Source organism: Streptomyces sp. NPDC002499, from assembly GCF_053595415.1.
This window is the reverse complement of sequence record NZ_JBSFXO010000023.1, coordinates 1-43,525: the sequence shown is the minus strand read 5'-3', so window position 1 is coordinate 43,525 and position 43,525 is coordinate 1. Positions and strand designations below refer to the sequence as shown.

The 43,525-nt window shown below is 70.1% G+C and carries 42 protein-coding genes; 29 read left to right on the top strand and 13 right to left on the bottom strand.

The annotated features are described in order from the left end of the window. From ACWD5F_RS44780 to ACWD5F_RS44745, 8 genes are all read left to right on the top strand, one after another. On the top strand, window positions 1-2,493 hold a 2,493-nt coding region (locus ACWD5F_RS44780), incomplete at its 5' end, for a discoidin domain-containing protein (RefSeq protein ID WP_451261895.1). An 82-nt stretch (window positions 2,494-2,575) separates the two neighbouring features. Then, window positions 2,576-3,670 carry an enolase C-terminal domain-like protein gene (locus ACWD5F_RS44775; RefSeq protein ID WP_451261894.1) on the top strand — a complete coding sequence of 365 codons (1,095 nt, stop codon included), beginning with the start codon at window positions 2,576-2,578 and terminating at the stop codon, window positions 3,668-3,670. Window positions 3,671-3,696: 26 nt separating this feature from the next. Then, entirely contained in the window at window positions 3,697-5,082 is a 1,386-nt protein-coding gene (locus ACWD5F_RS44770) for an ABC transporter substrate-binding protein (protein ID WP_451261893.1), read from the top strand. Beyond that, complete coding sequence (locus tag ACWD5F_RS44765; protein WP_451261891.1) at window positions 5,079-6,011, top strand: carbohydrate ABC transporter permease; 933 nt, start codon at window positions 5,079-5,081, stop codon at window positions 6,009-6,011. The genes ACWD5F_RS44770 and ACWD5F_RS44765 overlap by 4 nt, the downstream gene beginning before the upstream one ends. Continuing rightward, entirely contained in the window at window positions 6,008-6,922 is a 915-nt protein-coding gene (locus ACWD5F_RS44760) for a carbohydrate ABC transporter permease (RefSeq protein ID WP_451261890.1), read from the top strand. The genes ACWD5F_RS44765 and ACWD5F_RS44760 overlap by 4 nt, the downstream gene beginning before the upstream one ends. A 31-nt stretch (window positions 6,923-6,953) precedes the next feature. Further along, the gene (locus ACWD5F_RS44755; RefSeq protein WP_451261888.1) at window positions 6,954-7,709 is read left to right on the top strand and encodes a (Fe-S)-binding protein; all 756 of its coding nucleotides are present in this window, start codon (window positions 6,954-6,956) and stop codon (window positions 7,707-7,709) included. Next, window positions 7,706-9,184, top strand: coding sequence for a LutB/LldF family L-lactate oxidation iron-sulfur protein (locus ACWD5F_RS44750; RefSeq protein WP_451261887.1), 1,479 nt, complete (start codon window positions 7,706-7,708; stop codon window positions 9,182-9,184). The genes ACWD5F_RS44755 and ACWD5F_RS44750 overlap by 4 nt, the downstream gene beginning before the upstream one ends. After that, window positions 9,181-9,924, top strand: coding sequence for a LutC/YkgG family protein (locus tag ACWD5F_RS44745; RefSeq protein WP_451261886.1), 744 nt, complete (start codon window positions 9,181-9,183; stop codon window positions 9,922-9,924). Before ACWD5F_RS44750 ends, ACWD5F_RS44745 begins: the two co-directional genes overlap by 4 nt. On the opposite strand, the gene ACWD5F_RS44740 is transcribed toward ACWD5F_RS44745, so the two are convergent. The 3 genes from ACWD5F_RS44740 to ACWD5F_RS44730 form a co-directional block, all read right to left on the bottom strand. Next, window positions 9,826-10,572 (bottom strand): phosphotransferase family protein, encoded by a 747-nt coding sequence (locus ACWD5F_RS44740; RefSeq protein ID WP_451261885.1) that lies wholly within the window; start codon window positions 10,570-10,572, stop codon window positions 9,826-9,828. The genes ACWD5F_RS44745 and ACWD5F_RS44740 overlap by 99 nt on opposite strands. Window positions 10,573-10,700: 128 nt before the next feature. Then, on the bottom strand, window positions 10,701-11,300 hold the full coding sequence (locus tag ACWD5F_RS44735) for a hypothetical protein (RefSeq protein ID WP_451261884.1): 600 nt from the start codon (window positions 11,298-11,300) through the stop codon (window positions 10,701-10,703). A gap of 100 nt (window positions 11,301-11,400) precedes the next feature. Continuing rightward, complete coding sequence (locus ACWD5F_RS44730; protein ID WP_451261883.1) at window positions 11,401-12,963, bottom strand: glycoside hydrolase family 30 protein; 1,563 nt, start codon at window positions 12,961-12,963, stop codon at window positions 11,401-11,403. A 399-nt stretch (window positions 12,964-13,362) separates the two neighbouring features. Here ACWD5F_RS44730 and ACWD5F_RS44725 point away from each other — a divergent pair, with 399 nt between their 5' ends. From ACWD5F_RS44725 to ACWD5F_RS44655, 15 genes are all read left to right on the top strand, one after another. Then, window positions 13,363-14,499 (top strand): ricin-type beta-trefoil lectin domain protein, encoded by a 1,137-nt coding sequence (locus ACWD5F_RS44725; protein ID WP_451261882.1) that lies wholly within the window; start codon window positions 13,363-13,365, stop codon window positions 14,497-14,499. 359 nt (window positions 14,500-14,858) lie between these two features. Beyond that, window positions 14,859-16,478, top strand: coding sequence for an amidohydrolase (locus ACWD5F_RS44720; protein ID WP_451261881.1), 1,620 nt, complete (start codon window positions 14,859-14,861; stop codon window positions 16,476-16,478). A gap of 203 nt (window positions 16,479-16,681) precedes the next feature. Continuing rightward, window positions 16,682-17,623, top strand: coding sequence for a serine protein kinase RIO (locus ACWD5F_RS44715; RefSeq protein ID WP_451261880.1), 942 nt, complete (start codon window positions 16,682-16,684; stop codon window positions 17,621-17,623). A gap of 266 nt (window positions 17,624-17,889) precedes the next feature. Next, window positions 17,890-18,117, top strand: a complete 228-nt coding sequence (locus tag ACWD5F_RS44710) for a hypothetical protein (protein ID WP_451261879.1) — start codon at window positions 17,890-17,892, stop codon at window positions 18,115-18,117. Beyond that, complete coding sequence (locus ACWD5F_RS44705) at window positions 18,117-20,390, top strand: heavy metal translocating P-type ATPase (protein WP_451261878.1); 2,274 nt, start codon at window positions 18,117-18,119, stop codon at window positions 20,388-20,390. Before ACWD5F_RS44710 ends, ACWD5F_RS44705 begins: the two co-directional genes overlap by 1 nt. Next, on the top strand, window positions 20,387-20,902 hold the full coding sequence (locus tag ACWD5F_RS44700; protein ID WP_451261877.1) for a copper chaperone PCu(A)C: 516 nt from the start codon (window positions 20,387-20,389) through the stop codon (window positions 20,900-20,902). The genes ACWD5F_RS44705 and ACWD5F_RS44700 overlap by 4 nt, the downstream gene beginning before the upstream one ends. A gap of 236 nt (window positions 20,903-21,138) precedes the next feature. Further along, window positions 21,139-21,798 (top strand): hypothetical protein, encoded by a 660-nt coding sequence (locus ACWD5F_RS44695; RefSeq protein WP_451261876.1) that lies wholly within the window; start codon window positions 21,139-21,141, stop codon window positions 21,796-21,798. A 155-nt stretch (window positions 21,799-21,953) separates the two neighbouring features. Further along, a complete protein-coding gene (locus ACWD5F_RS44690) occupies window positions 21,954-22,571 on the top strand; it encodes a sigma-70 family RNA polymerase sigma factor (RefSeq protein ID WP_451261875.1) in 618 nt (205 codons plus the stop codon). 148 nt (window positions 22,572-22,719) lie between these two features. Then, complete coding sequence (locus tag ACWD5F_RS44685) at window positions 22,720-23,787, top strand: ABC transporter substrate-binding protein (protein ID WP_451261874.1); 1,068 nt, start codon at window positions 22,720-22,722, stop codon at window positions 23,785-23,787. A gap of 2 nt (window positions 23,788-23,789) precedes the next feature. Then, window positions 23,790-24,872 carry a FecCD family ABC transporter permease gene (locus tag ACWD5F_RS44680; protein ID WP_451261873.1) on the top strand — a complete coding sequence of 361 codons (1,083 nt, stop codon included), beginning with the start codon at window positions 23,790-23,792 and terminating at the stop codon, window positions 24,870-24,872. Then, window positions 24,869-25,678, top strand: coding sequence for an ABC transporter ATP-binding protein (locus ACWD5F_RS44675; RefSeq protein ID WP_451261872.1), 810 nt, complete (start codon window positions 24,869-24,871; stop codon window positions 25,676-25,678). Before ACWD5F_RS44680 ends, ACWD5F_RS44675 begins: the two co-directional genes overlap by 4 nt. Window positions 25,679-25,822: 144 nt before the next feature. Next, the gene (locus tag ACWD5F_RS44670; protein ID WP_451261871.1) at window positions 25,823-27,253 is read left to right on the top strand and encodes an MFS transporter; all 1,431 of its coding nucleotides are present in this window, start codon (window positions 25,823-25,825) and stop codon (window positions 27,251-27,253) included. A gap of 16 nt (window positions 27,254-27,269) precedes the next feature. Next, window positions 27,270-29,090 carry an asparagine synthase (glutamine-hydrolyzing) gene (asnB, locus tag ACWD5F_RS44665; RefSeq protein ID WP_451261870.1) on the top strand — a complete coding sequence of 607 codons (1,821 nt, stop codon included), beginning with the start codon at window positions 27,270-27,272 and terminating at the stop codon, window positions 29,088-29,090. 12 nt (window positions 29,091-29,102) lie between these two features. Beyond that, window positions 29,103-30,344: a cytochrome P450 family protein gene (locus ACWD5F_RS44660; RefSeq protein ID WP_451261869.1), complete on the top strand. Its 1,242-nt coding sequence runs from the start codon at window positions 29,103-29,105 to the stop codon at window positions 30,342-30,344. Window positions 30,345-30,501: 157 nt separating this feature from the next. After that, complete coding sequence (locus tag ACWD5F_RS44655; protein WP_451261868.1) at window positions 30,502-31,437, top strand: L-tyrosine/L-tryptophan isonitrile synthase family protein; 936 nt, start codon at window positions 30,502-30,504, stop codon at window positions 31,435-31,437. An 18-nt stretch (window positions 31,438-31,455) separates the two neighbouring features. Here ACWD5F_RS44655 and ACWD5F_RS44650 read toward each other — a convergent pair whose 3' ends face one another. The 3 genes from ACWD5F_RS44650 to ACWD5F_RS44640 form a co-directional block, all read right to left on the bottom strand. Then, complete coding sequence (locus ACWD5F_RS44650) at window positions 31,456-32,760, bottom strand: cytochrome P450 (protein ID WP_451261866.1); 1,305 nt, start codon at window positions 32,758-32,760, stop codon at window positions 31,456-31,458. A 287-nt stretch (window positions 32,761-33,047) separates the two neighbouring features. Continuing rightward, a complete protein-coding gene (locus ACWD5F_RS44645; RefSeq protein WP_451261864.1) occupies window positions 33,048-34,271 on the bottom strand; it encodes a phospholipase D-like domain-containing protein in 1,224 nt (407 codons plus the stop codon). A gap of 187 nt (window positions 34,272-34,458) precedes the next feature. Next, a complete protein-coding gene (locus tag ACWD5F_RS44640; RefSeq protein ID WP_451261863.1) occupies window positions 34,459-35,166 on the bottom strand; it encodes an alpha/beta fold hydrolase in 708 nt (235 codons plus the stop codon). Between the two features lie 127 nt (window positions 35,167-35,293). Between ACWD5F_RS44640 and ACWD5F_RS44635 the strand changes: the two genes are divergently transcribed. The 6 genes from ACWD5F_RS44635 (at window position 35,294) to ACWD5F_RS44610 (ending at window position 38,632) form a co-directional block, all read left to right on the top strand. Further along, on the top strand, window positions 35,294-35,905 hold the full coding sequence (locus ACWD5F_RS44635) for a TetR/AcrR family transcriptional regulator (RefSeq protein ID WP_451261862.1): 612 nt from the start codon (window positions 35,294-35,296) through the stop codon (window positions 35,903-35,905). Window positions 35,906-36,017: 112 nt separating this feature from the next. Then, window positions 36,018-36,347 (top strand): ArsR/SmtB family transcription factor, encoded by a 330-nt coding sequence (locus ACWD5F_RS44630; RefSeq protein ID WP_451261861.1) that lies wholly within the window; start codon window positions 36,018-36,020, stop codon window positions 36,345-36,347. Window positions 36,348-36,461: 114 nt separating this feature from the next. Continuing rightward, on the top strand, window positions 36,462-37,469 hold the full coding sequence (locus tag ACWD5F_RS44625; protein WP_451261860.1) for a zinc-dependent alcohol dehydrogenase family protein: 1,008 nt from the start codon (window positions 36,462-36,464) through the stop codon (window positions 37,467-37,469). Window positions 37,470-37,819: 350 nt separating this feature from the next. Further along, window positions 37,820-37,966: a hypothetical protein gene (locus ACWD5F_RS44620; protein WP_451261859.1), complete on the top strand. Its 147-nt coding sequence runs from the start codon at window positions 37,820-37,822 to the stop codon at window positions 37,964-37,966. 30 nt (window positions 37,967-37,996) lie between these two features. Then, window positions 37,997-38,443 carry an ATP-binding protein gene (locus ACWD5F_RS44615; protein ID WP_451261858.1) on the top strand — a complete coding sequence of 149 codons (447 nt, stop codon included), beginning with the start codon at window positions 37,997-37,999 and terminating at the stop codon, window positions 38,441-38,443. Window positions 38,444-38,452: 9 nt separating this feature from the next. Further along, window positions 38,453-38,632 carry a hypothetical protein gene (locus tag ACWD5F_RS44610; protein ID WP_451261857.1) on the top strand — a complete coding sequence of 60 codons (180 nt, stop codon included), beginning with the start codon at window positions 38,453-38,455 and terminating at the stop codon, window positions 38,630-38,632. 124 nt (window positions 38,633-38,756) lie between these two features. Here ACWD5F_RS44610 and ACWD5F_RS44605 read toward each other — a convergent pair whose 3' ends face one another. The 7 genes from ACWD5F_RS44605 to ACWD5F_RS44575 form a co-directional block, all read right to left on the bottom strand. Further along, a complete protein-coding gene (locus tag ACWD5F_RS44605; RefSeq protein WP_401726590.1) occupies window positions 38,757-39,773 on the bottom strand; it encodes a DNA-directed RNA polymerase subunit alpha in 1,017 nt (338 codons plus the stop codon). Between the two features lie 148 nt (window positions 39,774-39,921). Next, window positions 39,922-40,818: a S1 family peptidase gene (locus tag ACWD5F_RS44600; RefSeq protein ID WP_451261856.1), complete on the bottom strand. Its 897-nt coding sequence runs from the start codon at window positions 40,816-40,818 to the stop codon at window positions 39,922-39,924. A gap of 190 nt (window positions 40,819-41,008) precedes the next feature. Beyond that, entirely contained in the window at window positions 41,009-41,590 is a 582-nt protein-coding gene (locus tag ACWD5F_RS44595) for a hypothetical protein (protein ID WP_451261855.1), read from the bottom strand. After that, window positions 41,590-42,588 carry a DUF6286 domain-containing Asp23/Gls24 family envelope stress response protein gene (locus ACWD5F_RS44590; protein ID WP_451261854.1) on the bottom strand — a complete coding sequence of 333 codons (999 nt, stop codon included), beginning with the start codon at window positions 42,586-42,588 and terminating at the stop codon, window positions 41,590-41,592. Before ACWD5F_RS44590 ends, ACWD5F_RS44595 begins: the two co-directional genes overlap by 1 nt. Next, window positions 42,585-42,770, bottom strand: a complete 186-nt coding sequence (locus tag ACWD5F_RS44585) for a hypothetical protein (RefSeq protein ID WP_401726766.1) — start codon at window positions 42,768-42,770, stop codon at window positions 42,585-42,587. The genes ACWD5F_RS44590 and ACWD5F_RS44585 overlap by 4 nt, the downstream gene beginning before the upstream one ends. A 50-nt stretch (window positions 42,771-42,820) precedes the next feature. Next, window positions 42,821-43,321: an Asp23/Gls24 family envelope stress response protein gene (locus tag ACWD5F_RS44580; protein WP_401726582.1), complete on the bottom strand. Its 501-nt coding sequence runs from the start codon at window positions 43,319-43,321 to the stop codon at window positions 42,821-42,823. A 105-nt stretch (window positions 43,322-43,426) separates the two neighbouring features. Next, the coding region (locus ACWD5F_RS44575) for a fasciclin domain-containing protein (protein ID WP_451259552.1) at window positions 43,427-43,525 on the bottom strand (99 nt) is incomplete at its 5' end.

The window sequence follows — 43,525 nt, the reverse complement described above, 5'->3', positions numbered from 1 at the left end:
TATGTCTACTACCAGCCCGAGCAGGGCGAGAACATGAAGACCGCGGACGTGACCGTGCCCGTGATCCAGGATCTGGTCGACCTGAACGGCACCCGCAGTCAGCCGGTCAAGAATGTGTCCTTCGAGGGCCTGACGTTCTCCTATTCGACCTGGCTGGAGCCGAGTTCGGCCGACGGGCTGATCGAGGGCCAGGCGGGTTTCCGGATGGTCGGCAAGGACAACCCGGACTTCGACTCCACCCGCCTGCACTGGAAGAAGACTCCAGGGGCCGTCAACGTCAGCTACGGCCAGGGGATCGGTTTCGAGGGCAACACCTTCACCCACCTCGGTGCGGTCGGCCTCAACCTCAACACCGGCACCCAGCACACCGACATCACGGGCAATGTCTTCCGCGAGATCGCCGCGACCGGCATCCAGATCGGCGGGGTCGACTGGAGCGACGCCCACCCCGATGATCCGCGGGACATCACCAAGGACACCCGGGTCGACAACAACGTCGTCACCCAGGTCGCCGACCAGTACAACGGCTCGCTCGGCATCCTCGCCGGGTACACCGACTCCACGGTGATCACGCACAACAAGGTCTACGACCTGCCCTACAGCGGCATTTCCGTCGGCTGGGGCTGGGGACTGACCGACAAGGGCGGCAACACCAACTACCTTCCCGGCAACCTCGGCGTCCCGATCTCCGACAAGCCGACCACCAGCCGCAACAACGTCGTCGCCGACAACGAGATCAGCGACATCATGAAGTCGCAGGCCGACGGCGGAGCGATCTACACCCTGAGCGACAACCCCGGCGGCACGGTCTCCGGCAACTACATCCACGGAGTCCCTTCGCTCGCCTACGGCGCCGTCTATCACGACGAGGGCAGCCGCCACTGGTCCACCACAGGCAACGCATTCTGTGACGTCGCCTACCAGTGGATGTTCATGAACCACGCCATGGACGGTCGAGCCACCGGCAACTTCACCACCAACCCCGCCTACAGCACTCAGAGTTTCAGCACGAACGACATCATCAACAACAACGTCACTGTGGGCGCCTGCGACCAGCTGCCCGCGTCGATCGTGAACAACGCCGGTCTCGAAGCGCCCTACCGCCATCTCGACCCCGGCCCCGCGGTGACCGACCACCGGGCTCCCAGCACCCCCGGCACCCCGACCGGCAAGGCCGACTTCCCGACGGTGGCCGACCTCAACTGGCCCGCCAGCACCGACAACACCGCGGTCACCGGCTACTCGGTGTTCCAGGACGGCAAGCTCGTCAACGCCTCCGCCACCCCTGCCGTACGCATTCCGGGGCTGACGGCGGGAAAGGCGTACACCTTCAAGGTCACCGCGCGTGACGCGGCCGGCAACGCGTCCGCGCCGAGCAAGGCCATCAAGGTCACCATGCCGGATGGCAAGGACCTGGCTCTCGGCAAGCCGGCCACCGCGTCCTCGAAGACGGACGGGTACGAGCCCGGCAAGGCGGTCGACGGTGATCCGTCGACCCGTTGGGCCCAGGGCCCCAGCCTGCCCGACCCGTCCTGGATCCAGGTCGACCTCGGCGGCTCCTACGACGTCAGCGCCGCGATCACGACCTTCGAGAAGGCGAGCGGATACAAGTACCGCATCGAGGTGTCACCGGACGAGGTCCACTGGAAGACCCTCAGCGACCGCACCGGCACCAACACCACGGCCCAGACCAACTACGACACCGGCACCCCTGTCACCGGCCGCTACGTACGGCTGACCGTGACCGGCTCCAGCGGCAACGGCGGCAGCGTCTACGACCTCCAGGTCTACGGCGGCGCGGCCACCCCCAGCTCGGATCACACCGCCCCCTCGTCACCGGGGAGGCCTGAGGTCAGTCCACTGCTGCCGAGCGTCCTGGACCTCAGCTGGCCGGCCGCCACGGACGACACCGGGGTGACCAGTTACGTCGTCTATCAGGACGGCAAGCGCATCGCCGTCACCGGCGACACCACCTTGCGGGTCTCGGACCTGAGCGCAGACACGCAGTACACCTTCACGGTCGTAGCACGTGATGTCGTCCTCAACGAGTCCGAGCCCAGCCCGGCAGCCACCGTGACCACCCCCGACGACAGCAACGACCTGGCTCTCGGCAAGCCGGCCACCGCGTCCTCGAAGACGGACGGGTACGAGCCCGGCAAGGCGGTCGACGGTGATCCGTCGACGCGCTGGGCCCAGGGCTCCGGCCTGCCCGACCCGTCCTGGATCCAGGTCGACCTCGGCGACACCACCACCGTCACCGGCGTCGTGACCACCTTCGAGAAGTCCAGCGGCTACAAGTACCGCGTGGAGTACTCCACCGACGGCGAGACGTGGTCGCTGTTCGACGATCACACGTCCGCGAACACCACCTCGGCCACCAGCTACGCCCTCGCCGACCACCCCGTCACCGCGCGCTACCTGCGGCTGACCGTCACCGGTTCCAATTTCAACGGAGGCAGCATCTACGAACTCCAGGTCTACGGCGGCTTCTGAGCCCGCACGCACGGCGGGCGCCGCCCACCCATGTCACGGCCGGCGCCCGGCCAGTTCCTCCCACACAGAGACGAAAGCCAGGATGAAGATCACCCATGTCGCAGTACACCGGATCGACGTTCCGGCGCCGAGTCCGCCCTTCCGGTGGCGGGACGGCCTGAGCGGCAGTCCCGAGGTCGGCGACGGCGCGGTCCTGCACATCGGCACCGACGAAGGAGCCGAAGGGGTGGCGGCGTTCGCCCGCCCGGGAGCCTTCACCTTCCTCACCGAACTGGTCGACCGGGTGTTCCGCGAAGAGCTGCTCGGCGCCGACCCGCTCCAGCGGGAGTGGCTGTGGCACCGGGTATGGGAGCTGGACCGTATCCACGAACTCCCGCTCCCCACCCTGGGGTTGATCGACACCGCCCTGTGGGACCTGGCCGGCCGCTATTACGGCGAACCGGTCTGGCGACTGCTCGGCGGCTTCCGGGAGTCCATTCCCGCGTACGCCTCCACCTCGACGTTCTCCTCCACCGAGGAGTTCCTCGACGTGGCCGACCAGTGCCTCGCCCTCGGCTACCGGGGCATCAAGCTGCACGCCTGGGGCGACGCCCGCCGGGACGCGGCCCTGTGCCTGGCCCTGCGGGAGCACGTGGGCCCGGACGTGCCCCTGATGTACGACGGTTCGGCGGGCTTCGACCTGCCCGACGCGATACGCGTGGGCCGGGCGCTCGCCGAAGCGGACTACCTCTGGTACGAGGAGCCGATGCGCGAGTTCAGCATCAGCGCGTACCAGAAACTCGCCGAGTCGGTGGCCATCCCGCTGCTGGTCGCCGAGACCTCCGACGGGGCGCACATGAACTCCGCGGACTTCATCCGGGCCGGAGCCGCCACCTTCGGAGTCCGCGCCAGCACCAACCTGCGGGGCGGCATCACCGGAGCCATGCGCACCGCCCACCTCGCGGACGCCTACCGGCTGCGGGCCGAGGTGCACGGTTCGGACATCCCGAACCACCACCTGTGCATGGCGATCTCCAACACCACCTACTACGAGTCCCTGGTGACCGCGACACGCGTCGTCCGCGAACGCCATGTGGACGACCAGGGCCTGGTCCACGCCCCGTCAGGACCGGGCATCTCCCTTCCCCTCGACTTCGGCTACGGCGACGCACTGCTGCCGTTCGTCGAACAACCGTAATCAAGCATGAACAGAAAGGCACGACGATGAGGTCTTCCGGATCTCCGAGAGCCGCTCGGCGCCGCACGGTCGTACGTACCGCGGCCGCAGCTCTTTCCCTGGCCACCGCGGCCATGCTGGCCGGCTGCGCGAGCGCCGACACCAGTCCTCAGTCCTCCGCTTCCCAGCCCGCGTTCAAGTCGGCCAAGCAGAAGAGCGGCTCCGAGATCACGGTGTGGACCGACTCGACCCGGCTGCCGTCCGTGCAGGCGTACCAGAAGTCCCACCCGGACGAGAAGCTGAAGATCGTCACCTATGACGGTGGAGCGGACGGCTCGACCTACCTGCAGTCCAAGGTCCAGCTGTTCGACCGGACCGGCAGCGGCTGGCCCGACGTCGTCTTCGGTTCACCCACCGACGTCACCTGGGCCTCGAAGCCCACCAAGTCGGGAGTCCAGCCCTTCGCCGCGCCGCTGGACGAGAAGCTGGTCCCGCAGAGCACCCTCGACGGCTTCGCCAAGGGCTCCCTGACGCCCTGTCAGTTCAACGGTCACACCTACTGCCTGCGCAACGACATCGCCCAGGTGGTGCTCTGGTACAACAAGTCCCTGATGGACAAGTGGGGTTACCAGGCCCCCACCACCTGGCAGGAGTACGAGGCCCTCGGCAAGAAGGTGGCCAAGGAACACCCCGGCTACCTCGTCGGCTCGGTCGGTGACACCAACTCCCACGAGTCGTACTTCTGGTCGGGGCAGTGCCCGGCCTTCGACCTGGTGAAGCCGGACACCCTGCGCACCGACCTCCAGGACCCCCACTGCACCCGCACCGCGAAGCTCCTGGACGGCCTGATCGACGCCAAGGCCGTCACGACCAAGGGCTTCTTCAGCCAGGGCTTCGCCAAGGACAGCGGCAGCAAGGTCCTGATGGCGTACGGCCCGTCCTGGTACGGCCAGTACCTCTTCAAGGCCGCCTTCAAGACCCCCGCCAAGCAGATCGCCGCCGCGCCTCCGCTGAAGTGGGAGGGCGAATCGACCGTCGCCACCGGCAACGTGGGCGGCGCGGTGTGGATGGTCTCCTCGCACAGCGCCAACCTCAAGGCGTCCACGGACCTCGTGACGTGGCTGACCACCTCCGACGCCAACCAGGCGTCCGCACCCACCTACCCCGCCTACACCAAGGCGGCACAGGCATGGCTGAAGAACCCCGCCAACAGCGGCTACTTCGCCAACGACGTCAGTGACGCCTTCCAGCAGGCCGCCGACGCGGTGTGGACCCACTGGTCCAACACCCGCTTCTCCGACTCCACCGCCTGGTCCAGCGTCGTCCTGCCCGCCCTCACCGCCGGCAAGAGCCTGACCGACACCCTGCCCGCATGGCAGCAGGAGATCGGCAACGAGGCGAAGGCACAGGGATACAAGGTGGTCACCAAGTGACCCTGCTGGAGACCGAGCGTGTCGCTGTCTCCGCCCTCCGCCGCGGCAATGTGCCGCGGCGGGGGCGCCGCAGCACGGCCGGCTACCTCTTCGTCGCCGGATACACGCTCCTGCTGCTCGCTTTCGGCGTCTTCCCGACCGCCTACTCCTTCTATCTGGCGCTCACCAACGACCGGGGCCAGTTCACCGGCTTCAACCAGTTCACCAAGGTCATCCAGGACTACCGCTTCGGACCGGCCTTCGGCCACATGCTCGTCTACCTCGCGCTGTGGCTGGTCACCCTGGTCGTCCTGGTCGTTCTGGTCGCGGTGGTGCTGCGCAGCCGGATCCGCTCCGGCACCTCCGCCGTCCTGCGCTTTCTCTACTACCTTCCGGGCGCGCTGGCCGGCGTGGCGAGCGTCCTCGTCTGGCTGTTCATGCTGGACCCGGACGTCAGCCCGGTGTCCTGGCTGCTGGAGAGCATGGGCCTGCACACCTTCGCCGCCGTCCTCTCACCCGGGAACCTGCCGCTCATCCTGATGCTGATCGCGTTCTGGACGGGCGCGGGCGGCTGGATGGTCGTGATGTACGGCGCCCTGAACAACATCCCCGACGAGGTGCTGGAAGCCGCCCGCATGGACGGCGCGGGCCCCTGGCGCACCGCCTGGCACATCCAGATCCCGATGATCCGCCAGTGGATCGTCTACATGACGATCCTTGCGTTCGCGACGGGCACGCAGCTCTTCGTAGAACCGCAGTTGCTCCAGACCGCCAGCCTCGGCCGGGTGAGCCCGACCTGGTCGCCCAACCAGTTGGCCTACGTCTACGCCTTCCAACAGGGCGACTTCAACGGTGCCGCCGCAATCTCCGTCTGCCTGCTCGTCGTAGGGCTGCTGGCGGCCGGTCTACTGATCGCCCGCTCGAACCTGTTCACGTTGGATGAAAAATGACACAACCCACTTCCGCCCCACCGACCGCCGGCCGTCTCGTCCGGCCCGGCCGCGCGCTCTCCCTCCTCGTGGTGGGCATTCTGCTGGCAGCGCTGCTGGTGTTCTTCGTCCTGCCGGTGATCTGGCTGCTCCTCGCACCCTCCAAGACCGCCGGCGAAGTGGTGCGGGACAACCCGCTCTCCTTCGGCTCGTTCCACCAGATCGGCGCGGCCTGGAAGCACCTGTTCGCCTTCCAGGACGGCGCCATGCTCACCTGGCTGCGCAACTCCGCGATCTACTCGGGCGGTTCACTCGTCCTCACCATGCTCGTGAGCGTCCCCGCGGGCTACGCACTGGCGCTGACCAAGTTCCGCGGCCGCAAGACGCTCCTGGTGATCACCCTCGTCACCATGATCATGCCGCAGGCCACCCTGGTGCTCCCCGTCTTCCTGGAGCTCAACCGCTTCCACCTGATCGGGACGGTCTGGTCCGTCATCCTGCCTTTCTCGTTCTACCCGTTCGGCGTGTACCTGGTGTACATCTACTTCGGCAGCAGCCTGCCCAGAGATCTCCTGGCCGCCGCACGGATCGACGGCTGCACGGAATGGCAGCTGTTCTCCCGCATCGCGCTGCCCCTGGCCAAGCCGGTCGTCGGACTGGTCGCCTTCTTCAGCTTCGTCGGCAACTGGAACAACTTCTTCCTGCCCTACCTGGTGCTGCCCAACAGCGACCAGTTCCCGATCCAGGTCGGCCTGAACCAACTGCTCACCTCCACACCGTCGTTCAACCCGGTCGCCGGTGCCGGCCTGAACATCACCATCCCGGAACTGGCCCTGGCGATCGTCCTCGCGATCCTGCCCGTGCTCGCGCTCTTCCTCGTCTCACAGCGCACCCTGGTGTCCGGCATGCTCGCCGGCGCGACCAAGGAGTGACCGCCGTGCCGATCGACGGCGGGGAGCGGCGATGCGTGTCGCCCTGTTCCTGACCTGTGTCAACGACACGCTCTATCCCGACACCGGGCGTGCCGTGGTGAAACTGCTGACCAGGCTGGGCGTCGAGGTCGACTTCCCGATGACCCAGACCTGCTGCGGACAGGCCCACTACAACACCGGCTACCGGCATGAAGCGGAGCCGCTGGCCCGGCATTTCTCCGATGTATTCGGCGGATACGAGGCGATCGTGACGCCGTCCGGGTCGTGCGGGGCGATGGTGCGGGAGCTGTACCCGCGGATGGGGGAGCGGGCGCGCGCCGAGGGGCGTGGGGATGGTCTTGCGGTGACGTTGGCGCCGGTGGTGCCGAAGACGTACGAGCTGACGGAGTTCCTCGTGGATGTGCTGGGGGTGACGGATGTGGGTGCGTACTACCCGCACACGGTCACCTATCACCCGACCTGCCACGGGTTGCGCAGCCTGGGCCTGGGTGAGCGGCCGCGCAGACTGCTGCAGGCGGTGAAGGGGCTTGAGCTGGTCGAGCTGCCAGGGGCCGACGAGTGCTGCGGGTTCGGCGGGACCTTCGCCCTGAAGAACGCGGATGTCTCGGCGGCGATGGGCGCGGACAAGGTCCGCAACGCCGAGTCGACCGGGGCGGAGGTGCTGTGCGCGGCCGACAACTCCTGCCTGATGCACATCGGCGGCACCATGACGCGGCTGGGTACCGGTATGCGGCCGGTGCACATCGCGGAGATCCTGGCGAGCACGGAAGAGGAGCCGGCGGCATGAGCGGCACATTCGTAGGCATGCCGGCCTTCCCGGTAGCCGCGCACGACGCGGTACGCAATGAAACCCTGCGCGGCAATCTGCGCCACGCCACCCACACGATCCGCGCCAAACGCGCCAAGGCCGTGGCGGAGGTGTCCGACTGGGCGGCGCTGCGCGAGGCGGGCAAACAGATCAAGGACCACACTCTCCTTCATCTGGACCGCTATCTCGTGCAGGTGGAGGAGGCCGTCACCGCGGCCGGCGGCACCGTCCACTGGGCAGCCGACGCGGAGGAGGCCAACCGGATCGTGGTCCAACTGGTCAAGGAGACCGGCGAGTCGGAGGTCGTCAAGGTCAAATCGATGGCCACCCAGGAAATCGGCCTCAACGAAGCCCTGGAAGCCGAGGGAATCCGCGCCTACGAGACCGATCTGGCCGAGCTGATCGTGCAGTTGGGCAAGGACCGGCCTTCCCACATCCTGGTCCCGGCCATCCACCGCAACCGCGGCGAGATCCGCGACATCTTCCGCAAAGAGATGAGCGAGTGGGGCCGCCCGGCCCCCGACGGGCTCACGGACACGCCTGCCGAACTCGCCGAAGCCGCCCGTCTGCATCTGCGGGAGAAGTTCCTGCGGGCCAAGGTCGGCGTCTCCGGCGCCAACTTCATGATCGCCGAGACCGGCACGCTCGTCGTCGTGGAGTCCGAGGGCAACGGCCGCATGTGCCTGACCCTGCCGGAGACGCTGATCTCGGTCGTCGGGATCGAGAAGATCCTGCCGACCTGGCAGGACCTGGAGGTGTTCCTGCAGACCCTCCCGCGGTCCTCGACGGCCGAGTGCATGAACCCCTACACGTCGATGTGGACCGGCACGACCGATGAGGACGGGCCGCAGACCTTCCACCTGGTGCTGCTCGACAACGGCCGCACCGACACCCTCGCCGACGAGGTCGGCCGCCAAGCGTTGCGCTGCATCCGCTGCTCGGCCTGCCTCAACGTCTGCCCGGTGTACGAGCGGGCCGGCGGCCACGCCTACGGCTCCGTCTACCCGGGTCCGATCGGCGCCATCCTCAGCCCTCAACTACGGGGCACAGCAAGCGAGATCGACGCCTCCCTCCCGTACGCCTCCTCGTTGTGCGGTGCCTGTTACGAGGTCTGCCCGGTGGCCATCGACATTCCCGAAGTACTGGTGCATCTGCGCGAACGGATCGTGGAGGGCGGGGAGGTGACCCGCGAGGGCAACAAGGTGGTCCTCAAGCCGGCCAAGGGACACGCCGCCGAGCGCACCGCCATGCGCGCTGCCCGCTGGGCGTTCGGGCGCCCCGGCGCACTGCGCACCGGACAGCGACTCGCCTCCCGCACCCGCCGCTTCCACCCCCGCACCCTCCCCGGCCCCGGCAAGGCATGGAGCAACAGCCGGGATCTGCCGACCCTGCCTCCCGAACCCTTCCGCGACTGGTGGCAGCGTACGAACGGCGGAAAGGACGGCGCCAAGTGAGCAGCAGGGAACGGGTGTTGGGCCGGGTACGGCGCGCGTTGGCCGACGTACCGCGGGACGATGAGGCGTACGAACAGGCTGTTCCGCGTGACTATCTGCGGGAGCACGGCAACCGGACCGTCGAGGAGACGGTGGATCTGCTGGCCGAGAACCTCGCCGACTACCGCGCGATCGTCCACCGCACCGACACGACCGAGCTGCCGCACCTCATCAAGCGACTGCTCGCCCAGCACGGCTCCCAGCGCGTACTGGTCCCCCCGGGACTGGCGCCGGAATGGCTGTCGGCCGCCGACCCCACCCACGTCCACGACCACCCCGACAGCACCCCGCACGAACTCGACGAGGTCGAAAGCGTCGTCACAGGCTGCGCCATCGCGATCGCCGAGACCGGCACCATCGTCCTGGACGGCTCCCCCGACCAGGGCCGCCGCCGTATTACGCTCATCCCCGACCACCACATCTGCGTCGTCCGCGTCCCTGACCAGGTTGTCGCCTCCGTGCCCCAGGCGCTCGAACGCCTTGACCCGACCCGCCCGTTGACATGGATCTCCGGCCCCTCGGCAACCAGCGACATCGAACTCGACCGAGTCGAAGGAGTACACGGCCCACGCACCCTCGAAGTGATCCTCGTGAGCGCAGCCTCACATCCGGGATTTGAGTACGTCGACCTCGCAGCCCGGCGCGAACGGGTCGAAGCCGTGCTCGCTCAGCCAGCGAATGATCAGCAGGCTGCGCAATGACCACCATGCGCGGATCACGTCGAGGTCGACGTCGGTTCCGTAGCCGGCGATGAGGTCGTCGAGGTGGTCCTCGTGTCCGAGGGTGAAGGTGGCGAGGTCGTACAGGGCGTCGCCCTGGCCCGCCTCGGACCAGTCGATGATGCCGGTGACCTCGTCGCCGTCGACGAAGACGTGCGCGATCTGAAGGTCGCCGTGGGTGAACGCCGGAGTCCACGGCCGGAGTGCGGCCTCGGCGACCTGGCGGTTGCGGGTGACCAGGTCGGCGGGCAGGACGCCGTTGGTCACGAGCGCCTCGCATTCGGTGTCGAGTTCCGCTGTCAGCGCGTCGATGCTCCGGCCGGCCCCGCCGAGTCGGGGCGGCAGGGGCGCGTCGTGCAGTTTCCGGATGGTGGCGCCCGCCGCCGCCCACGCCGTCGGCGACCCGGTCGACGGCCCGCCCAGGCGCCCGAGCGTCACCCCCGGGAGTGCGGCGAGCGCGAGCACGTGCGGTTTGTGCCACAGGACCTGCGGGGTGGGGACCGGGGCGAGGGACAGCGCCTCGACCTCGGCGTCGATGCGCGCCTGATCGGAGTCCACCTTCAAGAACATGTCACCGACCCGCAGGGTCGCACGCTCGGAATGGGCGACGACGACATTGACCTCATCCATGGGCGACCAGTATCCCGGGGATGATCGCCGACGTCGCCGGATTTATCGCGTGCGACCGCGTGACTGTGCGATGGACCGCGTCCCAAGACCTTGCGGCCTCGTGCGCGACACCGACCGCTGACCGATGCTCACTTCTCGGAGTCGGACCAAGTCGCCACAAGCGCGCGGAGATCCGGAAAGCGGGGACCGGAGACCATCTCCTGGATGGGTTCACCGTTGAGCCAGCACACTTGCTCGGGGGCGCCGTCGTCGGTGTCGAACAGGCAGCACACTCCTTCGCTGTCGGCGGTGAGGTCGGTGAACATCTTTCTGATGCTGGCCGACCGTGCGAACAGGCGGCTCATCGCCGACGTCGCTGCCCAGCACTCCACCGAGGCGTAGCCGGGATGCAGAGGGGACTCGAAGCGGATCGTCGTGTAGACGTACCCGATCTGGATGCGCCCGTCCGCCTGGGGTTGAGGGCCGTTCGTCTGCGCGTACTCGCGCAGTGCGTCATCGAGGTCGAACATGAGGGACGTGTCGAGCTCGAGGGTGCTGCTCATGGAGCAGTCGACCGGCTCGCTCCTGAAATGGGACGTGAAGGGGAGGGCGAGCCGGTCACCGCCGGGCAGGGTGACCTCAAGTGGTGGTAGGGCACGGGCCGGTGGTGCCAGCTCGGCCAGATTGACCAACGCCTTGGCGACATTCCGAGGACGCAGATAGATGGCGTAGCCGTAGTCCAGCCCCACGCTTTCCTCCTGCCCCGGGTCCCGGATCGAACCGCACCCTCTCACGGCCCGCCCCTCGGGCGCTCGGCGATTTCCCTTGGGGCGGGGCCAGCGAACGGGGTCAGTGAGCGGATCCGGCCGTCCCCTTCCAGCGGTACGTGGCGAAGGAGCCCGCCGGTACGGTCGTCACGAACTTCCGTCCGCCGACGGTGATTCGGACCGTGCGGTCGGCACTGGAGCTGTTGCCGAGGACGGCCACGTAACCGCTCTTGCCGGAGCGGTAGATCACGTTGCTCACGCCGTTCTGGGCGGCGCTGGACTCCAGGCGTACGTCACCGGGCTTGAGGTATTTCGCGAACTGGCCCATGGCGTAGAGCTCGTCGCGGACCGAGAAGTCCTTGGTGTTCGTGTTGACCTTCACCAGCCGGTCGGGCCACTTGGTGGTCGCCGCGACCTCGTCCCAGTCGACGTTGTTGTCGCGGGCGGGCGTCCAGTGCAGCGTGCCGCCGTCCTGGTCGGTCGCCTGGGCCCACAGGATGTACGAACCGGCGTCGAGGCGGAAGTAGTCGAGGATGGTCGACGGCGACAGGTCGCTCGTCTCCGTCATCTCGACCGGCTTGCCCGTCTGCTCGTAGGCGTCGCGCATGACGGTCGGGTCGCCCCAGTACGGGTGGAAGGCGATGGCGTCGGTGGCCTTGCGCACCTGCTCGCCCTTGACCGAGCCGTCGGGGGCGTCGTCGAAGATGCGGTGGTAGTTCTTGGTCGCGGTGCTGTTGGGGTCGCGCCAGTCCCAGAAGTTGAAGTCGTGCACGTACAACTGCGTGTTCAGCCGGGCCGACTTGAACTCCCGCTTCATCGCCAGGGCGAGCTTCTGCTGCTGGGCGATGCTGATGTCCATGGCCGGGTAGACGACGTCCATGCCGGGCTCGTTGAGCAGGGTCAGCGCGTCGACGCGGATGCCGTGGCGGGCGTACGCCTGGACGTACTTGACGTAGTAGCGGGCGAAGACGTCGATGCAGTCGTCGCGCAACTTGCCGACCTGGTAGTAGTCCGTCGTGCTGCCCGGCTTGAGCGCGACCTCGCCGGTGAACTGGTTGTTGGTCTTCATCCAGGCCGGCGCGCTCCAGGCCGACGCGAAGAACGTGGCGCGCGGGTTGTAGTGCTGGATGAGCTTGATCGTGTCGATGATGTGCAGGTCGACATCGCGCTGGATCGAGAAGTGCTTCAGGCCGAAGTCGTCCTTGACGCCCGCGGGCAGGTCGTCCTCCGACCAGAACGGCAGATGCTCGATGAGGTCGGGGCTGCCGATCGTCAGCCGGAACCGGTCGAGGCCGGCGCCGTGCACGGGGTCGACGAGCAGCCGTATGGCCTCACGGCGCTTGGCGGGCGTCAGCTTCCAGAGGTTGGACACGCTTGTCTCGTCCAGGGAGAAGCCGATGCCCTCGTACTTCTGCCGCAGGTCGCTCGGGTCGGCGACGACGGTGGCGTCCACCGGTCCCGATGCGGCGCCGCCCGTCCGCACGGCCGGCAGCGACTGCCAGGCGTGTGCCGCTCCGGCGGAGAACGTGCCGGTCACGGCCTGGGCGTGGGTGTTGCGGTCCGCCTGGGCGGCCGGGCCCGTGCCGATCAGCACGGACAGTGTCGTGGCCGCGACGGCCGCCATGGTCGTGAATGAACGTCTCACAGCTCACAACTCCCCACTCCGACACCATCGTTGCGGCGATCCAAGCAATGTCCGCAGTGTTAAGTCAAGACTTGAATAAAGAGGTGAACCTTTTCCGGCCGAGCCGCCGTAGTCCGTGCGGGGGTTCACGGCACCGGTGGCTGCCACTGGTACAGCAGCGGGGCCTGCGGAAGCGCTTTCGATAGTGGGCGGACAGCGCGTGTCGCCCCTTGGTCAGAGAGTCGTGAGCACGACAGAATCGCCCTCGGTCAGGGGGACGACGATTGTCGGCGCCCGTTCAAGGCCGCCGCGCATCAGCACAGGCCACCGCAGGGCATCACGGACGACCGTGACGTCTTCGACACACCGACGCCGTACCGATCGCGCGGCAACTCACCACCCCCGTACCGGAAGGACGACATGACGGCCTCCTCCGAGGACCCGACGGCGGAGGCCGATCCGACGGCGGAGGGCCCAACGGCCCGGCCCGAGCGGCCCGTTGCCTCGCCGCTGCCCCTGCCGCGCCGATCGAAAGGACCCTCGGCGATCGCCGAGGCCGCCGCCGCGCTGGGGCCCGCCGCGGAGTTACGGGACGTAGGCGATTCCGGGTCCGTGTCCCCGGCGCCCATGTCCGCGGCAGCGGCCGAGTTCGCGGCATTCACCGAACGTGCCCCAGGCGCGGGGGTGTTGGGTGAACGTGCCGATGTTCACGCCGGGGAAGTCGGCGGCCACCGTGTCGACGTCACCGCGGTACCGAGCCGGTCCGCCCCCCAACCCGCGCGGCGCCGAAAGGTGTTGCTCGCCGTCGCCGCTACCGCCGTTGTCCTGCTGGCGGGCTCCCTGATTCTCATGGGTGGCGACGACGGCAAGGGGCGTGCGGCGGCGGCCGGCAGCGGATCGGACACCGTCCAGGACGAAGGGCTGAACCAGGGCGCGTCCGATGCGTTCGGCTCCGCCTCGCCGTCGGGTGACTCCTCCGCGCTGGAGGCCGACATCACCGGGAAGCCCGGCGGGCGGCCGACCCGGGACGCCGGTTCACCGGCATCCGGCGCGAAGAAGGGTGATTCCAAGGTCATCAAGAACGGGGACGCGAAGAATACCGATACCAAGAACGGCGAGGCGGCGTCCGGGAGTTCCTCGTCGGCCACCGACTCCGACGCTGATGCGGCTGCCAAGGGCGTACTGATCCGGGGGCGTGCCTCCGGCCGTTGCATCGACGTGACCGGAGGCAGCTCGGCGGATCACACGCGCCTGCAGATCTGGGACTGCACGGGCGCCGCCCGGCAGAAGTGGCGGTTCGCGTCGGACGGGACCGTCCGTGCCCTGGGCAAGTGCATGGACGTCGACGGCGGTTCACGGCAGGACGGCGCGTGGATCAAGATCGTCGAGTGCAACGGCACGGGGGCCCAGCGGTTCCGGCTCAACGCCGCCCACGATCTGGTCAACGTCCAGGCCGGCAAGTGCGTCGACGTCACCGACCTGGGGACCGGCAACGGCGCGCAGTTACAACTGTGGACGTGCACAGGCGAGGACAACCAGAAATGGGGCACCGGCTGAGGACACGCCGTCCGGGCCCGGTCGTGGGAGGCCGTGCCGCTGATCCCCACCGCCATGCCGGCCGCACCGACCACGCCGCCGACGGTGGACGTCGCGGTGCCCCCGGTGAAGACGGCAGCCCCTGCCACGATCATGGGAATGCCGATGAGGACGCCGATGATCGTGACCGTCAGAAGCACCGCTCACCCGAGCGTCCATGGGAGACCTCGGTGTCTCATGATCCGCGTGATGAGTGACCTTGGTGGCGTGTTTTCTATACAAGAGGCCCTGGCTTGGCAGTGAATGCCCACCCCGCTCCTACAACAGTCTCGTCACCGAGCGACGCCTCGGGATCCCACCCTCGATACAGGGAGAAGACGATGACCGACCGTGGAGCCGATCTGATCGTCCGTGCCGGCGTGGTGCACACGCTGGTGCCCGGGCAGGACCCGCAGCGGGCACTGGCCGTGCGTGGGGACCGTATCGCCGCCGTGTCCGCCGATCCCCGCGGCCTCGACCACCTCGTGGGCGCGGGAACCGAGGTGTACGACCTGCCGGGTGCCACCGTGCTGCCCGCCTTCGACGACACCCACACCCACCTGATCTTCGCGGCGCTCGGTGCTCATGACGTCCCCGTTCATCGGGCCAGGAACATCCCCGAGTTCCTCGACCTGATCCGGCAGCGGGCCGCCGTCACCCCGGAAGGCGAGTGGATCCGCACCACGACCAACTGGCAGGAGCTCAATCTGGCCGAGCGCCGTATGCCCACCGCGGCCGAACTCGACCGGGCCACCGACCGGCACCCCGTCCTCGTCAAGCGCGGCGGCCACAACGACGTCGTCAACAGCCGTGCGCTCCGGCTGGCCGGCATCACCGAGGACACCCCCGTACCGCCGGGCGGCACCATCGGCCGCGGCAGCGACGGCAGGCCGGACGGTCGGCTGATCGACAACGCCCTGCATCTGGTGGAGCGCCTGGTCCCGGCGCCGGACCGCGCCGAGCGCATCGACGGACTGCGCCTGGCCTGTCGTGGCTACGCCGCTACCGGTATCGGGACCGTGCGCGACTGCGCGGTGGCCCCTGAGGACTACGCCGTGCTCCTGGCCGCCCGTGCGGCGGGAGCGCTCGGCATCCGGGTGCGCGCCCTGATCTCGGCGCTCGGCATGACCGGCGCGGCCCAAGTGGAGGACCTGCTCGACGTCATGGAGGAGTGGCGCGACAACTCCGACCCGTGGCTTTCGGTGTGGGGCGTGAAGTTCGGGCTCGACGGTGGCCTGGAGGCGGGGGCCACCGAGGAGCCGTACGCCTGTGACCACGCCTTCTCCGGGATGCTGATCTGGGAGCCGGACGCGCTGGTCGAGGCGGTCGAGGCGGTGGTCCGGCGGGGCTGGCGGGTCGGCACGCACGCCTACGGCGACCGCGCGGTCCGCACGCTTCTGGACGTCTACGAACGCGTCCTCGCCCGCAACCCCGGCCTGCCCGCCGGCACGCTGGTCATGGAGCACGGCGGTCTGGCCGGCCCCGAACAACGCGCCCGCGCAGTCCAGTTGGGCATCCCCGTCACCATCCAGCAGCCGCTGCTCCACGACACCGCCGAGGTGGAGGAGGGCTTCTGGGGGCCGGAACGCGTCGCCCGTCTCTTCCCCGCCCGCGGCTGGATCGACCTGGGCGCCCAGGTCAGTGCCGGATCCGACTTCCCCGTCGGCCAGTTCGGCGCCATGCGCTCCGTCTGGGGCATGACCACGCGGCAGACCGTCATCGGCGTCAAGGGCCCCGAACACGCCATCACCTACGACGAGGCCCTCACACTGCATACGACCAACGCCGCCCGACTGCTGGGCGAGGAACACCTGCGCGGCACGCTCACCCCCGGCCGTCTCGCCGACCTCACCGTCTGGGACCGCGACCCCGCGCAGTGCCCCGCCGACGACCTCCGCGACCTCAACCCCACGCACACCTTCGTCGCCGGCCTCCTGGCCGCACCCACCGGCACGCGATAGGCACATCCCTTCGCCGTCGCCCGTCTGCGCAGGGCGTTGGGCGACTGATTAATTCGGTTGCCGCTCCCCGTGTCCGCCCCTCACCATGGGCGGGACATCGGGAGCTGCCCGGTGCTCCACGAGAGGAGGCACGACCGTGACCACGACTGTTTTCGGCCTGCCCGCAGACCGCCTCTCACTCACTTCATGGAGCACCCCCAGCGATGTCTCACGACGATCTCTCGCAGCACCCTCAACTCCCCGCGTTTCCTGACGACTTCGTCACCGACCCCCACCGTTACGTCCCTCCGTCGGACGACCTGGCGGACGTCGACGAACGGTTCGTCTTCGAATTCCGTGCCTACGACGACGACCTCGCCGACGGTCAGCGCTGGTCGACCTGGCTCAGCGTCGAACCCCTCTCCCGCGGCCCCGAGCCGCTCCCGGACTGGGTGGTGACCTCGCAGGGCGCGATCGACACCGACCTCGGCGTCCTCAAGACCGGCAAGGAGGCCGACGTCCACCTCGTCGAGCGTGCCGACCCGCTCGACCCCGACGCCGGCGTGGTGATGGCGGCCAAGCGGTACCGCTCTCCCGAACACCGGTCCTTCCACCGGGCCGCGTCCTACACCGAGGGCCGCTCGATGAAACGCTCACGCGACGAGCGGGCCGTCAAACGCAAGAGCACCTTCGGCCGGCAGGTCGCGGCCGGCGAGTGGGCGGTGTCCGAGTGGGCCGCCCTGGTGCGGTTCTGGAACCTCGGACTGCCGGTTCCCTACCCGGTCCAGATCGACGGCACCGAGATCCTGATGGAGTGGATCACCGTCGTCGACGAGGACGGCACCGTCCAGACGGCGCCCCGGCTCGCCCAGACCCGGCCCTCCCTCGAGCTGTTGGCGGCGTACTTCGAGCAACTCACCGACGCGCTCGCGACGATGGTGCAGAACGGCGTCGTGCACGGTGACCTCTCGGCGTACAACATCCTGGCGGCGGGCGAGCGGTTGGTCGTCATCGACCTGCCGCAGATCGTCGACCTGGTCGGCAACCTCAACGGGATGACCTTCCTCGAGCGTGACTGCGCCAACATCTGCGGCTGGTTCCGCTCACGGGGCCTCGACGTCGACGAGCACGAGCTGTTCGCGGAGCTGATGGCACACGCCTTCTGATCGGGGTGGCGGTGTCGGTGGGCGGGGGTGACGTGCGAGGCACCTGATGGTCTCCGGGCCGGACCGGCGGATGCCGGTCCGGCCCGGTCGCTTCTTGTTCGGCTCGACCCCGTGCTCCGGAACTCGGCACCCCTCCCGTCCGACTCCTGAAGTGGTGCGGCTCGCTCCACGCATTCCGACCTCCGCCGCACGACGTGAACTGGAGACCGGTGATGGACGAGCCCCGACAACCCTCATCCCGCGCGAGTGCGGTGCCCCGGAAACCGGTGCCCCCTCCCGCGCTCTGCGGCTTCCTTCTGCTGCTGACGCTGATATTCGCCCTCTCGTACGCCGTCGGGTCCGGCGTCGGCCCCGTCGCACCCGGCATGCACGGCACCGGCGATACGGGCGGCACCGGCGGCACGAGCGGCACTGGCGGGACCGACGGGACCGGTGACGGAAGCAGCGGCACCGGAGGCATGGACGACATGGACATGCACGGCGGAGGCAACTGATGGGCACCGAACCGACGGCGGTCCTCGTGACGACCGATCTCACCGTCGGCGGCATGACCTGCGCCGCCTGCGTGAAACGCGTCGAGAAGAAGCTCGGGAAGCTGGACGGGGTCACGGCGACCGTCAATCTGGCGACCGGACGGGCCCGGGTGAGCCACCCGCCGGAGATCAGCCCCGCGGAACTCGTCGCGGCGGTCGAGAAGGCCGGCTACGAGGCGGCCCTTCCCGCGCCGCCGAAGAAGGAGCAACGCACGGAGCAACGCGCCGACGGGGACGCGGAGTTCGAGCAGGCGCGGCAGGAGCGTGACCGTCTCCTCGTCACGGCGCTGCTCGCGGTGCCCGTCCTCGTCCTGTCGATGGTGCCCGACCTCCAGTTCCGCAACTGGCAGTGGCTGTGCTTCGCGCTGACCGCGCCGGTCGCCGTGTGGGGCGCGTGGCCCTTCCACGTGCGTGCCGCGCGCGGGCTGCGCCACTCGGCGGCCACCATGGACACGCTGGTGTCCCTCGGCGTGGTGGCGTCCTTCTGCTGGTCCGCGTACGCGCTCTTTCTCGGGGGCGCGGGCGATCCCGGGATGCGGATGCCGTTCACGCTGGTGCCCGCCGCCTCGGACGGCGTGGCCCACATCTATCTCGAAGCGGCCGTCGGCGTACCGCTGTTCGTGCTCGCCGGCCGTTTCCTTGAGGCACGGGCCCGGCGCGGCACTGGGGCGGCGCTGCGGTCGCTCGCGCACCTCGCGGCCAAGGAAGTCTCGGTGCTTGAGGACGGTGCCGAACGGCTCGTCCCCATCGAGGAGTTGGGACTCGGGCAGGTCTTCGTCGTGCGGCCCGGCGAGCGGATCGCCACCGACGGGCAGGTGACGGAGGGCAGTTCGGCCGTGGATCTGGCCCTTGTCACCGGCGAGAGCGAGCCGGTCGAGGTCGGTCCTGGATCGTCCGTCGTCGGCGGTGCCGTCAACTCCGGTGGGCTGCTTCTCATCCGGGCCACCGCTGTCGGTGCGGACACCCAACTCGCCCGGATCACACGGTTGGTGACCGAGGCGCAGGCCGGGAAGGCGAAGGTGCAGCGGCTGGCCGATTCGGTCGCGGGTGTCTTCGTACCCGTCGTCATGGCCCTCGCCATCACGACGCTCGGTTTCTGGCTCGGCGCCGGGGCTGACCCGCAGGCCGCCCTCACCGCGTGCGTGGCCGTGCTCGTCGTGGCCTGTCCGTGTGCGCTGGGCCTGGCCACCCCGACCGCGTTGATGGCCGCGACCGGTCGCGGCGCCCAACTGGGCGTCCTCGTCGGCGGTCCGCAAGCCCTGGAGGGGCTCCGGCATCTCGACACCGTCGTCCTCGACAAGACCGGCACCCTCACCTCCGGGCACATGACCGTCGCCCGGGTCACGGCCGTACCCGACGGGCTCGGGAAGGACGCGGTGCTGCGGCTGGCCGACGCGGTCGAACGCGGCTCGGAGCATCCGCTGGGCCGGGCGATCACCGCGTACGCCCAACGCGCCCTGCCCGAAAGGGCGTTGCCGGACGTGAGCGAGTTCGGTGCCCTGCCGGGGAAGGGGGTGCGCGGCCGCGTCGAGGGGCGGCTGGTCGAAGTCCTCGCCCTGGACGGCGAGTTGCCCGACGCCCTCACGGCCGCCCTGGCCGCGGCGGAGGCCACCGCGCACACCCCGGTCCTGGTACGCGTGGACGGTGTGACCGAGGCGCTGATCGAGATCGGTGACGTCGTACGCCCCGGCAGCTACCGTGCCGTGGACCGGTTGCGGCGGCTGGGAGTCCGGCCGGTGCTGGCGACCGGCGACCGGGAGGCGCCCGCCGGGGCCGTGGCGTCGGCGCTGGGGATCGACGAGGTGCACGCCCGCTGCTCGCCCGAGGACAAGGCGGACCTCGTAAGGGAGTTGCAGGAGCAGGGCCACCAGGTCGCCGTCATCGGCGACGGCGTGAACGACGCCGCGGCACTCGCCCTCGCCGACCTCGGCATCGCCATGGGCACCGGTACCGACGTGGCCATCGGCGCCGCCGACGTGACGCTCGTACGCGGCGACATCGAAGCCCTCGCGGACGCCGTACGACTGGCCCGACGCACCCTGCGCACCATCCGCGCCAACCTCGTGTGGGCCTTCGGCTACAACGTCGTGACCGTGCCGCTCGCCATGGTCGGGCTGCTCAACCCCATGCTCGCCGCCGCGGCCATGTCGGTCAGCTCGGTGCTGGTCGTCGCCAACAGCCTGCGGCTGCGCGGCTGGCAGCCGACGACGGCCGCCGGGAGGCGTACCCGATGAACGGAGAGCACCCCTGGCGCCCGACGCGCCGCCGACTCACCGACACCCTGTTCGCCGCGGTGGCGCCCCTGGCCGTGTGCGGCATCGCCCTGGGCGGGCTGACGGCCTGGGTCGGTGCCGGGCAGGCGGGCAGCCCGGCCCGGATCGCCGTCTCGAACAGCCGGGTCTACCTGCCGTACGGCGCCAACACGGACACCGCCGCGTTCTTCGACGTCTCCAACCTCGGTGGCGCGGACGACCGCCTCGTCGGCGTGACGTCCTCCGCCACGGGCGGGGAGATCACCCTCAGCCGCCATCGCATGGCCGACGGCGCGACCGCCTACCGGGCCGACGTGGCGTCGGTCGTCGTCCGGGCGGGCCGCGAACTCGCCATGTCGCCGAAGGACTTGGACGTGACCCTGCGGGCCGGTGCGGGCTGGCAGGCCGGTGACCTCGTGCCGTTCACGCTGCACTTCGAGCGCAGCGGAGCGGTCAGGACGCTCGCGGTGGTGGTCCGGCCCTCCGAGCAGTGACAGTCTCTTAGCGATCGCGAACAACGCCCATGCCGTGGGCCCAATGCCCATGGTGTGGGCGGAGGCCGTCTCGCCCAGGAGTTGAAGTCCCTCCCTCGTAAGGGTCGGACGCAATTCCCTTTGAGTTCCCGCGTGTTGTCGTGGTCTGGGTCACATGCTGTGGATTGAGTGTGGCGGGCTGTGGCTTTGCGTACCAACACGTGACGGTCGACGCCCTGATGCAAGGATGAGGCGCCATGAGGCCAGGGTGGTGTTCTCGCGCGATACGGGCCGCGGTGTTCGCGGCCGTCTGCGTGGTGCTCGCTGCCCTGGGCCACGTGATGATGTCCGGCGCCTACGTACCCGCGTGGGCACTGGCCGCCGGGCTCGCCGTGACCGGCGTCGCGGGCTGGTGCCTGGCGGGCCGTGAGCGCGGGCTCCCGCTGATCGTGACGGTCGTGGTCGCCGCCCAGACGGCGCTGCACTCGGCGTTCTCGCTCGCCCAGTCGGCAGCCGGCGAACCGGCGGCCACGACCATGGACATGGGCTCGATGGACTCCATGGACATGGGGCACCTGGGCACGAGCCACCTGGACCCCGCGCACATGGACGCCATGCACATGGGGGAGGCGTCGGCCGGCGGCATGTCGTCGGCCGGCATGCTCGTCGCCCACCTGCTCGCCGCGCTGCTGTGCGGGCTCTGGCTGGCCCACGGCGAGCGGGCCGCGTTCCGTATCCTGCGGGCCGTCGCCGGCCGACTGGCCGCTCCGCTGCGGCTGTTGCTCGCCCTGCCCGCGCCCACGGACCGCCCGCGCATCCGGGTGCGCCGCTTCCGCTCGGACCGGGCGCCACGGCTTCTCCTTCTGGTCCACGCGATCACCTCCCGGGGGCCGCCGGCCCGGACCGCTGTCGTCTGACGACAGCCGGTATCCCGAGGCCGCCCGCGAGGCGTGCCCCGGGCCACGGCCGTACGCCCGCGCAGGCGCCGTAGGGCCGTCTTTTCCCACTCACCGGACCGTGCGGGATCCCGCACACCTCGGTCCGGATCACGGATGACTGAGAAGGACTCCAGGTGATCACTCCTGCCCTGCCCGCCGCGCGCGGCACAGGCGAGAAGAAATCGGCAGCTCTCGACGAGTCGATAACCGCGTGGGCGCTCGCCGCCCGCCACGGTGACGCGGACGCGGTCGAGCACTTCGTCAGGGCCCTGCAACGCGACGTCCAGCGGTACGTCGCTCATCTCTGCGGCGATCCGCAGGCCGTCGACGACCTGGCACAGGACACGTTCCTGCGCGCGCTCGGCAGCCTGCACCGCTTCGAGGGCCGTTCGTCGGCGCGCTCCTGGCTGCTGTCGATCGCCCGCCGGGCCGTCATCGACAGCTACCGGTACGCCGCCGCCCGACCCCGACTGTCCGACGTACCGGACTGGCAGTTGGCGATCGAGCTGGCCCAGCCGCTGGACCTGCCCGGTTTCGACGACGGCGTCGCGCTCCTCGACCTGCTGGCCGCGCTGCCGGACGAGCGCCGCGAGGCCTTCGTCCTCACCCAGATGCTGGGTCTGCCGTACGCGGAGGCGGCCGAGGCGAGCGACTGCCCGATCGGCACGGTCCGTTCCCGCGTGGCGCGGGCCCGGGCGACCCTGACGGATCTGCTCGCCGAGGCCGACGAGCCCGTAGCGGCGGCGGTCTGAGCGCGACAGGGGGTGTCGGCGGCGAGATGCGAACTCGGCACCGACACCCCCTGTCGGCATGGGCGGGAACTCACGGCGACTTCATCCCGACTACTGGACCGGGTGACGGAAGGTCATCCGCGTACCGAGTGGAACCTGGAGACTTTCGATGCGTTCTCGTGTGTGGGGCGGAACGGCGGCCGTCGTGCTCGGCGGTCTGCTGGCGGCGGGCTGCGGCGACGGAGACAAGGAGACGGCCGACGTGAGCGCCGGGAAGGCCGCCCCGGGTGGCTACCCGGTGGCCGTCACCGACTGCGCGGGCGCCAGGACCACCTTCTCCGCCGCCCCCGAGAAGATCGTCACCAGCAACGCCTCCAGTCTGGAACTGCTGCTCCGCCTCGGCGCCGGCGACAAGGTGATCGGCACCGGATTCCCGCCCGGCAAAGGCACGTTGACCGGCACACTCGACGCGCAGGCGCAAAAGGTGAAGGTGCTCAGCCAGAGCGTGATCCCGAAGGAGAAGCTGCTCGGCTCCGGCGCCGACCTGTACATCGACACATTCGCGTCGATGGGCGGCATGGGCAACGGCATGGGAGACGCGCCGACCGCCGAGGAGTTCAAGGCGGCCGGGATCAGCCACATCTACCTCAAGTCGACGGCCTGCGCGGCGCAGAGCAAGAGCGCGGTGACCGACCTGTCCGCGGTCGAGGCCGACATCACCTCCCTCGGCGCGGTCACCGGCACCGGCGCGAAGGCCAAGGAACTCGTCACCGGGATGAGGACGAAGGTGGCCGCGGTCCAGAAGGCGGTGGAGAGTACGGCCGAGAGCGAGCGCCCGACGTACTTCTTCTTCGACTACGACTCCGGCACCAAGCAGCCCACCGTCGTCTGCAACCGCCAGGTCGCCAACGCGGTGATCACCCTCGCCGGCGCCCGCAACACCTTCGCCGACTGCGACGCCGACTACAAGCAGGTCGGCTGGGAGGACGTGATCGCCAAGAACCCGGACTGGATCCAGCTCGCGGTCCGCAACCGGGGGAGTGACGCGGCGAACGAGAAGGCGTTCGACGAAGCGGAGAAGTGGCTGAAGGACAACTCGGCGACCAAGGGCCTGACGGCCGTCAAGGAAGGCCACTTCCTGCGCATCGGCTCCGAGCGGACCACCATCGCGGGCGTCGAGAACGCCGACACCGTCGAGGAGATCGCCAAGACCCTCTACCCGGGCAAGGTCGGCTGACGGTGGCCTCCTCGCTGGTACGGCGCGAGAGCGCCGCCGGGCACGGGTCCGCGGAGGCACGCGGTGTCCCCGCCGGCCCGCTGGCCGTCCTCCTTGCCGTGGCGCTCCTCGCGGCGCTGACGGCCGCGGTCGCCCGGGGCTCGACGTCCATCCCGCCCTCCGAGGTGTGGAGCGTGGTGTGGCGGCGACTGTCCGGCGAGGCGCCGCGCCCGGGCACGAACGACCTGATCGTGTGGCAACTCCGGCTCCCGCGCGCCCTGTTGGCGGCCCTGGTCGGCGCCGGGCTCGGACTCGTCGGTACGGCCGTGCAGGCGCTGGTGCGCAACCCGCTCGCCGATCCGTACCTGCTGGGCATCTCCAACGGTGCCTCGCTGGGCGCGGTCGCCGCGATCGTGCTGGGCCTCGGGGCAGGGGGTGCGCTCGGGCTCGGGCTGTCCGGCGCGGCCTTCGTCGGCGCCCTGGTCACCTTCGCGCTGGTGTGGGCGATCGCCCGTCGAGGAGGCGGATTCGCCCCGCTGAGGCTGGTGTTGGCGGGGGTCGCAATCGGCCAGTTCCTGTCCGGCTTCACCAGCTACCTCGTCCTTCAGGCAGGGGACGAGCAACAGACCCACAGTGTGCTGTTCTGGCTCATGGGCAGTCTGAGCGGGGCGAGTTGGCCCCTGCTCGCCGTGCCCGCCGTCGCCGTACCGGCCGCCTGGCTGTGTCTCCAGGCCCGCGCCCGCGGACTGAACGCCCTCCTCATGGGGGACGAGACCGCGGCCGGGCTCGGCGTCGACGTCACCCGGCTGCGGCGCGAACTGTTCACCGTCACCAGCGTGTTGACCGGCGTCCTGGTGGCGGTCTCCGGCGCGATCGCGTTCGTCGCCCTGATGGTGCCGCACGTGTGCCGCCTGGTCGTCGGCGGCGACCACCGCCGACTGCTGCCCCTCTCCGCGCTCTTCGGCGCCGTACTGCTGGTGGTGGTCGACATCGTCTGCCGCACGGCGATGGACACACAGGAGCTGCCGGTCGGCGTGGTGACCTCGCTGCTCGGGGCTCCGGCTCTGCTGTACCTGCTCGATCGGCGTCTGGGGAACGACAGTTGAGGATCGACATCGAGAACCTGCACGTCGCGTACGCCGGACGTAAGGTCGTGACGGGCGCCCACCTCGTGGCGGCCGAGGGCGAGATCACCGGCCTGGTCGGCCCGAACGGCAGCGGCAAGTCCACACTCCTGCGCACCGTCTACCGGCATCTACGACCCACCGCCGGGCGGGTGCTGCTGGCCGGCACCGACCTGCGGGAGATGAGCCCGGTGCGGTCGGCCCGGCACGTGGCCGCGCTGCCACAGGAGCGCGGGAGCGACTTCGAGTTGACCGTGCGCGAGGTCGTCGCCATGGGACGCACCCCGTACAAGCGCGCCTTCGCGGGCGAGGACGCCACCGACCGGGACGTCGTCGCCCGCGCCCTCGCCGACGTCGGCATGGACGGCCACGCCGGTCGTCGCTTCACCGCCCTCTCCGGCGGAGAACGCCAACGCGTCCTGCTGGCAAGGGCGTTCGCGCAGCGCCCGGACGTCCTGGTCCTGGACGAGCCGACCAACCACCTCGACATCCGCCACCAGGTCGAGCTGCTCGCGCTGCTGCGCGTCCGACGCCGTACGACCCTGGTGTCGCTGCACGACCTCAACGCCGCCGCGTCGGTCTGCGACCGGCTGCACGTGCTGCACCAGGGAGCCGTGGTGGCCTCGGGACCGCCGCGCGAGGTGCTCACACCGGGCCTGCTGGCGGAGGTCTTCGGGGTGCGGGCGGCAGTGATCGACCATCCGCTCACCGGGGACCCGCTGATCGCCTTCGACCATCAGACGCCGGCGGTTGTCGAGGCAGGGACCGTCGGTTCAGAAGTCGGCTGAGAGGGCCCCGGAGTTCCCTTCGCGGACTCGGATTTCGCTCACCTTTTTGCCGGCCGCCGCCCGGGAACTCACCCCGGTTTTCCGCCGACTTGTGGGACGAGGCTGCTGTCCGGCAGCCCACCCGTGAAGGGAAGGGGCGAAAAGGTGACGCGCCGAAGTCCCGGTTCGGAACGGCAGCCCGGTGAGATCTCCGTCGGCTCGGCAGGCGAGGACCGCTGGCTGCTGGTGGCGGTGGCGGGCGTGCTGTCGTTCATCGCGATGCTCGACATGAACATCGTCAACGTGGCCCTGGCCGACATCGCCGACGGGCTGCACGTCTCCGCCGCGACCGCGCAGTGGGCGGTGCTGGGCTATCAACTCCCCGTGGTGGCCCTGCTGTTGCCGGTCGGCCGGTGGCTGGACGGGGTGGGCCCGCGCGCGGCGGTGCTGACGGCGACCGCGGGCTTCGGCCTGTGCAGTGCCCTTGCCGCCGTCGCCCCTTGGGCGACCTGGCTGATCGCGGCCCGCCTCGCGCAGGGCGCGTTCGGCGCGGTGCTGTTCGTGCTGATGCCGGTGCTCGCGATCCGTTCCGTACGGCCGGAGCTGCGGGCGCGGGCGATGAGCGTGCCCGCGACGGTGGGGCCGCTGGGCGCGGTGACCGGACCGGCGGTGGGCGGACTGCTGCTCGACCATCTGGGCTGGCGGTCCGTCTTCCTGGTCAAGATCCCGTTCTGCGTGCTCGCCCTCGTGGTCGCCTGGCGGGCGATGCCGAGGGACGGCGGGCTGCGCGCGCCCGATCGCCGGTCGGCGGCCGACGCGCTGCTCGTGGCAGCAGGCGTGGCCGCCCTGCTCCTGGCGCTGACCCTGGCGGCGGACGACCCGGCGTGGCTGCTCCTCGCCCCGGCCGCCGTACCGCCGCTGTGGCGGTGGCTGCGCGGGCCCGGCGGGCGTCCGGTGACGGGCGTACTGCGGACGACGGGACTGTTCCCGGCCCACGGGGCGGTGCTGACCCTCGCGGCCGGCTTCGCCGCCATGCACTACGTCGTCGCCCTGCACCTCCAGCGCGACGACGGGCTGAGCGCCACGACGACCGGCCTGACCGTGCTCGCCTTCCCGCTCGGCATGGGTCTCGCGGGCCCGGTCGGCGGACGCCTCGCCGACCGGTGGGGTGCCCGGCCGGTCGCGGTCGCCGGCGCCGCGCTCACCGCCGCCGGCCTGCTCCTGCTCGTCCCGCTGGCCGAGGGCTGGTCGGCGCGGGACGTGGCCTGGCGGCTGGCGCTGGCAGGCATCGGCATGGGCCTGAACGGCGGTCCGACCCAGGCCCTGGTCATGGGCGCCGCCCCACCCGACCGGACGGCGACCGTCGGCTCGGCCGTGCAGCTCGCCCGCAGCCTGGGCTTCACCCTCGGCCCGGCCCTGGCCACCACCGCCTGGGCGCTGGCCGACGGCGCACGGGCGGGCCTCGCGCTGGCCGCCGTCGCCGCCTGTCTCGCCGTTCCCCTGCTCTTCCTGTCCGGTACGAGGTCCACATCCGTGCCCGGGAAGCCCGACAAGCCTCAGCAGTCGACCGATGCGGCGCCTGCCGCCCACCACTGATCCAGGAGCCATCCTCATGTGCGGAATCACCGGCTGGGTGTCCTTCCATCGCGACGCCCGCACCCGGGCCCCGGTCATCGAGGCCATGACCGCCACCCTCACCTCGCGCGGCCCCGACGCCGGAGGCGTGTGGCTCGGCGAGCGTGCCGCGATCGGCCACCGCCGCCTGTCCGTGATCGACCTCGTGGGCGGAGTGCAGCCGATGACCGACGACCGGTCCGACGTGGTGCTCAGCTACAGCGGCGAGGTCTACAACCACCACGAACTCAGGGCTCGGCTGCGGGGGTTGGGGCACGAGTTCCGCACCCGCAGCGACACCGAGGTGGTCCTGCGCGCTTACGCCGAGTGGGGCGAGGCAGTGGCCGAGCACCTGGACGGCATGTTCGCCTTCGCCGTCTGGGACGAACGCGAGCAGCGTCTGCTGCTGGTCCGCGACCGGCTCGGCGTAAAGCCCTTGTACTGGGCGGCGGTCGACGGCGGTCTCGCCTTCGCGTCCGAGCCCAAGGCGCTGTTCGCGCACCCGGAGATACGGCCCCGCGTGGACGCCGACGGCCTTCGGGAGGCGTACAGCCTGCTCTTCAACACCGGGCCGACCGTGTGGTCCGGCGTACGCGAGGTCGAGCCCGGCGGGCTGCTCGTCCTGGACCGGGACGGCGTCCGCGAGCGCCGCTACTGGCAGCTGGAGGCCGGCCCCCACGACGACGACCGTGACACGACCGTCGAGCGGATCGGCGAGCTGGTCGGAACGGCCGCCCGCAGCCAACTGGAAGCCGACGTCCCCCTGTGCAGCCTGCTCTCCGGCGGCCTCGACTCCACGGTACTGACCGCCCTGCTCGCCGACGAACTCCGGCTGCGCGAGGGCCAGGACGCCCGCATCCGCTCGTACGCCGTCGACTACAGCGACCAGGCGGCGCGGTTCACCGGGGACGTGCTGCGCACCGGCCACGACACCCCGTACGCCACCGAAGCCGGTGCCTTCATCGGCACCGACCACAGCACGGTCGTCCTCGACCCGCTCGCCCTGCTCGACCCCGAGCACCGCAAAGCCGTCGTCGTCGCCCGCGACTCACCGATCGGCGTCGGCGACATGGACACCTCGCTGTATCTCCTCTTCGGCGAGATACGACGGCACTCGACCGTCGCCCTGTCCGGCGAGGCGGCGGACGAGGTCTTCGGCGGCTACCCCTGGTTCCGCAGCCCGAAGGCGCTGGCCGCGGACACCTTCCCCTGGCTGCTGGTGACGGGTGACGAGGCCGCGATGCCGCTCAACCCCGAAATCGACCTGCGCATGGGGGAGTTCCGCGCCGACACCTACCGCAGCGCGCTGGCCGCCGTACCGCACCTCGACGACGAGACCCCGACCGAGCACCGGCAGCGCGAGATGCAGCACCTGTCCCTGACCCGCTGGCTGCGTCAACTCCTGCACCGCAAGGACCGGTTGAGCATGGCGCAGGGCCTGGAGGTACGCGTCCCGTACTGCGACCACCGGCTCGTGGAGTACGCCTTCAACACCCCATGGGCGCTGAAGAGTCACGACGGCCGGGAGAAGAGCCTGCTGCGCGCGACCGGCACCGGTCTGGCGCCCGAGTCGGTCCTGTGGCGCCCCAAGAACCACTACCCCGCCACCCACCACCCCGACTACAACCGCGGCCTCCAGAACATGGCCCGCGACGCCCTCGCCACGGAACAGGTCCGCGCCCTCGCCGACGAGACCCGCATCAAGCCCTCCCTCGACACCCCGCCCGACCGACTGGAGTGGGGCCACCGCCTGCGGCTGGAGCGCGTCGTCGACCTCGCCCTCTGGCTCGACCACCACCAGCCCGAACTCGCCCTCTGAGGAGCCTCGTTCATGACCGTCCAGGAACCTGTGGCCGCAGAACCCGTACCGCTGATGGGCTGCCCCTACAAAGCCGATCCGTATCCGCTCTACGAGGAGTTGCGCGAGGCCGGCCCGGTGCACCGGGTCCTCTTCCCCAGCGGCGTACGGGCCTGGCTCGTCACCGGCTACGAAGCCGCTCACTCCGCCCTGAACGACGACCGTCTCGGCAAGAACCACGACCGGGGCAACGACAGGTGGCGAGCCCGCGCCTCGATCATGCCGGAGCCGCAGCACTCCCAGCTCCAGGTCCACCTCCTCCACCAGGACCCGCCCGAGCACACCCGCATGCGGCGTTTCGTGACCGACGCGTTCACGCCCCGCCGGATCGAGGAACTCCGCCCCCGTTTCCAGGAGTTGGCGGACGCGCTGGTCGACGCCCTGCCGTCGACCGGCCCCGCCGATCTCGTGTCCGGCTTCGCCGCCCGCTTCCCCTTCCAGGTCCTCGCCGAAGTCATCGGCCTCCCGCAGGAGTTGGCGGTCCGTTTCGACCGCGACTGGGGCAAGGTCGTCCAGCCGGTCGGCCCCACCGACCCGGGGCGACCGCAGTACGAGGCCCGCCTGCACGGCCTGCAGAGCTACATCGCCGAGGTCGTCGCCCACAAGCGCGAGCAGTGGGAAGACGATCTGCTCAGCCGCCTGGTCGTGGCCCGTGACCGCCGCGAACTGTCCCAGGAGGAGCTGGACTCGATGATCTTCCAGCTTCTGGTGGCCGGCCAGGAACCGGTCACCAACCAGATCACGACCGCTCTGATCGCCCTGTTCCGCACCCCGGACCAGTTGACCCGCCTGCGCGACGACCCGACGCTCCTGCCCCGCGCGGTCGAGGAACTCCTGCGCTATGACAGCGCCTTCGAGCTGACGACCTGGCGCTTCTTCGACCGGGACAGCGACCTGCACGGCACCGAGGTCCCGGCCGGCGACTCGGTGATCGTCTCCCTGTGCGCGGCCAACCGCGACCCGCGCCGCTTCCCGGACCCCGACACCCTCGACCTCGACCGCTCCCCGAACCCCCACCTGGCCTTCGGCCACGGCATCCATTTCTGCCCCGGCGCCGCCCTCGCCCGCGCCGAACTCCAGATCGCGCTCGGCACCCTGCTCGCCCGTCTCCCCGGCCTGCATCTGGCCATCGCTGACCAGGACATCGAGTGGATCCCGGCCGTCCTGGGCCGCGGCACGAACCACCTTCCCGTCGGCTACGACCGCCGTCTCTGATCCACGCCGCCTCTGACCCAGGCCCCCGGATGACCGGGGCGGACGGAAACTCCCGCCCCGGCTCCGCCTGACCTGCCCCCAACTGCCCTACGGCGCCCGGCCATGACCGGCCACGGCGCCATGCCGTCATGCCCGCACGCCCTCCCGGAGGAACGACATGCCGTTGACGACCACGCCGGAGACCCTCCCCACGAGCACCGGCGCCGCGATCCTGAACCTGCTCCTGCCGCACCACCGCACGACCGACCCGGCCCACGCCTCGGCCGAGGCGTTCCCCCATCAACTGGGCCGGATCACCGACTTCGTACGAGCGGGCGCCCCCGTCGTCCTCACTCTCCCCGGCTTCCCCTGCAAGTCCCCCAATCCCGCCAAGGTCCTCGGGCACCTCCCCGACATGGGCGAGCGCCTCTCCCTCACCTTCCTGAACACCCTGTGCACGGAGATCGAGCGCGTCTACCCACCCGGCGCCCGCATGGTGATCTGCTCCGACGGCCACATCTTCGGCGATCTGATAGGCGTCCCCGACGAGCACATCGACGCCTACGCCGACGAACTGCGCCTACTCATCAGTCAGTTGGGTCTGGATAGGCTGTCGGTCTTCGATCTGCGTGACGTCCTGGGCGACCTCCCGCACGACGCGAAACGCGCCCACGTCCACGGGCGTTACGCACCGCCGATGGACACCCTGCGCAGAGAGATCCGCGCCGACGACAACGCGCTGGCGCTGTACCGGGGGATCACCCGTTTCCTGGTGGAGGACACCGCCGACCATCGGGGCACCCGCTCAGCGCTGCAACGCGTCTGCCGACAGCGCGCCTACGGAGTCATCCAGCGCAGCCGGGCCTGGGGCGACCTCATCGCGTCCCACCACCCTTCCGGCGTACGCCTGTCCATCCACCCCCAGCCCGTCGGTGCCCCCAAGTTCGGGATTCGTCTCCTCGACGCACCCGATGCCTGGACCACACCGTGGCACTCGGCGGCCCTGCGCCGTACCGACGGCACCTGGACCCTCGTACCGAAGGCCGAAGCCGCGACGCGGGGTCGACTGGTCCGACGCGACGGCCGCCCGAGCCACTTCGTCCAGATCGGATGACGAGCGGAACCGTGTCTCTTACCGCCGGGTCTGGGGGAAGCGGGCCCGGAGGCCCGCCGGCGCGAGTCGGCCGACGAACTCCAGCTCCACCGACGAGGCGTTCAGCGACTCGATGGTGAAGTGCTGCGCCAACCGGGAGGTGACGAGCGTGAGTTGGCGCATGGCCAGTGCCGAACCCAGGCAGACCCGTGGGCCGGCACCGAACGGAAGATAGGCCGGACCCGGTGCCGACCGTCCGTTCAGCCACCGGCTGGGGTCGAACTCGTCCGGTCGCTGCCACCACCGGGGATCCCGCTGGATCAGGTAGGCGTTGAGCAGTACGTCGTCACCAGGGTTGAGCGACCACTCGCCCAAGGTGTTTGCCGTGCCGGCGGTTCGGGTCATCAACCACGCGGGCGGATACAGCCGGAGCGTCTCCCGGACCACGGCCTCGGCGAGGGGGAGCCCTGCCGCCGACAGGGGAGCACCGTCGCTCGCCGGCCCGTTCGCCTCCTCGCGAAGGCTCTCGGCGAGCCGGGGTCGCCGGGCCAGTTCCCACACGAGGGAGGTGAGCGCGGCGGCGGGTACGCCGTGACCGCCCATGAGGATGCTGTGGAGCGTGGACGCCACGGTGTCGTCGGGCATGGCCGGATCGGCGTCGATCAGAAAGCCGAGCAGGTCGTCGTGGGGTGCGCGGGCGCCGGACGCGCGCCGCTGTCGCACGATCCCGGTCATCGTGTCGCTCAGGCGTCCGGCAGCGCGGAAGAAGCGGCGGTGGCGGGGGAGCGGCAGCCACGCGGGGAACTCGTACGACGACTCCGTGAAGGGCTGGGTGGCGAGGGTCGTCTCGTGGAGCAGGCCGGTGACGGCGGCGGAGTCCGCGCCGAAGCAGTACTCGGTGATCGCCTGGGCGGTGAAGGCCCGCATCGTGCTGAGTACGTCGACCTCACGGTCGGCGCTGTCGGCCAACGACTCGTCGAGGATCTCCACGGTCCGCCGGTCGGTCCCGGCCACCGCCGAGCGATTGAGCCCCGGCCACACGGCACGGCGTGCGGACATCCAGGAGGCGGCCTGCGCGGCGGCCTCGTCGAGATCCCGCCGCATGTCGAACGGAGCGAGCTCGGTCACGAATCCGTGGCCGGTGCGGGCGAGCGCCTCGTGGGTGAGGTTCGGGTCGAGCACGAACACGGTCTGCTCGTCGAAGGAGAAGACGTCACCGTACTCGCGGTGGCAGCGGCGCAGGAATCCGGTCCGATCGGCTTCGTACGCACGCGTGTTGCCTGTGAGCCAGTGCCCGCGCGGGCCCGGCGGCCGGTTGGCGCTTTGGCGGAGTGCCCGTGCCATCCGGCCTCCCAACTGAAGAGCGGGGCCGCTGGGCTATCGGAGCTGGTAGGGCCAGTACGGGTAGCGACCGCTGACCCGCTTCCTGCCCACCAGACGAACCATCAGGCGTCGTGTCCGTTTCATGAACACCTCACTGCCATCCAGGCGAATAGTCGTCCGATGGTGCCATGGGCTCTCGCACCGGGCAATAGGGCGGGTGTCCGTGTGGCAATGCGACGGCGACAGGGTCAAGTCGCCGTCGCACAAAGGAATGTGACGCTCTGTCAGCGTCGAGTGCTGGTGTGCTGTTACAGAAAGCGGCGGATGGGCAGGACGGAGATCTCTCGGGCCCGCTGGAGTACGGAGCGACGCTTCCAGCGTCCTTCCTTGATCAGCGTGGCGGACTCTGCGTCCTCGTCGAAGTGGCCGTCGAGGGTCGCCGTGAACTCCTGGTCCAGGACGGCCAGCATGATCTCCTCGTCGTGGTCGAGGGAGCGGCGGTTGAAGTTGGACGAGCCGATCAGAGCCGCGACGCCGTCGACGGTGATGATCTTGGCGTGCAGCATCGTCGGCTGGTACTGGAGGATCTTCACGCCGGCGGCGATGAGAGCCTCGTAGTGGTGCTGGCCGGCCAACTGGCAGACCCGCTTGTCGGTGTGCGGGCCGGGCAGCAGGATCTCCACCTCGACGCCCCGCCGGGCGGTCGCGCACAGCAGGTCGATGAAGTAGATGTCGGGGGAGAAGTAGGCGGTGGCCAGCCGGAAGCGGTCCTCGGCCGATTCCAGCATGACGCGGAGCAGGGTCTGCATGTCCTGCCAGCCGAAGCTGGCCGACCCGCGCACCACCTGCACCACCGCGTCCCCCTGCGGGCGGTGGGAGATGAACCGGTCGCGGTCGTCGAAGAGTTCGTCGTGGCACTCGGCCCAGTTCTGCGCGAACGCGGCGGCGACGCCGTCCACGGCCGGCCCGCGGACCTCGACGTGGGTGTCGCGCCACTCGTGCTCGTTACGGGCGTCGCCGCACCACTCCTGCGCGATGCCCACCCCACCGGTGAAAGCCGCCTGCTCGTCCACCACGAGGACCTTGCGGTGACAACGGTGGTTCTGCTTGAGCGGGGAGAGGGCCAAGGGCCTGCGGAACCAGGCCACTTGGACTCCGGCCCGCTCCATCTCCGCCAGCAGCTCCTTCTCGATCAGCCGGCTGCCGAACCCGTCGAGCAGCAACCGCACCCGCACCCCGGCCCGGGCCCGGTCGGCCAGCGCCTGCGCGAACTCGCGGGCGATGTCCCCCTTCCAGTAAACGAAGGTCATCATGTCCACGGTGTGCTCGGCGGAGCGGATGCGGGCCAGCATCGCCGGGAAGATCTCATCACCGTTGCGCAAGACGGTGAGTGCGTTGCCCTCGGTCGCGGCGATGCCGATCAGGCGCTCGAGCCGACGGCGTATCCGCGTGGCGCGTTCCTGGCTCTCCTCCGCTGCTGATGGGTCGGTGGCGGGGGACTTCAGCTCAGGTCGGTCCGGCGTAGTGGTCATGGTGTCACCAGGCCGGCGCGCACAGGGGACATGAAGCCGCGCTGCCCGGTCCGGCGCGGGGCGCAGCCAACAGACTGTACGTCCCGGACCGCGGTCCAAGATGCGCGGGCTGTGTTCCCTGTCCGTTCCCGCCCGTCCCGTGCCCGTGGTCGCGGCCAAGGACGGGCAGTTCCTTCGGCTCGCCCACTCAGCCGACGGCGAGGACGGCCTTGGCGATCTCGTCGGGATGGGTGAGCAGGCCTTCGTGGGTGCCGGGTACGGCGACGGGCGTCAACCCGGCACGCCGGGCGAAGACTTCGCCCGGGTGCGGCAGCGCGTGGTCCTCGTCGCCGAGCAGGTAGAGCAGCGGGACGCCGAGTGTCGTCACGGCAGGCCCTTCGGCGGGGTCGAGGAAGTAGTCGCCGGGCATGGGCGTCAGGAGGTCGGCGACCAGCCGCTGCACCTCGGGCGCGGCACCCTGCATGAAGATGTGCTGGACGAACTCGATGGAGGGCGCGATGGCCCGGGTCGGCGAGGAGTCGATCAGGCCGCTCAGCATGGCCTGGGCCTCGGCCGGATTGTCGTCGATGAGGGACCGTCCGACCACCGGGATCTGGGCGCCGTAGTACACGATGCCGGAGAGCCTGTCCCCGAGCCGACCAGCCGCGCCGTTGACCGGGTAGCCGCCCCAGCTGTGCGCGACCAGGACCACGTCCCGCAGATCGCGGTCGACGACGAATCGGACGATGTGATCGACCGCGGCGCTCAGGCGGCGATCACGCGGATCGTCGCCGTCGCCCAGGCCCGGCAGGGTCACGGTGGCCGCCTGATGGCCGGCGGCGCGCAGACGCTGTGCGACGGGCGCCCATGACCAACCACCGTGCCAGGCCCCCGGGATCGTCACATACGTAGTCATGGGTCTTTCCTCCGCATTTGAGTATTTCGGACTCGGCGTCCGACGAGGTTCGCAACGCTAGCACCGAGCACGACGCCCCAGGACAGGCCGTCACGGAGATCACAACTGCCCCGCCTAGACTGGGTCGATGATCGACAACCGGGGCGCCGATGATCGGGCGAGCGCCATCGAGGCGGGTGCGTTGGCCGCGGCCGAACGGCTCCTGGCCGAGGGCACCTCGTTCTCCGCCCTGTCGATGCAGCGCATCGCCGACGAGGCCGGCGTCGCCAGGTCCACGCTCTACCTGTACTTCAAGGAGAAGGGCGCCCTGTTGATCCGCCTGGCGGGCGGCCTCAAGAAGGGCTCGTACCAGCTGATGAGCGGCTGGTCGCCGGACGACTCGGACGCGCTCGACCGGCTGGGCGACACCCTCCGCGAGGTCATCGGCTACTACCGGCAGCGGCGCCATGTACTGCGCGCCATGCTGGAACTGGCGGACCGCGACTCGACGGCGGGCCGGCTCTGGGCCGAGGAGCTGGATCCCTTCCAGCAGCTGTGTCAGCAATGGATCAGACAGGCCCAGGCGAAGGGACTGACAGCCGCCGGTGTCGATCCGGCCACCGCCAGCCAGGTCATCGTGCACGGTGGCTTCCGGGTGATCGCGCAGCAGGCTCTGACCGGCGATCCCGACCGCGACACGACAGTGGCTCACGAGCTGGCGGCCAACCAGTGGTACGGAGCTTTCCGCCGCCCGGGCTGAACCGGCGGCCGGCTTGCCGTAGCCGATCGGGGTCATGTGCCTTCCGATGAGTCTCTTTCGATGACGGTCGTACGATGGCTAGAGCGCATCGACGTCATCGCAAGGAGTCACCGTGGCCCGCCCCCGTACCGCCGTCCGGACAGTGGAGCACCCCGACCTGTCGGAGGTCTCGCTCCAGCAGTTCCTGGAGGCGCTGGTGGATCCGGTGCGGCGCATGGTGGTGGCCCAGTTGGTTCGGGCCGCTGAGGACATGAGCTGCGGCACCTTCGACGCTCCGGTGTCGGCCTCGACGCTGACGCACCACTTCAACGTGCTGCGTGAGGCCGGCGTGGTCCGGCAGTACTACATCGGGACGTCGAAGATGAACACGCTGCGTACGGACGAGATGGAGGAGCGGTTCCCCGGCCTGCTGTCGGCGGTGATGGCCGCCTCCGCCGAGTGATTACTTCGATGGCCGTCAAGGTTTGACTGTCATCGAACCTTGGGGCAGGGTGAACCTCGGCACCGGGCAGGTTCGGTGCGCTTCCCCCACTCCCGCTCCCAGGACGGATGCGCCATGGCGAAACTCGTACAGTTCGACCGGCTCGGCGGCCCCGAGGTCCTGACCCTCCGCGACGTCGAAGCGGCCGCCCCCGGCGCTGGGGAGGTGCGGATCCGTGTCGACGCGATCGGTCTGAACCGGGCCGAGATCATGTTCCGCGAAGGCACCTACTTCGAGCAGCCGGTCTTCCCCGCCACACTCGGCTACGAGGCCGCGGGCGTGGTCGAGGCGGTCGGTGAGGGCGTGGACGGTTTCGCCGAGGGCGACCCGGTCGCGGTCGTCCCGTCGTTCCTTCAGAGCGAGTACGGCACCTACGGCGACCACGTCGTCGTTCCGGCCTCGGCCCTGGTGCCGCGCGCCGCGAACCTCGCCCCCGACCGGGCGGCGGCCGTGTGGATGGCCTACGTGACCGCCTACGGTCCGCTCGCCGAGAGCGGTCGCGTCCGTCCCGGTGACCACGTCCTGATCACGGCGGCCTCCAGCAGTGTCGGCCTGGCCGCCCTCCAGATCGCCCGCCACATCGGCGCGGTCCCGATCGCCACCACGCGCGGCGCGGACAAGAAGCAGCGTCTCCTGGACGCCGGCGCGGCCCATGTCGTCGTCACCGACGACGAGGACCTGCCCGCCCGGATCAAGGAGATCACCGACGGCGAGGGCGTCCGCCTGGCCTTCGACCCGATCGCAGGGCCCGGCGTCGAGACCATCGCCCAGGGCATCGCCCCCGGCGGTTTCCTGGTCGTCTACGGCACCCTCGACCGGCGCACCACCCCGCTGCCCAACGCGCACTCGTACCCGGCGCTGACCAGCAGCACGTACACCCTCTTCGAGATCACCAAGGACCCCGAGCGGCTGCGTCGCGCGGTCGCGTTCGTCAACGCCGGTCTCGCCTCGGGCTCCTTCACCCCGGTAGTGGACCGCACCTTCGACCTCACGGACATCGCCGAGGCCCACCGGTACATGGCGGCGGGCGGCCATGTCGGCAAGATCGTCGTCACGGTCACCCACGACGACACGACGGCGTGACCCGGACCGTCCGTCAGGAGCGCGCCCGAACCGACCTGTTCGAAAGGCCGTAGGACATCACGGAACCCGGCGTCACGGCAGCGCGGTCGTCGGCGTCCACGATGCTGCTCCACGATGTACGTCGACATCGGCACCAGGGTCGTCCGTCTCCCGCAGTGCGGCGGCGGCCCGCCGGCGACCTCCTGGGGGCACGCCATTCGTCCCGGCCCGGGTGCCGAGGACCTGACGCCCTGTAGGAGCCGACCGACGCCTTCCGGAGGCAGGGTCCAGTCACAGGGCTGAGTCGGTGTTCTGCGTTTTCGGGGGTACCCGAGGCACGTCCCGGCACGGTGTCTCGAAGAAGGAGTGTCATGGCAGGCGCGACGGAACGCATCAAGAAGTTCGCCGCGAGCCCTCAGGGGCGACGGCTGTCCGAACAGGCGCGTCGAGCCGCCGCCGACCCGCGTCGCCGGGCCCAAGTCCGGCGCCTGTTGCAAAAGTTCTTCGCCCGCCGCTGACCGCACTCGTCGCAACGAGGGAGGAACGCCGTGGAAGGCTCGTCGCTCCGGGCAGTGGGCTGGGCACGCACACTGCCCTTGAACAGCGAAGTGAAGACAGCCCGTGACTGGGCGCGCGCGCATCTGGAGGCGCGAGGGTGGGGCACCGCCGCGCCCCAGACGGTGGACGCGGTACTACTCGCCGTGTCCGAGCTGGTGACCAATGCCCACAGGCACGCCCACAGCAGCGCCCAGCTCGTGATGATCTGTGACGACCAGTGCCTGCACGTCTCCGTGCACGACAAGTCCGGGGACCTGCCCGTTCCTCGGGAGGCCGACACGGAGAGCCTCGGCGGCCGCGGCATGCTCCTCGTGGACGCCGTGGCCGACACGTGGGAGGCGCACTCCTGTCCGCACGGGAAGTCGGTCAGCGCGTGTTTCCGCGTGCCCGACGCCACGACGCCCGACGGGGACGCGGCGGGGCCGTCACGGCACTGACAGATCCTGTTGCCGCTCGCGATCCGCGCGGACGCCGCCTCTCAGCAGTCCGCTTCCTCCGGGCCGATCGACTCCCGTCAGATCGCGGAGGTGGAGAACGACCACGCCACGCAGGACCCGGAGATCGAGAAGGCACTCGACGTCCGAGCCTGGCTCCTGACGCGGCGGCTCAGAAGTGAGGACGCCTGAGGTCTGGGCGTCGTGAAGGGCGCCGAGAACCCGTGGCGGCCGTCCGGTTCTGGACGGCCGCCACGCGGGTTCCCGGTCAGCGACGATCGGCGTGGCCCTCGGCCACCGACGACCGGCGCGGCTTTCAGTACTGCTCGGTCTCCACGAAGCCCGCGTCCGCGTCGCTGTCCGCACCGAGCGCGGCGGCGGTCGGGTCGAATCCGGGCGGGCTGTCCTTCAGGCCCAGACCCAGTCCGGCGAGCTTCGCCTTGACCTCGTCGATGGACTTCGCACCGAAGTTGCGGATGTCCAGGAGGTCGGCCTCGGAACGAGCCACGAGCTCACCCACGGAGTGGACGCCCTCGCGCTTGAGGCAGTTGTAGGAACGGACGGTGAGGTCGAGCTCCTCGATCGGCATGACCAGGTCGGCGGCAAGGGCGGCGTCCACCGGGGACGGGCCCATGTCGATGCCCTCGGCGTCGATGTTCAGCTCGCGGGCGAGACCGAACAGCTCCACGAGGGTCTTGCCGGCCGACGCCATGGCGTCACGCGGCCGCATGGCCTGCTTCGTCTCGACGTCGACGATCAGCTTGTCGAAGTCGGTCCGCTGCTCGACACGCGTGGCCTCGACCTTGTATGTGACCTTCAGCACGGGGCTGTAGATGGAGTCGACCGGGATCCGGCCGATCTCCTGGCCCACCTGCTTGTTCTGTACGGCGGAGACGTAACCGCGGCCGCGCTCGACCGTGAGTTCCATCTCCAGCTTGCCCTTGCCGTTGAGCGTGGCCAGGACGAGGTCGGGGTTGTGCACCTCGACACCGGCCGGGGGCGCGATGTCGGCGGCGGTGACCAGACCCGGACCCTGCTTGCGCAGGTACATCACGACGGGCTCGTCGTGCTCCGAGGAGACGACCAGCTGCTTGATGTTGAGGATCAGGTCGGTGACGTCCTCCTTGACGCCCGGCACGGTGGTGAACTCGTGCAGGACACCGTCGATCCGGATGCTGGTGACAGCCGCACCGGGGATCGAGGAGAGGAGCGTACGACGCAGGGAGTTTCCGAGGGTGTAGCCGAAGCCCGGCTCCAGCGGCTCGATCACGAACCGGGAGCGGAACTCGTCGACGACCTCTTCTGTCAGGGACGGACGCTGAGCGATCAGCACGTGGTGTTGCCTCCAGTGGTTTGGCGCCCGCTATGTGACGCCGTAGACACCACGAAGGGTACGTGCGAAAGGGGTGCGTCGGCGTCCGACCGCCGAGGCGCGGCGTCAGGACGGTACCCTCGACCCCTTCCGGCACTCCACGAACACCTCAGTAGACGGACAGCCCGTATGTGTTCAGGACCTCCTGGATCGGCTGGTAATACGTGGTCCCTCCCGTGGTGCAGTCCCCGGATCCTCCGGAGAGGATTCCGATGACCTTGTCGCCGGCGTAGAGCGGTCCGCCGCTGTCGCCCGGCTCGGCGCAGATGTTCGTCCGGATCAGGCCGTGGACGACATCTCCGTTCCCGTAGTTGACGCTCGCGTTCAGCGCGGCGACCACGCCGCACCGGACACCGGTGGCCGCTCCCCGACGGCAGACGCTCTGCCCGGGGTACGCGGTCGCCGTCCCGGTGATGTCGACGGATCCGATGGTGCCGGGGTGGGGGACGGCCGGGTTGGTGTACCGCACGACACCGAAGTCGTCGCTGGGGAAGCTGGTGACGACGGTCGCCCCGACCGTGGTGGTCAGACCGGACGTGGCGTACCAGGTGGACACGCTCTCGGTGCAGTGGCCGGCGGTGACGAAGTAGTACGTGGCGCCGCTCTGTACGTTGACCCCGGCCGAGCAGCGATAGGAGGTCGAGTAGATGCCGTCGCCGCCCGACAGGAGGGTGCGCAGTGAGCCGTCGAGCCGGTCGAGGGACACGGCATCCGTGAACTGCCGGGCGGCCCCGCGCAGTCTGACCAGGTCAGCGTCCGAGACCGTGGCGTCGGCAAGCACCCGCAGCTTCCCGGTGCCCGCGTCGACGGCCCAGGACGTCCCGGCGATCCCCAGGGACTCGACGGCAGAGGCCGCGCCGGTCACCGCGGCGGTGGACGGAGTGGCGCCGCCCTTCGGCGCCGCGGACGCGCCGGCGTCGGAGACCGCGAGGGCGGTCACGACGAGCAGGCTCAGCACCGAGGCGATCAGTCGTGAACGCCCGATGGTGGTACGGGGTGCTCTCATCAGCCGGTCTCCCCGAGGTCGGTGGACGCGCAGGAGCACGCCCGATGGATCAACGGGCGTGCTGCGCCTGCGTGCTGTGGTGCGGTCAGTGTGCCCAGCCACGCTCAGCGGGGATAGGCCGACTTCGGCCGAAGAGACCGGCGGAGAGGGCCGGGATTCGGACGCGGGACGGCTCCACTCGAACCGGCGGTCAGCGGACCCTCGGGCTGCCGTGCGCACGTGCGGTGAAGCGAACATGGGTGCGGAGGGTGTACGGGGGCATGGTGGCCTCCGTCCGGGCCGCGAGCGCGGTGAGCGCGGGCATGACGGCGGTCGGCGTGACGTCCGGCCGGAGCCACACGCGCATGCGCACGTCGAGGTGCCTGTTCCGGGTGAGTACGCGAGTGCGGCAGGCGCCCACTCCGTCGATCGCCACCGCCTGCCAGGTCACGGCATCCTCGAGGGCCCGGGTCCGCAGCGCGCTGTCCGGCGTGGACAGGGGCACGTGCGGACGTGAGCCGTCGCGCAGTTGCCTGGCACACCACAGGGCGAACAGGACGGTTGCCGCGATCGAGGCCGCCATGACCGTGGGCGTCCACCAACCGTGCGTACGCAGCGCTGCGAGGTCCCCGGGGTCCAGGAACACGCCGTGCGGGGCGAGTCGGGGCCACCACGTCGGCAGGCGTGACGCCCACGCGGTGGAGGTGACCGCCAGGTCCACGCCGCCGAGGAGCAGAAGAAGGCCCACGAGGGTGAGGACAGTGCGGTTGAGAACCGTCCGTGCGCGCCGCATCAGAGGTTCGCTCCTTCCGGGACTCTCGGCAGGTCCGGGGCGCTGCCCGCGGTCCCGGTGGACAGCGGACGCCCTTCCGTCCCGGTCCGGTCCTCCGGCTCCGGATCCCAGGTGTCCTCGGGCCGGACCGAGACGCTCAATCGCGGTGTACGACCCAACTCACAGCCGTCGAGGATCCTTTGGGCGGCGGCCGTCACCTCGTTCCGCGCGGCCGTCCGGTCCCCGAAGGCCAGCTCGGTCCGGACGACGACCCGGCGACGGCGCACCCGAACCCTCACCCGGCCGATCCCCGCCGTCGCACCCACCGCGTCCCGGACAAGGGCCGCGATCGCGGAGCGGTCGACCGCCGCGCGCACGCGTGGCGCCGAGGCGATGGGGAGCAGGCCGCGCCGCCCCGGAGAGAGCGCTAGGACGACCATCAGCGCGCCGAGCACGGCGATCCCACCGGCGGCGACGGCTACGGACGTGTCGCCCGGACCGTGGTGCGACAGCCAGTGCACGGCTCCGGTGCGCCAGTCGGCGGCCGGGCGGTGCGCGGTGTGCACCAGGATCAGGTCGCACGCCAGGGCGCCGAAGGCCACAGCGATCACCAACGTGAGCAGAGCCATCGGCAGTCGGCGCTGCGACCACCACCGCAGCGGGGTGCGGACAGCGGTCGGCGCCTCGGGGAGCTCTTCCCGTCGTGCGGTCGCGTCGATCGCCTTCGACGGCGACAGCGCGGTGACGCCGATCCGGGGCCGTGTGACGTCCAGGCCGGTCAACTGCCCTGTGCGGGAGGCGACATGGTCCTGGAGTCGGCGCACGGACTCGGGCAAGGCCCGCGGATAGGACACCGTCACGTCGAGGGCCACGTCGGCCCGGCGTCCGTGCACCGAGACGGCCCCCTTGGGTGCCGAGGCGCCCCGGTCCGGCAGCGCCTCGACGGCGGCGCGTTCGGCGATCCGCCGAACCGCCTTGTCCGACACGGTCGTTGTGCCGCGCCCTGCCGGCGTGGTCATCGACGGCTCCGCTCGTAGGCGTCCCGCAGATCCTGGACGCGGCCCCCGCCGTCGAACCAGCGTCCCACCACCCACCCCAGCGCCCCCAGGGCGGCCACCAGCAGGAACGCCCCGAAGCCGCCGAAGAAGCCGGCGAAGGCCAGCGCCATTCCCGCGGCCATCCCCACGATCGATCTGTTCACTGTGTACTCCCTGTAGCGAGGCTGCCGGAGCCGGAGACGAGATGCATCCCTCACTCCACCCGGGAGTCCGAGCCCGGCGCCTCACCGTCGTCCTCGGGCAGGTGGACGTCGTTGACAGTGACGTTGACCTCCACCACATCGAGGCCGGTGACGCGCTCCACCGCGGAGATGACGTTCTCCCGCACCTCGCGGGCGACGTCCGCGATCGGCACGCCGTACTCCACTACGAGGTCGAGATCGACGGCCGTCTGGCGTTCGCCGACCTCGACCTTGACGCCACGTCCCACGTTCGGCCGGCCACCGGGCACCCGGTCGCGTACGGCGCCGATGGTGCGCGACAGTCCGCCGCCCATGTCGTACACGCCCGGGATCTCCCGGGCCGCGATGCCTGCCACCTTCACGACGACGACGTCGGCGATCGACGTCCGGCCGCGGTCGGCGGCGGGCTGGTCGGCCCCGGTGACACCGCCGGACACGGCCGTCGTCTGCGGCTCCCTGCCCGTCCGGGGGATGGACACGTCCTTGGCGGCCGGTGCGGTCTGCGTGGTCATGGCACGTCCCTTCTGCTCTGCCTGGCTCAACAGTTGCTCTCACTCCGTCAGACCCGGCCCGGCGATGTCTGTGACGCGGAACCCGGAAGCAATTCCGGCGCCTCCTCAACTGGTGGGCATGAGGACGGTGTCGATGATGTAGACGTTGGCGTTGGCGGTCTTGACGTTGCCGCAGACGACCTTGGCGGAGTCGTTGACGGTGTA

Bases quoted from the DNA above. Each gene is read 5' to 3' on its own strand.
- ACWD5F_RS44740 (WP_451261885.1), bottom strand. From the start codon at position 10,572: ATGGATGAGGTCAATGTCGTCGTCGCCCATTCCGAGCGTGCGACCCTG.
- ACWD5F_RS44715 (WP_451261880.1), top strand. From the start codon at position 16,682: ATGTCTCACGACGATCTCTCGCAGCACCCTCAACTCCCCGCGTTTCCT.
- ACWD5F_RS44775 (WP_451261894.1), top strand. From the start codon at position 2,576: ATGAAGATCACCCATGTCGCAGTACACCGGATCGACGTTCCGGCGCCG.
- asnB (WP_451261870.1), top strand. From the start codon at position 27,270: ATGTGCGGAATCACCGGCTGGGTGTCCTTCCATCGCGACGCCCGCACC.
- ACWD5F_RS44580 (WP_401726582.1), bottom strand. From the start codon at position 43,321: ATGACCACGCAGACCGCACCGGCCGCCAAGGACGTGTCCATCCCCCGG.
- ACWD5F_RS44750 (WP_451261887.1), top strand. From the start codon at position 7,706: ATGAGCGGCACATTCGTAGGCATGCCGGCCTTCCCGGTAGCCGCGCAC.
- ACWD5F_RS44600 (WP_451261856.1), bottom strand. From the start codon at position 40,818: ATGAGAGCACCCCGTACCACCATCGGGCGTTCACGACTGATCGCCTCG.
- ACWD5F_RS44685 (WP_451261874.1), top strand. From the start codon at position 22,720: ATGCGTTCTCGTGTGTGGGGCGGAACGGCGGCCGTCGTGCTCGGCGGT.
- ACWD5F_RS44770 (WP_451261893.1), top strand. From the start codon at position 3,697: ATGAGGTCTTCCGGATCTCCGAGAGCCGCTCGGCGCCGCACGGTCGTA.
- ACWD5F_RS44645 (WP_451261864.1), bottom strand. From the start codon at position 34,271: ATGACCACTACGCCGGACCGACCTGAGCTGAAGTCCCCCGCCACCGAC.
- ACWD5F_RS44705 (WP_451261878.1), top strand. From the start codon at position 18,117: ATGGGCACCGAACCGACGGCGGTCCTCGTGACGACCGATCTCACCGTC.
- ACWD5F_RS44755 (WP_451261888.1), top strand. From the start codon at position 6,954: ATGCGTGTCGCCCTGTTCCTGACCTGTGTCAACGACACGCTCTATCCC.
- ACWD5F_RS44595 (WP_451261855.1), bottom strand. From the start codon at position 41,590: ATGCGGCGCGCACGGACGGTTCTCAACCGCACTGTCCTCACCCTCGTG.
- ACWD5F_RS44590 (WP_451261854.1), bottom strand. From the start codon at position 42,588: ATGACCACGCCGGCAGGGCGCGGCACAACGACCGTGTCGGACAAGGCG.
- ACWD5F_RS44720 (WP_451261881.1), top strand. From the start codon at position 14,859: ATGACCGACCGTGGAGCCGATCTGATCGTCCGTGCCGGCGTGGTGCAC.
- ACWD5F_RS44695 (WP_451261876.1), top strand. From the start codon at position 21,139: ATGAGGCCAGGGTGGTGTTCTCGCGCGATACGGGCCGCGGTGTTCGCG.
- ACWD5F_RS44620 (WP_451261859.1), top strand. From the start codon at position 37,820: ATGGCAGGCGCGACGGAACGCATCAAGAAGTTCGCCGCGAGCCCTCAG.
- ACWD5F_RS44760 (WP_451261890.1), top strand. From the start codon at position 6,008: ATGACACAACCCACTTCCGCCCCACCGACCGCCGGCCGTCTCGTCCGG.
- ACWD5F_RS44650 (WP_451261866.1), bottom strand. From the start codon at position 32,760: ATGGCACGGGCACTCCGCCAAAGCGCCAACCGGCCGCCGGGCCCGCGC.
- ACWD5F_RS44655 (WP_451261868.1), top strand. From the start codon at position 30,502: ATGCCGTTGACGACCACGCCGGAGACCCTCCCCACGAGCACCGGCGCC.
- ACWD5F_RS44640 (WP_451261863.1), bottom strand. From the start codon at position 35,166: ATGACTACGTATGTGACGATCCCGGGGGCCTGGCACGGTGGTTGGTCA.
- ACWD5F_RS44700 (WP_451261877.1), top strand. From the start codon at position 20,387: ATGAACGGAGAGCACCCCTGGCGCCCGACGCGCCGCCGACTCACCGAC.
- ACWD5F_RS44660 (WP_451261869.1), top strand. From the start codon at position 29,103: ATGACCGTCCAGGAACCTGTGGCCGCAGAACCCGTACCGCTGATGGGC.
- ACWD5F_RS44635 (WP_451261862.1), top strand. From the start codon at position 35,294: ATGATCGACAACCGGGGCGCCGATGATCGGGCGAGCGCCATCGAGGCG.
- ACWD5F_RS44725 (WP_451261882.1), top strand. From the start codon at position 13,363: ATGACGGCCTCCTCCGAGGACCCGACGGCGGAGGCCGATCCGACGGCG.
- ACWD5F_RS44625 (WP_451261860.1), top strand. From the start codon at position 36,462: ATGGCGAAACTCGTACAGTTCGACCGGCTCGGCGGCCCCGAGGTCCTG.